We start from the raw sequence: 56,788 nt of genomic DNA on the forward strand, positions 1-56,788 counted from the left end.
GTCAGTTCTACCGGGGCTCCGCTTCTCACGTCCGGCGTCCTCCCAGATCAGACCCCACTTGCAACTACACCCAGACCCATAACTTCATGGCCTTGGCCTTTAGAGTGGTGAACCGTGTCGTCCTCCACCGCCGCCTCCGGGATCCAGCCGATAGCCGAAACGGCCCCGCTGTCCCTGACCTCCCGCGAGCCGCACGTCCCCGCGGACCGGCTCGTGGCCGAGATGGTGCCGCCGCCGCGCTTCGACTCGGTCCGCTTCGCGACGTACATCCCGGACCCGGACCAGCCCAGCCAGAGCGAGGCCGTGCGCGTCCTCGAAGGCTTCGCCGGGGGGCTCGGCGGTGCGCACGCCGTGTCCGCCAAGCGCTCGCTCTTCGGCTTCGGGAAGGCGAAGGCGAAGGCGTCCAAGACCCCCGCGGGCCCCCGTGGCGTCTACCTCGACGGCGGATACGGCGTCGGCAAGACCCACCTCCTCGCCTCGCTGTGGCACGCGACCCCGGCCGAGCCCGCGCTCAAGGCCTTCGGCACCTTCGTGGAGCTGACCAACCTGGTCGGCGCGCTCGGCTTCCAGCAGACGGTGCAGACGCTCTCCGGCCACCGTCTCCTGTGCATCGACGAGTTCGAGCTCGACGACCCGGGCGACACCGTCCTCATCTCCACCCTGCTCGGCAAGCTCGTCGACGCGGGCGTCGCGCTCGCCGCCACCTCCAACACGCTGCCGGGCAAGCTCGGCGAGGGCCGCTTCGCCGCGGCCGACTTCCTGCGCGAGATCCAGGGCCTGTCCGCCCGCTTCCGCACACTGCGCATCGACGGCGAGGACTACCGCCACCGCGGTCTGCCCGAGGCTCCGGCGCCCTACAGCGACGAACAGGTGACGAAGGCGGCCTACGCCACCGAGGGCGCCTCGCTCGACGACTTCCCGCACCTCCTGGAGCACCTCGCGCGCGTCCACCCCAGCCGGTACGGCGCGCTGACCGACGGAGTGCGGGCCGTGTGCCTGACCGACGTGCAGCCGGTACCGGACCAGTCGACGGCGCTGCGGCTCGTGGTGCTCGCGGACCGGCTCTACGACCGCGAAGTGCCGGTGCTCGCCTCCGGGCTGCCGTTCGACAAGCTGTTCAGCGAGGAGATGCTGAAGGGCGGCTACCGCAAGAAGTACTTCCGCGCGATCTCCCGCCTCACCGCGCTCGCCCGTGACGCAAAGGGGCTCGCGAAGGCGTAACAAGCCCAAACGGTTGTGCGCCATCGGCGTGTTCCAGCCATCCTCACCTCGGTTTTTGGGCTCTCCTTTACCTGAAACGCGAAGTTAACCCTGCAAACAACTCGGCCGGGATAACGTGTTCGTCGAGGCACTACGACGGACACACACAGCGGGGAGGGGGCGTATGGTACGAGGTGCGACGGTCCGGTTCGTGCTGACGATCCTCTCCGCCGTTTTGCTGGCCCTGCAACTCTTCGCCCCCACCGCGTCCTTCGCCTCCGCGCACCGGACCCATGTGACCGTCACCGGATCCCCGGAGGCGATCACGGGCAAACGCGCGGACGAGGCGGACGAGGTCGTCACCTGCGGCGACATCGAACATCCCGCGGGCCCCACCGGCCCGCTGCGCACCCGTGACCGTCACCGCGTAACCACCGACTCCGTTCCGGAGCCGCCCGCGCCCGCGCCGCTGAGGCACGACGTCACGGCCGCGCCGCCGCCGATCGTCCGCCCCGCCTCGCTGCGCATATCCAGACCGTCAACCGCTCACTCTCCCGCGGCACTTCAGGTGTTCCGCTGCTGAGCTGCTCCCTGGGTACGGACTGACCTGACCTCCCCTCACCCACGCCACGTTGGCCGAGCGCGTCGACGTGGGGTCATGTCGCCGTACCCGCATCTGCCACGTTCTCGTAGCCGACGCGCCATCCGAGGCGCGCCAGGAGGAACTGACAATGCAGCCCCTCATCGATCACGCCCGTGCGCACGGACAGCGTCCCGAGGAGTTCGCGCCACTGGCCGCCGGCCAGTCCCCGCAGGTCCTGTTCATCACCTGCTCCGACTCCCGGGTCGTACCCGCCCTGATCACCGGAGCCCGGCCCGGTGAGCTCTTCGAACTGCGCACCGCGGGCAACATCGTGCCCCCGTACGCCTCCGCGCACCCCACCAGCGAGGCGGCCACCATCGAATACGCCGTGGAGGTACTGGACGTGGGCGACGTCGTCGTCTGCGGCCACTCCCACTGCGGAGCCGTCGGCGCGCTGGTGCGCGGCGACGACCTGACCGCCGTACCGGCCGTGCGCGACTGGCTCGCGCATGCCGCACCCGAACCCCGGGCATCCGGCTCCGACGACCCGACGGTCGCCGAGGCCGTCCAGAACCACGTGCTCGCGCAGTTGCTGCGCCTGCGGTCCTATCCGTGCGTCGAGCAGCGCCTGACGCAGGGCCGGCTGCGTCTGCACGGCTGGTACTACGAGGTGCACACCGGAGCCGTACGCGAACACCGCACCGCCACCGACACGTTCGAGGCTCTGTGAGGGCGCGATGACCGGACTGAAAAGGTTTCCTCACCTCAAGCAGGACTTCGCCGCCTCCCTCGTCGTCTTCCTGGTCGCGCTGCCGTTGTGCGTGGGCGTGGCCGTCGCCTCCGGCGTGCCCGCCGAACTCGGCCTGGTCACCGGCATCGTGGGCGGTATCGTCACCGGGCTGATGCGCGGCAGCAGCCTGCAGGTCTCCGGACCGGCGGCCGGACTGACCGTGCTGGTCTTCGAAGCGGTGCGGGAGTTCGGCCTGCCGATACTCGGCGTGATCGTGCTCGCCACCGGGCTGCTCCAGTTCCTCATGGGCGCCCTGAAGCTGGGACGCTGGTTCCGGGCCATTTCGGTCGCCGTCGTCGAGGGCATGCTCGCGGGCATCGGACTCGTGCTGATAGCCGGACAGCTCTATGCGGTGGCCGGGGCCAAGGCCCCGGCCTCGGGCCTGGAGAAGATTGCGGGGCTGCCCCGGGCGCTTTTCGCCGCCGCCGCGAACACCCATACGCTCATCTCGCTGGCGCTCGGCGCGGGCACCGTCGCCGTCCTCGTGCTGTGGAAGCGGATGCCGCGCGCGGTGCGAGCGGTCCCCGGGCCGCTCGCCGCGGTCGGCCTCGCCACACTCGTCACCGTCGTCCTCGGCCTGCGGGTGGGCACGGTCGAGGTCCAGGGGCTGCTGGGCTCCATCCAGCCGCCGCCCCTGGACGCCTTCGGCGAGCTGGCGGGTCCCGGTGTGCTCGGCACGATCGCCGCGTTCACGCTGATCGCCTCGGCCGAGTCGCTGTTCAGCGCCGCCGCGGTGGACCGGCTGCACGACGGTCCTCGCACCCAGTACAACAGGGAGCTGATGGCGCAGGGCGCCGGCAACGCGGTCTGCGGGCTGCTCGGCGCGCTGCCGATGACGGCGGTGATCGTGCGCAGCGCGGCCAACGTCCAGGCGGGCGCCAGGACCAAGGCGTCCCGCGTGCTGCACGGTGTGTGGCTGCTGCTGTTCGCGGCGCTGCTGCCGTCCGTGCTGGCGTACATACCGATCCCGGCCCTCGCCGGCGTCCTGGTGTACTCCGGCGCCAAGCTCGTCCCCGTACGGCAGCTCGTGGCGCTGTGGCGCGACCACCGGGGCGAGGCGCTGATCCTCGTGGTCACCGCGGTGTCGATCGTGGCGATCAGCATGTTCGAGGGCGTGCTCATCGGCCTGGCGCTCGCCGTGGTGAAGACCGCGTGGGAGGCCTCGCACGTCCGGCTGGACGTCATCGACAAGGGCGCCGGCCCCGTCCAGGCCCATCTGTCGGGCAACGCGACGTTCCTGCGCCTGCCGAAGCTCCTCGACAGCCTGGAGGCGCTGCCCCAGGACCGCCCGGTCGAGCTGGACCTGTCCGGGCTGCACCACCTGGACCACGCCTGCCGTACGGCCCTTGAGAACTGGGCGGAGCGCCACAGCCTGGCCGGTACGGAGCCGGTGCGGATGACGTCCGGCCGCTGACGGCGCTCAGCCGCCCGGCTTCCGCCGCGCGAGGGCCTGCCGGTACCGCACCGGTGGGCCCTCGCTTCATGGGCTTCGGCGGAATTATGGTGGCAGGAGCAGACATACCGGGCCTCTCGACGAGGGGGTCGTCATGATCCAGGAGCTGGTGGGTGCCTTGGTGGCGGCGGGTGCCGTCGGACTGGTGGGCCTCGCCGCGGCGGCACGGGTCATCAAGCAGTACGAGCGTGGGGTGGTCTTCCGCTTCGGACGGCTCATCGGGAACCCCCGGCAGCCGGGCTTCACACTGATCGTTCCGATGGTCGACCGGCTGCACAAGGTCAACATGCAGATCGTGACGATGCCCGTTCCGGCGCAGGAGGGCATCACGCGGGACAACGTGACCGTGCGCGTGGACGCCGTCGTCTACTTCAAGGTGGTCGACGCGGCGAACGCTCTCGTCCAGGTGGAGGACTACCGGTTCGCGGTCTCCCAGATGGCTCAGACGTCACTGCGCTCGATCATCGGCAAGAGCGATCTGGACGATCTGCTCTCCAACCGGGAGAAGCTCAACCAGGGCCTCGAGCTGATGATCGACAGCCCGGCCATCGGCTGGGGCGTGCAGATCGACCGCGTCGAGATCAAGGACGTGTCCCTCCCGGACACGATGAAGCGGTCGATGGCCCGCCAGGCGGAGGCGGACCGCGAGCGCCGGGCGCGCATCATCAACGCGGACGCGGAGCTCCAGGCGTCGAAGAAGCTGGCGGAGGCCGCCGGGGTGATGTCCGAGCAGCCCGCCGCGCTGCAGCTGCGGCTGCTGCAGACCGTGGTGGCGGTCGCGGCGGAGAAGAACTCCACGCTCGTGCTGCCGTTCCCGGTGGAGCTGCTGCGGTTCCTGGAGCGGGCGGCACCGCACGAGGGAGCGCCGGGGCACGACGGGGCGACCTCGGCCACGCCCGCGCCACCGTCGGCCGGGGCCTCGACGACACCCGCGCCGAAGCCTCTGCAGGAGGCCGCGCCGGAGCCGCTGGAGGAGACGGCACCGAAGCCCTTGGACGAAGCCGAACCGACGCCTGTCGACCGCACCGCGCCGGCTCCCACACCCGAGGCCGAACCGACGCCCGCCCGCGAGGCCCGTGCCGACCTTTGGTCCGACCCCGCGCCCGAGGGCACGCCGTCAGCCTCCCCCTAGGACTTCCCGCCCCTCGCCCGCGACGGCCGACCCGCCGCGCGGCCCGAGGAGCGCCCGCGTGGCGGGCGCGGGAGCCGTCGTGCCGAGGAGCAGCGACGCGTGGGGCATCACCACGTCGCCCCAATGTTCCCGCCCATGGACCTGGGCGGCGAGCAGATGGTGAGGAGGGCACTCTGGGCGCGCGCGTCCGGGCAGCGCGCCTGGTGCCGTACCAAGCGGTGATCGGCCCCAAGGAGGCCGCGGGCGATCATGTGTCCCTGCGCCTGCGCGACGGCCGTCGCCTGGAATCGCAGCCCGCCGAGGAGGCACTGCGCCGTGTCGAAGGGCTCGTCGCCCGCCGGAGCACCGGTCTGTGGGACGGGTAGCGAGGTCCGGCCGCCTCGGCACACCATCGGGTAAGCCGACGCGGAGAGGAGGTGCGCGATGCCCCGGAGGCAGGACCGGTTCCCGCTCGGCGGCCTGCTCCGCGTCCCGGGTGGCCGGCCCGTCGACCTGTCCGCGTACGACGCCGCCGCGACCCCCGGCGGCGCGGGTGACAAGGCGGCCGCGCTCGCGGCCACCGCCCGGATGGGCAAGGACCTGGCCGGCCTGCAGGAACGCTTGTGGGCGGCGGCGACCGCCGGGGACCGCCGCCGGGTCCTGCTGGTCCTCCAGGGCATGGACACCAGCGGCAAGGGCGGCACGGTCAAGCATGTCATCGGCATGTTCAACCCGGCGGGCTGCCGCATCCACGCGTTCAAGGCGCCGACGCCCCAGGAGCGGCGGCACGACTTCCTCCGGCGCGTCGAGAAGGTCCTCCCGCACCCCGGCGAGATCGGCGTCTTCGACCGCTCCTACTACGAGGACGTGCTGATCGCCAAGGTCCATTCCCTGGCCCCTGACGACGAGATCGAGAGCCGCTACGACCGGATCAACGCCTTCGAGAAGTCCCTGACGGACGACGGCGTCACGATCGTCAAGTGCTTCCTGCACCTCTCGTACGACGAGCAGCGGCGCCGCCTCCTGAGACGCCTCGACAACCCGGACAAGCACTGGAAGTTCGACCCCGCCGACCTCGACGAGCGGGCCCTGTGGCCGGCCTACCGGCAGGCGTACGAGACCGCCCTGACCCGCTGCACCACGCCCGCCGCCCCCTGGTACCTGGTCCCCGCCGACCACAAGTGGTACCGCGACTGGGCCGTCGCCGGACTGCTCCTGGAACACCTGCGCAGGCTCGATCCCCAATACCCGAAGGCGGACTTCGAGGTGGAGAAGTGCCGTAAAGGTCTGCTGAAAGGCTCGTGACCGGACCGGACTGGACCGGACCGGATCCCGGGCTTCCGGTCCGGGCGGCACCGCGGTCCGGGCGGCACCGCGCTCACCACGGCACAGGTGTGCCGTCCCAGGCGGGGCTACCCGTTCGCCAAGGTCTCCGAGCTGATCGGGGCGTCCGGCGGTCGGCGGTAGGGGCCGGCACATGGACTTACGCTGGGGGCATGAGCGACTACTGCGACACGGAGACGGCGGCCCTGGCGCCCACGGCGGGCGGACCGCCGTTCGCCGAGTGCGTGCTGTGCCGGGAGCCGACGGAGTACCCGGAGTCGTACAAGGGGATCACGCTGTGCCCGGTCTGCGAGTGGCAGGAGGCGCAGCGCACGGCCTGCTCGGGGTGACGGACGGCCGCGCAGGGTGAGCGGCGGGCGGTGAGCGCGCACGCCATGGCGGCCGCGACCGCCGCGGGCAGCGCGGCGAGCACGAGCGGCAGCAGCGGGGTCGGCACCCGGGATGTCTGCGAACCGGTCACCAGCGCGGTGACCGCCGCCTGCGCCGGTGAACCGCTCACCACGAGCGCAAACAGGGCCGCGCGCATCAGCGCGGGGACGGCCCGCCAGCCGCGGAATGTGTACGCGAGCGGAGCGACCGGCGAGGGCCGTCGCCGGAGCCCGGGCGGTACGGCCGTCGTCCGCCCCCGGAATCTCCCGATCTTCCGCCTGGCACACTGGAGGTCGTGAGCAGCGACCAGACCACCACGGCGTCGGCGGACTCCCCGCACGACGGCCAGTCAGGCCAGGACAGCCCCTTCCGCTCCGAACGCACCGCGCGCGACGTGGCACCGCAGTTCGTGCTGCCGCTCGTCGTGCGCGTCGAGCGGTCCGCTCCGCCGGCGCGTACGGACGCGCTGGAGACGGCGGCGCGTGCCGTGCTCGTGATCCTGAGCGACGAGCGCTCGCTCGGCGAGGGCGAGTGGGCGCAGGCGATGCGGGACTGGCAGGACGCACGGATCCGCAAGGTGGTGCGGCGGGCGCGCGGCGCGGAGTGGCGGCGGGCCGAGGCGCTGCCGGGCATCACGCTCACGGGCAAGTCGGCGGAGGTGCGCGTCTTCCCGCCCGTTCCGCTGGACGGCTGGCCCAAGGACCTGGCACGGCTGCAGGTCTCCGGCACGGACTTCGACGACCTGGAGCCTCCGGCCGAGGCCGACCCGGCGGTCCCCGTGCTGTGGCTGAACCCGGAGCTGGAGATGTCCGCGGGCAAGGCCATGGCCCAAGTCGGCCACGGCGCCCAACTGGCCTGGTGGGACCTGCCGGACGAGGACCGCGCGTCCTGGCGCGACGAAGGCTTCCCACTCGCCGTCCGTACCGCGTCCCCCTCCCGCTGGCAGGAACTCACCACGTCCGGCCTGCCGTTGGTGCGGGACGCGGGCTTCACGGAGATTCCCCCCAGCGAAACAGTCGTATTCGAAGGCGGTCGGCAGTTCGCGCCACTACATCCTCGAAACTGTCTCTGACGCGTAAATAGAACCTGGTCAGCGGTGGTGTGGGCAGGTCTGGGTCCCGGCGGTCCGGGCGGATCGTCGGGTGAGGCCGGGACGGCGCTGTCAGGCTGCGGTGTCGATGGGGTTGAGGGTGACGCGGTAGCCGAGCTGGTTGAGCCGGTTGATGGCCTGGCGAGTGGCGCGTTCGGGGTCACGCCGGGTGAAGTAGTCGCCGCCGAGCTTAGCGGCCCACTCGCGGAGGACGCGGAGGATCTTCTCCTCGCGTTCGGCGAGGCGGTCACTCTTGTGGCGAACATGCTCAGATTCGAGCACGTGTTCGAGTTTTCGGCAGCGACCCCAGCCGGATGCAGCCAATGCCGTCCTCCATCTCGAACACGTCGGGGCAGTTGTTGCAGCCGGTCGACCCCCGCTCGGCGGGCGTCGATCCGATGCGGCACATGGTGCTCCTAGGTGACAGGATCGGTGCTATGGGCACCGAGACGGACTGGGTGTACCGGGTGTTCGAGCCGCACGGCTCGGCGGGATGGCGCCCCTACGGCAGGGACCCCGAACGGTGGCGGGGCGCGATCGCCGCCGATGATTCGAGCGAGGGCCCCCAATACGCCGCCGCCCTCGTCGTCGCCGACCTGATGACCGAGTGGGAGGTGCGCGGCCTCCCCCGGGCGAGGCACGTGCGCGTTCTCCTCTGGCGCGACGAGGAGGGCGACGAGGCGGACGCGGACATCATCGTGGAGGTCCGGCCGGACATCCACGCTGAGTGACCGGCGGGTGTCCGATTCGCCTTGTCCTGCCCGATCCGGGGATGAGGCTCCTCCAGCCATGCCGACGGTGCCACGTGCCCTTGTTCCTCAGCCTCGTCGGCTCTTGATCCGCTTCAACAGCGGCCATGATGATGACCCCGTGTAGGTGTACGCGGTGACCCAGGTGATGTCCATCTGTGCCCACGAACCCGGCGCCGCGTACGCCCCGTACAAGGCACTCTCGTTCTGGAGGACCCAGCTCAGCGGCCGTGCGGCGACGCCGCGGCCGTCGCTGAGGTGAAGGTGACCGTCCAGGTAGTAGCGGGCGAGACCGGGCGTCCATTCCAGGCTGACCGTGTGCCACTCGGTGAAGGGCTTACCGGTGTCGGCGTAGCCCTGGTCGCGCCCGTCGCACGGGTGGTGGAAGAAGTGGACGGTGTCGACCCACGACTGCTCGTACATGTCCATCTCACAGCCGCCGCCGTACAACAGCCAGGCGCTCTTGTAGCCGGGTGCGGCCTTCACGACCCGCACCCGGGCGCTGTACTTCCCGTACGTCTGCTCCATGACCTTGCGCGGTACGACCGCCGCGACGTGGAGGTCGCCGCCCGAGATCGGCCGGTACACACGGATGTGCATGCGGCCGTCGCCGCCTGCGGCGGGCCCGACCCACACCGTGTCGTCGGCGCGGTACTCGCCCCCGAGCACGCGGTCGTTGCCGTTGGAGTGGTTGCGCGGGTCGGCGGTGTCGTACCAGCCACGGGGGTAGGCCCACCAGTCCGCGCGGTAGGAGCCCTTGAGGCCTCCGCAGTAGGCGCTTCGGGTGTCGGCGTCGTGGTCGCAGTCGCTGAAGGAGCCGAGCGGCACCGCATCACCGTCGAAGTCCTCGGCGAAGACCTGGTGGAAGGGGCCGCAGTCGCCAAGCGGCATCACCTCGGCGGTGGTGTGGCAGGCGTCCTCCGACGGAGTGAGGGCGTCCGCCTGCGGCACGGTGAAGGCGACCTCCAGGGCGGCCAGGGCGGCCAACGCAAGCGCGACGACACCGCGCAGGCGGTGCCGGCGAGCGTGACCGTGTCGGCGCATCTGCTGCTCCTCGAACGTGATGGATGGGCTCCCAGAAGGTCTTCCTGGATGTCACGCCCGCGGGTTCCGCCGTTGGGGTCGAACTGCGCGAGGTCGCCGCACGCCCCGGCTACGCCGTCCGCACGTCCGCAGTGCGCACACCGGGAGGTCGCCATGGCCGGGGCCCGGATCGACGGAAGAGTCGAGCGGGGGAACGGGACCCGGCAGCTGGTCCTGCGGCGGACGTGGCCACCGCGCTCGGAGTGGCGCTGGAGCTGCCCGCCGACGTGCTGAGGCCGCGCTCGGCGTCGCCCTGCTCGTGGCGACCGACCCGGTGGGCGCGGACCACAGCCGGACCGACATCCGACGGAACCTCAAATGTTGCTCTGAACGTCCCCGGGGAGGGGTTCGGCTCCGGGGGCCGGGGCCATGACTCCGTCACACCGGCGGCGGTGCGTCGACGGGGACGGACGGGCACGGGCGGTGGGGCCCTGGACCGCGCGACGGCGGCCCGGTGGATCGGTGGTGGAGGAGGGGGCCATGAAGCGACTGGGAACGGGCATCGGGTGGCGGCCGGAGATCGCCGACGCCGTGGAGCGCATGCCGGGTATCGACTGGGTCGAGGCCGTGGCCGAGAACGTCTGCCCCGGGCATCTCCCGGAGTCGCTGCTGCGCCTGCGTGAGCGCGGCGTCACCGTCGTGCCGCACGGCGTCTCCCTCGGCCTCGGCGGCGCGGACCGCCCCGACGAGGCCCGGCTGACCGACCTCGCCGCGTGCGCTCAGGCCCTGGGCTCGCCGCTGGTCACCGAGCACATCGCGTTCGTACGGGCGGGCGGCCCGCTGACCGCCTCTCCCCTGCTGGAGGCAGGCCACCTGCTCCCGGTCCCGCGCACCCGCGACGCGCTGGACGTCCTGTGCGAGAACATCCGCATCACGCAGGACGCCCTGCCGGTGCCGCTCGCGGTGGAGAACATCGCGGCGCTGATCTCCTGGCCGGGCGAGGAGATGACCGAGGGGCAGTTTCTCTACGACCTGGTGGACCGCACCGGCGTACGCCTGCTGATCGACGTCGCGAACCTCCACACCAACCACGTGAACCGGGACGAGGACCCGGCCAGGGCGCTGGACGAACTGCCCGTCGAGGCCATCGCCTACGTCCATGTCGCGGGCGGCTTCGAACGCGACGGCGTCTGGCACGACAGCCACGCCCACCCGGTCCCGCAGCCGGTCCTGGACATCCTGGCCGACCTCGCCTCCCGCGCCACCCCGCCCGGCGTCCTGTTGGAGCGCGACGAGAACTTCCCCGAACCGGCCGAGCTGGAGCGGGAGTTGGCCGTCGTTCGGGAGACGGTGGAGAAGGCGGGGATGGAAGCCGGGGATCGGCCCGGGTCCATGGGAACGCCGACCGCCCAACGCTCAGCGGCACGACGACCTGCGGCTTCGTCGGCACAGGACCCGACAGACCGACCCGCTGCCTCGTCGGCGACGGGTACGGCCGGGCACGCTGCGGCCTCACCCACGGCGGAGCTGGAGGAACAGCCCGCCGCGGCGCCGACGGCTGACCCGGCGAGGCACGGCTTCGCAGGCGGCGGCACCGGTCCGGCTCGTCAGCGGCTCGCGCTCGTGCAGGCCGCGCTGCTCTCCTGTCTGGTCGCCGGCACGCCCGTACCGGAGGGGTTCGACCGGGTGCGGGTCGGGGTGCAGGCGCGCGCCCTCGCCGCCAAACGGTCCGGCGTCGTGTCGAAGGTCGCGCCCGAGTTGGGCGAGATCCTCGGGGAGGAGTACCGGGCCGCCTTCCTCGGCTATGCCCACGGTCATCCGATGACCGCCGGCTACCGGCGCGACGCCCTCGACTTCGCCGAGCACCTGCTGCTGGCCGGACGCCCCGAGAACGCCGAGACGCGACGCCGGCTGCGCGAGTGGTGGCTGGAGCGCTCGGGCCCCACACCGCCGTCCCGGCACCCCGCGGCCCGGCTGGCCAGAGCCACGCGCCGGGTCCTGCTGCGGCACTGAGCGGAGCGCGCCTCGTATCACTCCCAGGCACGCTCCGAAGGTGCCTTCACGGAATGTGCCGCGGTTAACACAGCGCTCGTACAGCGTGCTCCAAGCGGTCGATTCACCCCAGCTGGCCGCGGAATGCCCACCCCCACGCATGCTGTATTCGGTATGTGATGCCCGCTATCCAACTGTTTCTCCGGGTAGGACAGTTGGCATATACGACGCAGTAATATGCCAACCTGCACCCGAAGCGCACTGACGTGCGGTGCCGCAAGCAGGAGGCACCTTGCGATCCAGACCCGTCCGAGGCCGCGGAATCCTCAGCGGCACCGGGATCCTCATCACCTTGCTCGCGGGAACCCTCGCCGCACTGGTCTTCCCGGTCTGGTCCTACGCGGACCGCTCCGGCACCGGCCTGGACACCATGAACGCCCAGACCGTGTCGACGCGCTACGGCCCGCTGTCCGCGCTGGACCGTGACTTCGTCACCAGGGTCCGGCTCGCCGGGCTGTGGGAACTGCCGGCGGGGCAGCAGGCCGAGCAGAAGGGCACCACCCTGGCGGTGCGCACCGCGGGGCAGCACCTGATCGAGGGCCATACCTTCCTGGACGCCCGCGTCCGTGACGTCGCCGCGCGCCTCGGTCTCGCCCTGCCCAACCAGCCGAACGCGCAGCAGCGCCAGTGGCTCGCAACCCTGGACGCGGCCCAGGGCGAGGAGTACGACCGCGACTTCGCCAACCTCCTGCGCCAAGCCCACGGCAAGGTCTTCACCCTCGTCGCCCAGGTCCGCGCCACCACCCGCAACTCGCTCGTGCGCGCCCTCGCCGACGACGCGAACACCACGGTCCTCGACCCCATCAAGGTCCTGGAGGCCACCGGCTACGTCGACTTCGACGCGCTGGCCCGGGACGCGGCCACCGCCGGTCCGCCCCCGCTCACCGACTCCCCCGCCCCGCCGGGCCCCACCGACGACCCCGGCACACCGGTCCCGGTGACGCCGTCGGCGACGTACACGCTGCCGCCTGCGACGTCCAGTCCCCCTCCGTGACGGGCGCCCCTGGCACCCGGCGCGGTCAGGCGAGGCCTGCGACCAGCTCCGCGACCGACTTGCGGCGGCCGGTGAAGAACGGCACCTCCTCGCGCACGTGCATCCGCGCCTCCGAGGCGCGCAGGTGGCGCATGAGATCGACGATGCGGTACAGCTCGTCGGCCTCGAAGGCCAGGATCCACTCGTAGTCGCCGAGCGAGAACGAGGCGACCGTGTTGGCGCGGACGTCCGGGTAGCCGCGGGCCATCTTGCCGTGGTCCGCGAGCATACGGCGACGGTCCTCGTCGGGCAGCAGGTACCAGTCGTAGGAGCGAACGAACGGGTAGACGCTGACATAGTCGCGGGGCGTCTCGTCGGCGAGGAACGCCGGGATGTGCGAGCGGTTGAACTCGGCCGGACGGTGCAGGGCCATGTTCGACCAGACCGGCTCCAGGGCGCGGCCCAGCCTGGTGCGGCGGAAGAGGTTGTACGCCTCCTGCAGCTGGTCGCTGGTCTCGGCGTGCCACCAGATCATGAGGTCGGCGTCGGCGCGCAGGCCCGACAGGTCGTACGTACCGCGGATGGTCACGTCCTTCGCGGCGAGCTGGTCGAACAGCTCCTGGACCTCGTCGGCGTAGTCGGCGCGGTCCCCGGGCAACACGTCCTTCAGCCTGAAGACCGACCACAGGGTGTAGCGGATGACCTCGTTGAGGTCCTTGGCCAGCTTGCCCTTGTTCGGGATCCTGCCGGACTCGGTGGTGGGGGCGTCGTCACTCATGTGCCTATTCTCCCGCTCCGCCGTGCACGCTCTGCACCGGGTTGGCAGTGAGCTCCTGCACACCCCGCAGGTCGCCGCCGAGCTGGTCCACCGCGGCGTACGCGCTCGCGATGCACGCCGGGATGCCGACGCCGTCGTACGCCGCGCCGCACACGGCGAGGCCCGGGAGCTTCGCGACATGCTCCCGGATGCGGGCCACACGCGCGTGATGGCCGACGGGGTACTGGGGCAGGCCGTCGGTCCAGCGGGTGACCCGGGTCTCCACCGGCGAGGCGGCCAGGCCGGTCGCCTCGCGCAGGTCGCGCCGCGAGATCGCCACGAGGTCGGCGTCCTCGCGCTCAAGGACCTCGGTCTCGCCGTACCGGCCGACGGAGGTCCTCAGCACCACCACGTCCGGGTCCTCGTCCGCGATCCAGCCCCACTTCTGGGAGGCGAAGGTCGACGCCTTGATCGTGCGCCCGTCGACCGGCGGCACCAGGAAGCCGCTGCCCTCGGGAAGGGCGGTGTCGGCGCGGCGGTAGGCGAGGGTGACGAGTGCCATGGAGGCGTACTCGACGGTGCCCAGTTCGGCGGCGGCATTGGGGGACGCGGTGCGCAGCAGGCGGGCGGCTTCCCGGGCAGGGGCGGCGACGACCACCGCGTCCGCCTCCAGGACGTGGTCCCCGACGAGGACCTCCCATCCCCCGGGGGTTCGGTTCAGTCCGTCCGCCGTGGTCTTCATGAGGATCTCGCCACCCCGCGCCCGCACCGACCCGGCGACAGCGAGCGGGAGTCGGCCGACGCCGCCCTCGATGCCCATGAACACCGGCCCCGTCTGGGGGGCCGCGGCCGCCTTCGTCTGGATCTCGCGGACCGCCTCCGTCAGCGAAGCGTGGGCCCTGGCGGCCTGGAAGAGCTGCGGGACGGCCGAGCGCATCGAGATGCGGTACGCGTCACCCGCGTACACCCCGCCGAGCAGCGGTTCCACCAGGCGATCGACGACCTCGCGGCCAAGGCGCGCCGCCACGTACTCCCCCACCGCCACGTCGTCGCCGATCTCCGTGGGCGGCAGCTCCGTGTCGCGCTCGATGCGGCGCAGGCCCTCGTCGGACAGGACCCCGGACAGCGCGGACGCGGCGGAGGGGACTCCCATGACGTGCCCCTTCGGCATCGGGCGCAGGGCACCGCGGGTCCAGATCGAGGCGGTCGCCGTGGCCGGCGGCTGGAGGCGGTCCGTGAGGCCCGCCTCGCAGGCGAGCGCCACCGCCTCGGGCCGCCGCGCCAGCATCGACTCGGCACCGAGGTCGACCCGCACGCCCGAGATCTCGCCGGGCAGCAGCTTGCCGCCGACCCGGTCCGACGCCTCCAGAACCGTCACGCAAGCGCCTCGGTCCTGCAAACGGTGGGCGGCGGCCAGCCCCGCGATCCCGCCTCCGATGACGACGACGTGCCCCATGCCCGTGCGGGTCTCCATTGCGCTCATGCCCCCAGCCTCTCAAACCCCACCGGCACCTCCGCAGGGGCCGGGTGTCCCTGCCGAGTCCCGACCGTGACCGCATCGGAACCGGATTCGGCCAACGTCCGGCCCGGCCCCGGCGTCGAAGAAGCGTCTGTCACGACGACCCTCGGGGGTAAGACCACATGCGCATTCCACGCTCCGTACGGCCGGTCCGGCTGCTGGCCGCGACCCTGTTCGCCGCCTCCCTCGCGCTCGCGGGCTGCGGCGCCGGCGCCGGCGCCACGAGCAGCGCCAGTGACAGCGGGGCCAAGGCCGCCGCGCCCGGCGCCGAGCGGCAGGGCGCCGCCGACAGCGCCACGGGCAGCGACGCGAAGAGCGGCCGCAGCGCCACGCCTGACCTCACCGCGAGCGACATCATCCGTACGGCGTCCCTCACCGTGCAGGTGAAGGACGTGCCCAAGGCACTCGACGAGGCGCGGACGACCGCTGAGAACGCGGGCGGGTTCGTCGGCAACGAGACCACCAGCCGCGACGCCGCGGGCCACGAACGCACCCGGCTCGTCCTGCGCGTGCCCACCGAGAAGTACGACGAGGTGCTCGCCTCGCTGCAGGGCGCGGGCAAGCTCCTCGACCGGACGGCCAAGGCCGAGGACGTCACGGACCAGGTCGTGGACGTCGAAAGCCGCATCAAGTCGCAGCGCGCCAGCGTGGCGCGGGTGCGCGAGTTGATGGACAAGGCGACCAAGCTCAGTGATGTGGTCACCCTGGAAGGGGAGTTGAGTACACGCGAGGCCGACCTCGAGGCACTGCTCGCCCGGCAGGCGTCCCTCAAGGACCGCACCAGCCTGGCCACCATCACTCTCTCGCTGTCCGAGACGCCGGTGAAGAAGGCGGCCAAGGACGACCGGCCGGGGTTCGTGGACGCGCTGGCGGGCGGCTGGGACGTCTTCGTCACGCTGCTGCGGTGGATCGCCCTGGCGATCGGTGCGGCCCTGCCCTTCGCGGTGTTCGCGGCGCTGCCGGTACTGGTGTGGGCGCGGGTGGTGCGTCCCCGGCTCCCACGCCGTCCGGCGCCCGCCGCGACCCCGCAGGAGCGACCGGGCGGACAGGGCTGAAATTCCCTGGCCCCGTAGCGTGTTCGTATGAACATGAGCCGTACGAGCCGTTCGACAGAGCGCCTGGTCGTGATCGGCGGCGACGCGGCGGGCATGTCCGCCGCGTCGCAGGCGCGCCGCCTCAGGGGTCCCGACGAACTGGAGATCGTGGCGTTCGAGCGCGGCCACTTCTCCTCGTTCTCGGCGTGCGGCATCCCGTACTGGGTGGGCGGCGAGGTCGCCACGCGGGACGAGCTGATCGCCCGTACGCCGCAGGAGCACCGCGAACGCGGCATCGACCTGCGGATGCGCACGGAGGTCACGGAGATCGACGTCGCCGGCGGACGCGTCCGCACCCGGCACGTCGACTCCGGGGCGGAGGCGTGGACGTCGTACGACAGGCTCGTCATCGCGACCGGTGCCCGCCCGATCCGTCCCGACCTGCCCGGTGTCGACGCGCCCGGGGTGCACGGCGTGCAGACCCTGGACGACGGCCAGGCGCTCCTGGACACGCTGGCCGCCACGACGGGCCGCCGCGCGGTGGTCGTCGGCGCCGGGTACATCGGCGTGGAGATGGCCGAGGCGCTGATCAACCGCGGCTACGAGGTCACCGTCGTCAACCGCGGCAGGGAGCCCATGGCCACGCTCGACCCGGACATGGGCCGGCTCGTGCACCGGGCGATGGAGGGCCTCGGCATCACCATGGTGAACGACGCCGAGGTCACCAAGATCCTCACCGGCGACGACGGCAGGGTCCGGGCGGTGGCCACGGAGGCCGCGGAGTTCCCGGCGGACGTGGTGATCCTCGGCATCGGCGTGCGCCCCCAGACGGCGCTCGCGAGGGCCGCCGGACTGCCGCTGGGTGATCACGGCGGGCTGCTCACGGACCTCGCGATGCGGGTGCGTGGTCACGAGAACATCTGGGCGGGCGGCGACTGTGTGGAGGTCCTCGACCTGGTCTCCGGACGGGAGCGGCACATCGCGCTGGGCACGCACGCCAACAAGCACGGGCAGATCATCGGGACGAACGTGGGCGGCGGCTACGCCACGTTCCCGGGCGTCGTGGGCACGGCCGTGAGCAAGGTCTGCGATCTGGAGATCGCCCGCACCGGCCTGCGCGAGAAGGACGCGCGGCGAGCCGGGCTCCAGTTCGTCACGGTCACCATCGAGTCGACCAGCCGCGCGGGCTACTACCCGAACGCCGCGCCCATGACGGTGAAGATGCTCGCCGAACGCCGCACCGGCCGACTGCTCGGCGTCCAGATCGTCGGCCGGGAGGGCGCGGCGAAGCGGGTCGACATCGCGGCGGTCGCACTCACCGCACGTATGACGGTCGAGGACATGACGGCCCTCGACCTGGGCTACGCACCGCCCTTCTCACCGGTGTGGGACCCGGTCCTGGTGGCGGCCCGCAAGGCGGCCACGGCGGTACGAACAGGGCCCCGATAGGGGCGCGGGGAACCGCGCCAAAAACCACGGGTAACAGGCAGCCGACCGACAACCGCAGCTCCCACGACGCCCTTGGCTCATGCCGTCTCGTGCTGACCGACCCCGTTGATCCGCTCGATCGCCTGCCTGGCCTGCTCCGCCGGCGGACGCGGAGGAAGCGACGACACCGAGGCGCTGGAGGGAACGGCGGCCGGCTGCGGCTGCACCCCCGCGGGCTTGGCATGGGCGGCAGCGGCACGCGTGGAACGCAGCCGGTGGCTGACGGCCTCGTCGAGCGTCACGGGACGCTGCATCTGCGAAGCGAGCCGGCCGGCCTCCTGGCCGAGCCGGGCGATGTCTTCCCAGGACAAGTGGATCACCAGGGCGAGCTCGGCCTCACCGTCGGGCAGAGCGTGTATCGGAGGAGTAACTCGGTCGTTCATCGCCTGTCCTCACGTCGTCCCCGCGACACGCCTTCCCCGCACCGCGGGCGGTTGAGGAGACATACGCACACACGGACCGCCGCGTTCACCGATTTCACCCTGGCGATCGAGGGCACTACTTCCTTGTGGTCATCCCCGTCCATGACGTGAACCCTGTGCGCCGTACGCCCTATGTGACGTACGCGCTGATCGCGGCCAACTTCGCCGTCTTCCTGTTCACCCCCGGCATAGCGGGCTCGGTGACGGGACAGAGCGACCTGTCGCAGCTGTGTCATCTCCAGGCGTTCCTGGACCACTACGCCGCGGTGCCCCGGGAGTTGATCCACGATCAGCTGCCGCGGCTCGTGCCCACGGGCTCCGTCGGCATCGGCCCGCACGGCCCGGGCTGTGTGGTGGCCCCGCCGGATTACCACAAGTCGCCACCGGCGTCGGTCTTCACGGCGATGTTCCTGCACGGCAGCTGGCTGCACCTGCTGGGCAACATGCTGTTCCTGCTGATCTTCGGCAACAACATCGAGGACCGTCTGGGGCACATCCGCTTCGCCCTGTTCTACGTCGCGTGCGGATACGCGGCGGCGTACGGCTTCGCGTACTTCAACGACACCTCGAGCGACCCGCTGATCGGCGCGTCGGGTGCCATCGCGGGCGTCCTCGGCGCCTATCTGGTGCTCTACCCCAGGGCCAGGGTCTGGGTCCTGGTCCCGTTCCTGATCTTCCTGCCGCTGCGGCTGCCCGCGTGGATCGTGCTCGGCTCCTGGTTCGTGCTGCAGGCGGTGTACTCGTCCGGGGCTGCCGTCTCCCAGGCCGGTGCCGTGGCGTACGCGGCCCATGTGGTCGGCTTCATCACGGGCATGATCCTGGCCTGGCCACTGCGCCCGGGCACCCCTCCGCCGCCCGAGCCGCGCGGCCTGCTGTGGGGCAGGCAGGCCCGGGCACGGCACGGTTGGTGAGCGGGCGGCGCTAGGCCCGGGTCAGCCCGTCTGCGTGTGGACGTACTCCACGAGCCGGGTGAGGGCGTCCGGGTCGGTGGACGGCATGACGCCGTGGCCGAGGTTGAAGACGTGGCCCTCGAGACCGGCGGCGGCGTCGAGCACCTCGCGGGTCTTGGCCTCGACGGCCTCCGTCGGGGCGAAGAGGATCGCCGGGTCGAGGTTGCCCTGGAGGGCCTTGCCGGGGCCGACGCGGCGGGCGGCATCGTCGAGCGGGACGCGCCAGTCGACGCCGACGACGTCCGCACCGGCCTCACCCATCAGCCCGAGCAGCTCGCCGGTGCCGACACCGAAGTGGATGCGGGGGACGCCGTACGGCTCGACGGCCCTGAAGACCTTGGCCGAGGCGGGCAGCACCGAGCGGCGGTAGTCGGCGGGGGCGAGGGCGCCCGCCCACGAGTCGAAGAGCTGGACCGCCGAGGCGCCCGCTTCGATCTGGACCTTCAGGAAGGCGGCCGTGATGTCCGCGAGCCGGTCCAGGAGGTCGGCCCACAGCTGCGGGTCGCCGTACATGAGCGCCTTGGTGTGCTCGTACGTCCGGGAGGGGCCGCCCTCGATGAGGTAGCTCGCGAGGGTGAAGGGCGCGCCCGCGAAACCGATCAACGGGGTCTCGCCCAGCTCGGCGGTGAGCAGGTTGATGGCCTCCGTGACGTACGAGACGTCCTCGGGGGTCAGATCGCGCAGCTGCGCGAGGTCGGCGCGGGCGCGGATCGGGTGCTCGACGACCGGGCCGACGCCGGGCTTGATGTCGAGGTCGACACCGATGGCCTTGAGGGGGACGACGATGTCGCTGAAGTAGATCGCCGCGTCCACGCCGTGCCGGCGGACCGGCTGGAGTGTGATCTCGGTGACCAGCTCGGGCCGCATGCAGGACTCGAGCATCGGGACGCCCTCACGCACCTTGCGGTACTCGGGCAGTGAGCGCCCGGCCTGCCGCATGAACCAGACCGGTGTGTGCGGCACGGGCTCGCGCCGGCAGGCCTTGAGGAAGGCGGAGTCGTACGTCGCTGTCGGCTGGCCCGTGGCGGGGCGGTCATTGGCACTCACGCCGAAAAGTCTCGCACGCCGCACGGGCGATGAATTCCGGGGGCAGCGGCGCCGCCGAAGGCGGACCCGCCCCACGGCCACGTCCCCCGGACGGCGTCGGCCGAAGCGGCACCTGCCCGTTCCCGGCCAACAGCCGGCGGCAAGGGTGTCTCTACCTGCGAACGCGCTTTCCTCCCCTTACTCTTCCCCGCATGGCTGCGGCTCAGGAACGAGTGACGGACGGCGCTGGCGGAATGGACGACGCGGAGGAGGGGGACGGCAATGCGACGGAGACGGCTCCAGTACCCTTCCGTGCCGCGGTCGACGCTCTGAAGACCGCACGGCTGCGGCCGGAGATCGAGATCGAGGCGACGCGCCCTCCGCAGCGGCTGGCCCCGTACACGTACGCGCTCGAGGCCGCGGTCGTCGCGGACGGCGAGGACCTGGCCGACGGACGCCTCGTCCTGCTGCACGACCCGGCCGGACACGACGCCTGGCAGGGCACCTTCCGCCTGGTGACCCTGGTGCGCGCCGAGCTCGAACCCGAGATGGCGGCCGACCCGCTGCTGCCCGAGGTGTGCTGGTCCTGGCTGACCGGCGCGCTCCAGTCCCATGGGCTGGCTTACGGCGAACCGAGCGGCACCGTCACCCGCGCGAGCTCCCACTACTTCGGCGGGCTCGCCGCGCGCCCGGCCGCCTCGCAGATCGAGATCCGCGCCTCCTGGACGCCCCGCGAGGGCGTGGGCGGCGTTCCGGAGACGGCCGCGCATCTGGCCTCGTGGTGCGATCTGCTGTGCCAGGTGGCGGGTCTGCCCCCGGCAGGCCCGGGAGACTCCTCCGTGGTGACGCTGCCACAGCGGCGGGACCCGCAGTCCCGCTGATGCCGCAGCACCCGCCGACCTTTCTCTGACGTCAACCCGTGGTTGACATTACTTACCCTCTCTTTGTCGATACGACCACTTTCAGCCTCGTATCGATAACGGAGCGAACCGATTCGATCTTCGGTTGATCGCTCGCGCGTCCGAATTGCCCGGATTGTTACTCACCAAATCGTGATCATTCTCTAAAGGAGCACGAGTTTGGTGCCGAAGACGACTGTGACCTTGAAAGCACGGTTCGTCCCGGCTTCATCCCCAGAGCCGGCCCCGTCCCGCACCCCAGGAGGCCTGGTGTCCGTTCTCCTCGAGCAGCCCGCAAGCCTGGTCGCCTACCGCCCGAACAAACCGACCGCCATGGTCGTCGTGGCGGACCCGCGCGTCCGTTCCACCGTCACCCGTCACCTCTGGGCGCTCGGAGTGCGCGACGTCATCGAGGCGTCGTCCATCGCGGAGGCCCGCCCCCGTATCGGCAACCCCCGCGACATCTGCGTCGCCGACGTCCATCTACCCGACGGCTCCGGGCTCACCCTCCTCTCGGAGACCCGCGCCGCGGGCTGGCCCAACGGCCTCGCCCTGTCCGCCGCCGACGACATCGGCGCGGTCCGCAACGCCCTGGCGGGCGGGGTGAAGGGCTACGTCGTCACCGGCACGCGCACCAACCTCGGGCTCCCCACCCGACCCGGCGCGGCCCCCATCGGCGCCGCCGCAGCCCGCCTGCACCGCCGCCCCCCGGGTGCCCCGAGCCACCCGGGCGGCTACCGCGAGCTGTCCGGCCGCGAGGTGGAGGTGCTGCGCCTGGTCGCCGAGGGCCAGTCGAACAAGGCGATCGGAGTCTCGATGGGTCTGTCCGCACTGACCGTCAAGAGCCACCTCGCCCGTATCGCCCGCAAACTCGGCACCGGCGACCGCGCCGGAATGGTGGCGGTCGCCCTGCGTACCGGCATCATCCACTGACCCCTCGTGACCTCGCTCCCGCCGCTCACGCCCCGGTCCGCGTCCGCACCGAGCCGCCGCCGAACCGAGTCCGGGGAGATCACCACCGGGCCGCGCCTGCCGGCCAGCGTCAAGCGGCGACACCGGAACCCTTCGCCTGCACGTGTGACAGGTGACTGGTTTACGACCCCCCATCGCCCGTCGACGGAACGTTCCGTCGACGGGCGTCGTCCATCCACGGATACCCTTGACAGGTGACCGACGCCCAAGAGACCGCAGCAGACAGCCCACTGCGAACCACCGGAGGCGCCCCTCCGGACGACGTCGAAACGGCGCCGATCCCCTTGCTCGAGCCGCGTGACGGCATTCCGCCCGTGATCGCCGACGAGACCTCGCTCGCCGAGGTGATCGCCGCCTTCGCCGCCGGCTCCGGACCCGTCGCCGTCGATGCCGAACGCGCGTCCGGCTACCGATACGGCCAGCGCGCCTATCTGGTCCAGCTGCGCCGTGAGGGCGCGGGCACCGCGCTGATCGACCCCATCGCCTGCCCGGACCTGTCGGCCCTGGGAGAGGCACTGTCCGGTGTCGAGTGGGTGCTGCACGCCGCCACCCAGGACCTGCCGTGCCTGCGCGAGATAGGCATGGTGCCCACCCACCTGTTCGACACCGAGCTGGCCGGACGTCTCGCCGGGTTCCCTCGCGTCGGGCTCGGCGCCATGGTGGAGAGCGTCCTGGGCTTCGTACTGGAGAAGGGCCACTCCGCCGTCGACTGGTCGACGCGGCCCCTGCCCGATCCGTGGCTGCGCTACGCCGCACTCGACGTCGAACTGCTCGTCGATCTGCGGGACGCCCTGGAGAAGGAGCTGGACCGGCAGGGCAAGCTGGAGTGGTCCCAGCAGGAGTTCGACGCGATCGCCTCCGCGCCGCCCGCGGAGCCGCGCAAGGACCCCTGGCGCCGCACCTCCGGCATGCACAAGGTGCGCCGCCGCCGGCAGATGGCGGTCGTCCGTGAGCTGTGGCAGGCCCGGGACCGGATCGCGCGACGCCGGGACGTCTCGCCGGGCAAGGTGCTCGGGGACGCGGCGATCGTCGAGGCCGCGCTGGCCCTGCCGCCGAACGTGCACGCCCTCGCCTCGCTCGGCGGCTTCGGGCACCGTATGGGACGGCGTCAGCTGGAGCAGTGGCAGGCCGCGATCGATCGCGCCAGGGCACTTTCCGACGCCGAGCTGCCGCAGCCGGGTCAGCCGGTGGCCGGGCCCCCGCCACCGCGGGCCTGGGCCGACAAGGATCCGGCGGCCGCCGCTCGGCTGACCGCGGCGCGGGCGGCGGTCTCGGCTCTCGCCGAGCAGCTGAACATGCCACAGGAGAATCTGATCTCGCCGGACACCGTGCGGCGGGTGTGCTGGGAACCGCCGAAACCGGCCGACGCCGAGTCGGTCGCGACCGCGCTCATCGGGTATGGGGCGCGGCCGTGGCAGGTCGAGCAGGTCACACCGGTGTTGGTGGGGGTGCTGTCCGTCAAGGGCTGAGGTCCGGGGTCCGCGGGCGTCGTTGCCGGAAGCGGGACGGCGGCATCGAGATCACGCCAAGCTCGGGGGCGCCGCGGTCCTGGAAACAGTTGTGGAAGCAACCGAGGAACTCCCCCGGTGGTGTGACCTTCACCGCTTGGGCCTGCGGGACTGTGCAGCTTGGTTACCCACAAGTAGCATGGGACTGAGCGCGCGCTCAGCGCGTCGCAGCAGTGCCATCCCGCACCCTGGAGGAGAGCCATCGTGCCTCGTACCGTCAGGGACGTCGTCTTCGTCGACGGCGTCCGTACCCCGTTCGGCAAGGCGGGCCCGAAGGGCATCTACCACGAGACCCGCGCCGACGACCTCGTCGTGAAGGCGATCCGGGAGCTGCTGCGCCGCAACCCGGGTCTCGAGCCGAAGAAGATCGACGAGGTCGCCATCGCAGCGACCACGCAGATCGGTGACCAGGGCCTGACCCTCGGCCGTACGGCCGGCATCCTCGCCGGTCTCCCTCAGTCCGTCCCCGGCTACTCCATCGACCGCATGTGCGCCGGCGCGCTGACGGCGGTGACGACGACGGCCGGCTCGATCGCCTTCGGCGCCTACGACGCCGTCATCGCGGGCGGTGTCGAGCACATGGGCCGCCACCCGATGGGCGAGGGCGTGGACCCGAACCCGCGCTTCGTGAGCGAGAAGCTGGTCGACGAGTCCGCCCTGTTCATGGGCATGACGGCGGAGAACCTGCACGACCGCTACCCCCACATCACCAAGCTGCGCGCCGACGAGTACGCCGTGCGCTCGCAGGAGAAGGCCGCCAAGGCCTACGCCAACGGAAAGATCCAGCAGGACCTGGTGCCGATCTCCGTGCGTCGCACCAGCCCCGAGGCCGGCGAGACCGGCTGGGGCCTGGTCACGGCGGACGAGCCGATGCGCCCTGGCACGACCCTGGAGAACCTGGCGGGCCTGAAGACGCCGTTCCGCGTCCACGGCCGGGTCACCGCCGGCAACGCGGCCGGTCTGAACGACGGCGCCACCGCCTCGATCATCGCGTCCGAGGACTTCGCCCGCGAGAACGGCCTGCCGGTCAAGATGCGCCTCGTCTCCTACGCCTTCGCGGGCGTCGAGCCGGAGGTCATGGGCTACGGCCCGATCCCGGCCACGGAGAAGGCTCTCGCCAAGGCGGGTCTTTCCATCTCCGACATCGGCCTGTTCGAGATCAACGAGGCCTTCGCCGTCCAGGTCCTGGCCTTCCTCGACCACTACGGCATCGCGGACGACGACGAGCGCGTCAACCAGTACGGCGGCGCCATCGCCTTCGGTCACCCGCTCGCCTCCTCCGGCGTCCGTCTGATGACGCAGCTGGCCCGCCAGTTCGAGGAGCACCCGCAGGTCCGCTACGGCCTCACCACCATGTGCGTCGGCTTCGGCATGGGCGCGACGGTCATCTGGGAGAACCCGCACTTCGAGGGGGACAAGTGAGCACCACCGCCGAACTGTTGAAGGGCGCGGCCGAGCTGTTCCCCGACGAGGTCGTGACGCAGGCGCACGTACGCCACTTCGACCTTCCGTTCAACGCGGGCCGTTTCGCCCTGATCACCCTCGACAACGGCCTGGACCACACCAAGCCGACCACCTTCGGCCCCCAGTCGCTCGCGAACCTCGACACCGCGATCGACCAGGTCGAGAAGGAGGCCAGCGAGGGCGAGATCGTCGGCGTCGGCGTCACCGGCAAGCCGTTCATCTTCGCGGTCGGCGCCGACCTCAAGGGCGTCGAGCTGCTGAAGGAGCACAAGGACGCGCTGGCCATCGGCAAGGGCGGCCACGAGGTCTTCAAGCGCCTGTCCAAGCTGGCCGTCCCGACCTTCGCGTACTACAACGGCGCGGCGATGGGCGGTGGCGTCGAGGTCGGCCTGCACTGCACCTACCGCACGGTGTCCGCGGCGCTCCCGGCGTTCTCCCTCCCCGAGGTCTTCCTGGGCCTGGTCCCGGGCTGGGGCGGCTGCACCCTGCTGCCGAACCTGATCGGCGCGGACAAGGCCGTCTCGGTGATCATCGAGAACTCGCTCAACCAGAACAAGCAGCTCAAGGGCAAGCAGGTCTACGAGCTCGGCATCGCCGACGCCCTCTTCGAGGGCGCCGACTTCCTGGAGCAGTCGCTGATCTGGACGGCGTCCGTCCTCAGCGGCGAGATCCAGATCGAGCGCCCGGTGATCGACCGCGGCGAGGCCTGGGACCAGGCCGTGGAGCGCGGCCGCTTCATCGCCGACGGCAAGGTGCACGGCGCGGCCCCGGCCGCCTACCGCGCCCTGGACATCATCGCCGCGGCGAAGAACGGCGATCTGCAGCAGGGTTACGATGCCGAGGACCAGGCCCTGGCGGACCTGATCATGGGCGGCGAACTGCGCGCCGGCATCTACGCGTTCAACCTCGTCCAGAAGCGCGGCAAGCGTCCGGCCGGCGCCCCGGACAAGAACCTGGCCCGCCCGGTCACGAAGGTCGGTGTCGTCGGCGCCGGTCTGATGGCCTCTCAGCTGGCGCTGCTGTTCCTGCGCCGCCTGGAGGTCCCGGTCGTCCTCACGGACATCGACCAGGAGCGTGTCGACAAGGGTGTGGGCTACGTCCACGCCGAGATCGACAAGCTGCTCGGCAAGGGCCGGATCACCCAGGACAAGGCCAACCGCCTCAAGGCGCTGGTGACGGGCGTCCTGGACAAGGCCGAGGGCTTCGCGGACGCGGACTTCGTCATCGAGGCCGTGTTCGAGGAGATCGGCGTCAAGCAGCAGGTGTTCGCGGAGGTCGAGGCGGTCGCACCGGCGCACGCGATCCTCGCCACCAACACCTCCTCCCTCTCGGTGACGGAGATGGCGTCGAAGCTGAAGAACCCCGAGCGGGTCGTCGGCTTCCACTTCTTCAACCCGGTCGCGGTCCTGCCCCTCCTCGAGATCGTCCGCGGCGAGAAGACGGACGACGCCTCTCTGGCCACGGCGTTCGCCGTGGCCAAGAAGCTGAAGAAGACGGCGGTCCTGGTGAAGGACGCCCCGGCGTTCGTCGTCAACCGTATCCTCACCCGCTTCATGGGCGAGATCCAGAACGTCATCGACGAGGGCACCCCGGTCGAGGTGGCGGAGAAGGCGGTGGAGCCCCTGGGCCTGCCGATGTCCCCGCTGGTCCTCCTCGAGCTGGTCGGCCCGGCGATCGGCCTGCACGTCTCGGAGACCCTCAACGGGGCCTTCCCGGACCGCTTCAAGGTCTCCCCGAACCTCAAGGCCGTCGTCGAGGCGGGCAAGCGCGGCTTCTACGTCTACGACAGCGGCAAGCCCGAACTCGACCCCGAGGTCGCCGCGCTGCTGAAGCAGGGCGACACGGTCCTGACCGAGGAGCAGGTCCGCGCCCGCGTCCTGGACGCCGTGGCGCAGGAGATCGGTCTGATGCTCGACGAGGGTGTCGTCGCCGAGGCCCAGGACATCGACCTGTGCCTGATCACGGGCGCCGGCTGGCCCTTCCACCTGGGCGGCATCACGCCGTACCTGGACCGTGAGGGCGTCTCGGAGCGCGTGAACGGCAAGAGGTTCCTGGAGCCGGGCGTGGCTTCGGTTCCGGCGTAACCACCGAATGGTGAAAGGGCCTCCGCAGGTGCGCGGAGGCCCTTTCTCATGCGCCTGCCGGGTCGGACCGGCGTCGTCCGACCGCGGCAAACGACCGTCGACAGGCCGTGTCGACCCACCCTGGACACCGTCTCGCGGGGCAGCAGCGACGGGCCCGGCGGGCGGGAGAGTTCGGCAGCGGCCCGGACCTGAGCGCCCGAACCGGGTCGTGGCCGCCGAACGGCAGGCGTCGGCGCTGTGGAAGGCGATGCACACTCGCAGGCCGACGACGGAAGTTCCCCACACCTCCCCTCGGCAACGGTCCACTCACCCACGTACCACGCGTACGCAGACCACCAGACCCACCCCAACGATCCCGACACCGCGACCCGGGCGAACCGGCGGACACTCGTCAGACTGCCTGCCAGGCCGTCGGCGCCGGCCCCGCCTCGTCCTTGCGGCGGGCGACGAGGAGCCGGCCGGTGGACGGGGACAGCGTCGCCGCGGCCACCCGGCCGTCCTTGTCCACGGCCAGGGACACCTCGGCGTCCGCGGGCAGTTGGGGACCCGACTCGGCCCACCGGGCGCCGGCCGACTCCTGCTCCGTGGGATACGCGGCGAACGCGACGCGGCCGCCGGCCGAACGCTGGGCGAGCAACGTGCAGTCGTCGCCGTCGAGTTCACAACGGACGACGGCGACCGGTCCTGGGCCGGCGGAGGCCAGCAGGGTGACCGGCTTGCCTCCCGGGCGCCAGGCGCACAGGTCGCCGGACTCGTCGGCGTAGAAGAGGGTGGTGCTGTCCGCGGAGGTGGCGAGGGCCTGGAGCGTTCCCGGGCGGACCGGGGCCTCCATCGCCTCTTCCAGGACCGGCTGTCCGCCCGGGTCCGCCTGCCGCCAGTGCAGGATGCCGCCGGGGACCGTCGCGTACAGCTCGACGCGTCCGGACTCCCCCGTCACGGCCGCCAACTCCTCGTGGATCTCACTCCCCTGGAGGTCGCGCCAGGGGTCCCAGCCACCCTTCTCCTTCTGGGCGACCATGCTGACGCCGCCACCCCCGTTGCGGACGAAGACGTGGGCGCGGCCCTCGGTGTCCACGGCCACCGCGGGAAGACCGGTCCGGTCGCCCTTCTTGTTCGGGTGGCCGAGCGGGATCCAGTCGAGGGCGGCCAAGTGGGGGCGGAAGTGCGTGGAATGCACGAGGCCCGACTCACCCGGGACCGAGGGGCGCCAGACGACGAGATGGGCGTACCCGTCGGCGCCCTGGCCGATGCCCGGCCGGGCGTGCAGACGCTGCTCCCCGCCCACGCGGCGCGCGGGCGTCCAGGGACGGCCCGGCTGTCGCTCGGCCCGGCACCACACGGCCCCGTCCCGCGCGGCGTAGGCGCTCAGGCTGCCGTCCCGGCCGCGCAGCAGCCAGGCGCCGTTGACTGTACGGACCGTTGGCACTCCCCCACTCTAATCGGGCGATGTCGAGCGGGCGTGGCGGGCTCATGCGAGGCTGTGGACATGAGTGCCCCGTCTCTTGTCGTCGTGGATGCCGCGAACGTCGTCGGTTCGGTGCCCGACGGCTGGTGGCGGGACCGGCACGGCGCCGCCGAGCGACTGCGGGACCGGCTCGTGCGGTACGCGCAGGAGGGGCTCTCCAGCCACCCCGGGCCGGTGGAGGTGGTGCTCGTGGTCGAGGGTGCGGCCCGTGGGGTGGAGGCCGTGCCCAGCGTACGGGTGGAGGCGGCGCCCGGCAGTGGTGACGACCGCATCGTCGAGTTGGTCGCCGAAGCCGGGAACCGTCCCGTCCTGGTCGTCACGGCGGACCGCGAGCTGCGGCGCCGGGTGGCGGAACTGGGCGCCGATGTCACAGGGCCGCGCGCGCTGCGCGAGTAGGAACCGCCGAGGGATCGCGGCTAGGTGACGTCGGGGGGTTCGCGTCGGATCGGCGCGCGGTATCCGGGGCGGCGCGTGGCAAGCCGGAGGGGCATCCACACGCCGGGCGTACCCGGGCGGTCCGACAACACGGCGACGTGCCATGCCGAGCCCCGCGCACCCACCGGCAACTGGCGGACACCACCCCGGCGCCGACACGGGCGGTCGCCCCGTCGGGGCCTCGTCATCGCCCGAGGGGCCGTGTCTCCTCCTGGCGACCCAGGCGGCTGTGCGAGCGGCCGTAGAGGAAGTACACGAAGAAGCCGACGACCAGCCAGACGGCGAACCGCAGCCAGGTCTCGGTGGGCAGGTTCAGCATCAGCCACAGCGAGGCGCACACCGACAGGATCGGCACCACGGGGACGAACGGGGTACGGAAGGCGCGCTGCAGATCGGGGCGGGTCCGGCGGAGGATGATCACGCCGATCGCGACCACGATGAAGGCGAACAGCGTGCCGATGTTCACCAGTTCGGCGAGTTCGCTGAGGCTCGTGAAGCCCGCGACGACGGCGATGACCACGCCGAGCAGCACGGTCGGCCGGTGCGGGGTCTTGAACCGTGGGTGGACCCGGGAGAAGAAGCGGGGCAGCAGCCCGTCGCGGCTCATCGCGAAGAAGACCCGGGTCTGGCCGAGCAGCAGGATCATGCAGACGGTCGTCAGGCCGACGGCGGCACCGAAGCTGATCACACCCGCGAACCAGGGGTGCCCGACGGACTTGAAGGCGTCGGCGAGCGGGGCGGCCACGGACAGCCTGGTGTAGTGCTCCATTCCGGTGACGACGACGGACACCGCCACGTACAGCACAGTGCAGATGAAGAGGGAGCCGAGGATGCCGCGCGGCATGTCGCGCTGCGGGTTCCGGGTCTCCTCGGCCGTCGTCGCCACGATGTCGAAGCCGATGTAGGCGAAGAAGACGACGGACGCGGCGGTGAAGATGCCCATCACGCCGAAGTCGGACGGTGCCCAGCCGAACATCAGCTGGATCAGCGGTGCCTTGAGGGTGCCCCCCGCCGCCACCGGTTGCTCCTTCGGGACGAACGGCTGGTAGTTGGCGCTGTTGATGAAGAAGGCACCCGCGATGATCACGATGAGCACCACGGTCACCTTGATGGCGACGACGAGTTCGGTGACCCGGGCCGAGAGCTTCACGCCGACGACGAGGATGGCGGTGAGCACCAGGACCAGCGCGGCGGCGAGGATGTCGAAGCCGAACCCGTGCGCCGCGTCCCGGCTGCCGAGATAGTCGGGCAGGTGCCAGCCCGCGTTGTCCATCAGCGAGCGGATGTACCCGGACCAGCCGACGGCGACCACCGCCGTGCCGAGCGTGAACTCCAGGACCAGGTCCCAGCCGATGATCCAGGCGGGCAGCTCGCCGAGCGTCGCATACGAGAACGTGTAAGCGGATCCCGCGACCGGGACCGTGGAGGCGAACTCCGCGTAGCAGAGCGCGGCGAGCGCGCAGACGACACCGGCCACCACGAAGGCCAGCGAGACGGCGGGACCTGCATTCTCCTTGGCGACCTTGCCGGTCAGCACGAAGATGCCGGTGCCGATGATGACACCGACGCCGAACACGGTCAGGTCCAGGGCGGAGAGGGTCTTCCTGAGCGCCTGCTCGGGCTCCTCGGTGTCCCGGATCGACTGTTCGACGTTCTTCGTCCGAAAGAGAGTGCTGATCACGGAGTACCTCCCGCACTTGTCGTCCCCGACATGATCGAGAGGGGGCGTACTCCGTATGCCCCGGCCCGGACTTCTTACGCAAAATGGGCCGGTTTCGCCACCGTAAAGGATGGTGAAACCGGCCCAGCGGAAGCAGCCGGGGCGCGTCAGTCGCGCGCGGTCTCGACGGGCTCCACGGCCCGTCGGGCACCCGTCCGGTCGAACCGGCCGTCGAGCCTGGCGACCAGCCCGGTGACCTGGCGGGCGATGTCCGGCGCGGTCAGTCCGATGTCCGCCAGGACCTCCTTGCGGGAGGCGTGGTCGAGGAAACGCGGCGGGATGCCGAAGTCGCGCAGCGGCACGTCGACGCCCGCGTCGCGCAGGGCCTGCGCGATCGCCGAACCGACACCGCCGGCGCGGGAGTTGTCCTCGACGGTGACGACCACCCGGTGCCGCTCGGCGAGCGGGGCGAGCGCCTCGTCGACGGGCTTGACCCAGCGCGGGTCGACGACGGTGGTGGAGATGCCCTGCTTGTTGAGGAGGTCAGCGATCTCCAGGCACATGGGAGCGAGCGCGCCGACGGAGACCAGCAGCACGTCCGGTACCGGGGCGTCCGCCTTGCGCAGGACGTCCATGCCGCCGACCGTGCCGACCGCGGGGACGGCCGGTCCGACGACGCCCTTGGAGTAGCGCAGCACGGTCGGCGCGTCGTCGACGTCGACGGCCTCGCGCAGCTGGGCACGCAGCTGTTCGGCGTCTCGCGGGGCCGCGATCCTGAGCTCCGGTACCACCTGGAGCATCGACATGTCCCACATGCCGTTGTGCGAGGCGCCGTCATCGCCGGTGACACCGGCCCGGTCGAGCACGAAGGTCACGCCGCACTTGTGCAGCGCGACGTCCATGAGGACCTGGTCGAAGGCGCGGTTCAGGAAGGTCGCGTACACCGCGAAGACCGGATGCAGTCCGCCGGTGGCGAGGCCGGCCGCGGAGACCGCGCCGTGCTGCTCGGCGATGCCGACGTCGTAGATGCGGTTCGGGAAGGCATCCGCGAACTTCTTCAGGCCGACGGGCTGGAGCATCGCCGCGGTGATGGCGACGATGTCGTCGCGCTCGCGTCCGAGCCTGACCATCTCGTCGCCGAAGACGGAGGTCCAGCTCGCGGCGGCCGCCTTGATGGGCAGGCCGGTGTCGGGGTGGATGGGGCCGATGCCGTGGAAGCGGTCGGCCTCGTCCTGCTCGGCGGGCTTGTAGCCACGGCCCTTCTCGGTGAGGCAGTGCACGATGACCGGGCCGCCGAACCGCTTGGCGCGGGCGAGGGCGGACTCCAGAGCCTCGATGTTGTGACCGTCGATCGGGCCGACGTACTTCAGACCCAGGTCCTCGAACATGCCCTGCGGGGCGATGAAGTCCTTCAGGCCCTTCTTTGCGCCGTGCAGGGTCTCGTAGAGGGGTTTGCCGACCACGGGCGTGCGCTCCAGCACCTCCTTGGTGCGGGCCAGGAACTTCTCATAGCCGTCGGTGGTGCGCAGGGTGGCCAGGTGGTTGGCGAGGCCGCCGATGGTGGGGGCGTACGAGCGCTCGTTGTCGTTGACGACGATGACCAGCGGGCGGTCCTTGGCGTCAGCGATGTTGTTGAGCGCCTCCCAGGCCATGCCGCCTGTGAGGGCGCCGTCACCGATGACCGCGACGACGTGACTGTCGCGCTTCAGCAGCTGGTCGGCCTTGGCGAGGCCGTCGGCCCAGCCGAGGACCGTGGAGGCGTGGGAGTTCTCGATGACGTCGTGCTCGGACTCGGCGCGCGAGGGGTAGCCGGACAGGCCGCCCTTGCTGCGCAGCTTCGCGAAGTCCTGACGGCCGGTGAGCAGCTTGTGGACATAAGCCTGGTGGCCGGTGTCGAAGAGGACCTTGTCCTTGGGAGAGTCGAAGACGCGATGCAGGGCGATGGTGAGCTCGACCACACCGAGGTTCGGGCCGAGGTGGCCGCCGGTCTTGGAAACGGCGTCGACGAGGAAGGTCCGGATCTCCTCTGCCAGCTGGTCCAGCTCCTCCAGGCTGAGCCGGTCCAGATCGCGCGGTCCCCTGATGCGGGTCAGCAGCGGCACCCGTGCCTCCTTGCAGTAGAGCTGTGTCGAGCTTTTGCCGGGCCTGTCGAGTCTAATGTTCCGTCTGTGCGGATCACGGGCGGCCCTCACCTTGCACGCGACACATTCGACCGCACACGACTGTGCCCGGCACCACCATGGGTACCGGGCACAAGTCAGGGAACCGGGGCCAAGCCCCGTCAGTGGCGCGGGGCGGTCACATCATGCGGCTCCGCCGCGTGGGCGCGACCAGCCACCGACAACCCGCAGTCGGCAGACCACCGCGGCCCCCACGGCTCCCCGAGCGGAGCGCCTACGCGCGACCGGCCGTTTTCTGCGTCTTGCGAGTGACGGCGTCGATGACGACGGTCGCCAGCAGAACGCCACCGGTGATCATGTACTGAACCGGCGAGGCGATGCCCTCCAGGGCGAGGCCGTACTGGATCGACACGATGACCAGCACACCGAGCAGCGCGTTCCACGTGCGCCCGCGGCCACCGAACAGCGACGTACCGCCGATCACCGCCGCGGCGATCGCGTTCATCAGCAGGTCACCGCCACCGGCACCCTGGTTGGCGGACGCGATCTTCGAGGCGATGAACAGACCGCCGATCGCGGCGAACGTGCCGGAGATCGCGAAGACCGAGATCCGGACCATGTCCACGTTGATACCGGCACGCCGGGAGGCCTCGACGCTGCCGCCGAGGGCGAAGATCTTCCGGCCGTAGGCGGTACGGCGGAGGATGAAGTCGGTCAGCAGCAGCACACCGATGAAGATCACGACCGCCAGCGGCAGGCCCTTGTACTGGTTGTAGACGATCGCCACGGCGAAGGCGACGATCGCGAGCAGGGCAGTGCGCAGGATGGTCTCGCTCAGCGGCCGGGACGGCACACCAGCGGCCTCGCGCCGCCTGTTGCCGAAGTAGGAGCTGAGGAAGTAGAGCACCGTCACCGCGACGGCGAGCCCGTAGGCGGCGGCCACGTCGGTGAAGTAGTAGCTGGTCAGCTTGGCGACGAGACCCTCGCTGTCCAGGTTGATGGTGCCGCTGTCGCCCAGGACCTGGAGCATGAAGCCGTTCCAGAACAGCAGACCGGCCAGGGTGACGGCGAACGCGGGGACGCCGATCTTCGCGAAGAAGAAACCGTGGATCGCGCCGGCGACCGTGCCGGTGAGGATGGCCAGCACGAAGGCGAGCCAGGCGCTCATGCCGTGGGTCACCGTCAGCACCGCGTAGGCGGCGCCCGCCACACCGCTGACCGAGCCGACCGACAGGTCGATCTCGCCGAGCAGCAGCACGAAGACGATACCGACGGCGATCATGCCCGTGCCGACCATGGCGACGGAGATGTCGGAAAGGTTGCCCGCGGTCAGGAAGTTGGAGTTCAGGCTCTGGAAGATGATCCAGATGATCGCCAGACCGATGACGACCGGAATGGCGCCCAGGTCACCGGCCTTCATCTTGCGCTTGAACTCGGTGACGTAGCCCTTGAGGCCCTGTTCACGCACCAGCAGTCGGGGGTCGACCGCGGTGACGGCCTGCGCGGCCGCCTCGGGGTTCTCCACGACGTGGTCCTCGGGAGGAGTGGAGGTCTTGTCGATGCTCACTTCTTGATCTCCCCATTGGTGCGCGCCGCACGACGGGTCACGGCGTTTTCCGTGGCGCCGGTGATGGCGGAGATGATCTCTTCCTGCGAGGTCGACTTGACCTCGAAGATGCCGTTGTTGCGTCCCAGACGCAGCACCGCCACCTGGTCGGCGACGGCCTTCACGTCGGCCATGTTGTGGCTGATGAGGACCACGGCGAGACCACGCTCCCGCAGGCGCTCCACGAGGTCGAGAACCTGCGCGGTCTGCTCGACGCCGAGGGCGGCGGTGGGCTCGTCGAGTATCACCAGCTTGGGCTCGCCGAGCATGGAACGGGCGATGGCCACGGTCTGGCGCTGACCACCCGAGAGCGAGGCGATCGGGATACGGACGCTGGGGATGCGGATCGACAGCGTGTCGAGGAGCTCGCGCGAGCGGCGCTCCATCTCGACCTCGTCCAGGACACCGCGCTTGATGATCTCGCGGCCCAGGTAGAGGTTGCCGACGACGTCGATGTTGTCGCACAGCGCGAGGTCCTGGTACACCGTCGCGATGCCCAGGCTCTGGGCGTCGTGCGGCCTGTTGATCGATACGGGCTTGCCTTCCCATTCGATGACGCCCTCATCGATGGGGTGCACGCCGGCGATCGTCTTGACCAGCGTGGACTTTCCGGCGCCGTTGTCGCCCACGAGGGCGACCACCTCACCGGCGTGGACCTCAAGCTCTACGTCGGTGAGCGCCTGTACGGCACCGAACCGCTTGGAGACCCCGCGCAACGCCAGCACGGGCGTAGCGGACACGTGAACCATCTCCTTCGCCGCCTGACCGGCGGGAGGTTGTGCAGAAGTTGGGGGGATGTTCCGTCCGGCGCCCCGCTACGAGCTTGCGGGGCTGGTGAGAGCGGGGCGCCGGAGGAGCCTTCGTTCGCCAGTCCTGTAGGGGAATTCAAGGGCGAATTCCCCTACAGGGAAAGGACTCTCGGTCTACTACTTCAGACCGATCTTGTCGCAGGCAGCCTTGTACTGGGCGGTGCAGATGTCGGCGACCGTGTAGACGCCGTCCTTGATGACGGTGTCGTTGATCTTGTCCTTGGTCAGCGACTGGACCGGGACCAGAACCGACGGGACCTGCTTGGTGGTCGGGCTGTCGACCTTGTCCTTGGCTATCGAGTCGAGCGCCTTGCCCTGGGCGAGCGCGACGGCCATCTCGGCGGCGGCCTCGGCCTCGGGCGCGTACGGCTTGTAGACGCTCATGTACTGCGTACCGGCGACGATGCGCTGCACACCCGCGAGCTCCGCGTCCTGGCCGGTGACCGGGATGTTGGAGATGCCGGCGGCCTTGAGGGCGGTGATGATACCGCCGGCCATGCCGTCGTTGGCGGAGTAGACGCCGATGATGTTCTTCTTGCCGAGGGCGGAGATGGCGCCCTCCATGTTGGTGTTGGCGTTCTCCGGCTTCCAGTCCTTGGTGTCGTACTCCTTGCCGATGTTCACCTTGCCGTCGAGCACCTCGTGGGCGCCCTTCTTGAACTGCGCGGCGTTCGGGTCGGTGACGGAGCCGTTCATCATGACGATCTTGCCGGACTTGGCCTTGGAGCCGAGCGCCGTGAGGAGGGCCTCGCCCTGGGTCTTGCCGACGGTCTCGTTGTCGAACGAGGTGTAGGCGCTGATCGGGCCCTGCGCCAGGCGGTCGTAGGCGACGACCGGAATACCGGCGTCCTTGGCCTTCTGGACCGAGTTCTTGATGGCCGCGGAGTCCACCGCGTCCACGATCAGCACGTCGACCTTGTTGGTGATCATGGTGTCGACCTGCTGGTTCTGCAGGCTGGCGTCCTGCTTGGCGTTGGCGTAGACGATCGTGCCCTTGCCGTTCGTGAGTTCCTTGACCTTCTTCTCGATCAAGGGGCGGTCGAACTTCTCGTAACGCGCGGTCTGGTTCTCGGGGAGAAGCAGACCGACCTTGATGTCGTCGCCCTTCTTGGCGCTCGAGGACGACGAGGAGGAGCCACCACCGGACTCCTTGGCGCTGCCACATGCGGCCAGCGAGACGGCCATGGCACCAGCAGCAACGGCGAAGGCCGCACGACGCATACGCGTATTCACTTCAGAAACCTCCCTGACGAGGCCGCGTCGTTGCGGCCGAGGTGGCTGGAAGTCAACTCGGCCACGCGTGCGACGTCAAGAAGTAAATCCTTAACGAGATGGCAACGGTGCCATCCGTTCTCTAAGTGAAGGCAGGTGCAACCGCAGGAAGCGTTCCGTCCAAAAGGGTTGAATCACCCATCTCACTGAGCGCGAGCGCAAGCGCTCCGAGCACCTCCGCACGGCCCCCGAGCGCCCCTGGCAACACGGAGAGCTGACGCGCGGCGCTCGGGATCGCGTACCGGCCGACCGACTCCCTGATGGGCCCGAGAACCAGTTCCCCGGCCTCGGCGAGATCACCGCCCAGGACCACTCGACTCGGGTTCAGCAGATTGCAGAGATTGGCGACTCCACTGCCGATGTGACGGCCGACGTCGGCGATCACCCGACGACAGCCCGGATCACCGTCCCGCGCCAGCCTGACCACGCCTTCCATGGTCAGATCGGTGCCATGACTGGGCTGGAGCAGCGGCAGGACGTACCGCGCCGCCGCGAACGTCTCCAGGCAGCCCCGGTTGCCGCAGCGGCAGACGGGGCCGGATTCATCAAGAGTAATATGCCCTATTTCTCCGGCCGTGCCACCGGGGCCGCGGTAGATCTTGCCGTCGATCACCAGGCCGGCGCCCACACCGCTCGCGACCTTGATGTACGCCAGGTCCTTGACCCCCCGGCCACTGCCCCAGACCAGCTCGCCGAGGGCGCCGAGGTTGGCGTCGTTGTCCACGTGCACCGGCACGCCGAGCCGCCCCCGCAGCTCCTCGGCGGGCCTGGCGCCGGTCCAGCCCGGCAGGATGGCGGTGGAGCCGAGCGTTCCCGACTCGACGTCGATGGGGCCGGGCACGCCGACGCCCACGCCCGCGACCTTGGACCGGTCCACCCCGGTGGCCTCTATCAGCCTGCTGACCAGCTCTTCCGCTCGATCAAAGCCCTGCGCGGCCGAGGCGTCCACGTCCAGCGGCTCGGACTCCTCGGCGAGCACCTGGTGGGCGAGGTTTCCGATCGCGACGCGCAAATGGGTGTGCCCGAAGTCGACGCCGATCACGATGCCGGCATCACCGCTGAGAGAGACGCTGCGGGCCCTGCGGCCGCCCGCCGACGTGGGCGTGACCTCGACGGTTCCGCCGTCCTTCAGCTCCCGCACGATGTTGGAGACCGTCGCCGCGGACAGGCCCGTCGTCCTCGCGATCTCCGCCTGCGTGAGGGAGCCGGCCAGCCGCACGGCACGTACGACCCGCTCCAGGTTGGCTCGGTGCAGCGACGACTGCGACCCTGGAGTCTCCACGACGACCTCCTGAGCACGGGGCCGCCTCGATGAGGCCCCGCCTATGTCCAACTAGTGAACTCTAAGCTGAGCCGTTCGGGTCGCCTCCCGTCAAGAGGTTGAACCGCATCCGGGTTCATGGACACGCCTACAGACCCCTGGGACGCGCACGCCGACGCCGCCCCCGGCGGCCGGGGACGGCGTCGGCACGGCGGAGAGCCGGGGCTACTTCAGGGCGCCGGCCGTGAGGCCCTGCACCACCTGCCGCTGGAAGATGATGTACGCGGCGAGCACGGGCAGCATGGCCATGACCAGACCGGCGAAGAGACCGGACCAGTCGCCCTTGTACCCCTGGCTGACGGCCAGCTGCACCAGCCCCTGGGTGAGGACGTGCTTGTCCGGGTCGGTGTTGAGCACCGTCGGCAGCATGTACTGGTTCCACTGCCCCAGGAAGTTGAAGATCCCCACACTGATCAGGCCGGGTTTGGCCATCGGCACCATGATCTGGAAGAAGGTCCGGGTGTGCGAGGCCCCGTCCACGAACGCGGCCTCCGCCACCGAGGTCGGCAAGGTCCTGAAGAACGCGGTCAGGAAGAACACCGTGAAAGGCAGGGAGTAGGCGATGTAGACCAGGATGAGCCCGTGAATCGTGTTCAGCAGTCCCATGTTGTTCACGACGTAGAACAGCGGGACCAGCGCCAGCATGATCGGGAAACTCATGCCGCCGATGAACAGGAAATAGATGAAGCGGTTGCCCGGGAAATCGAATCTGGCCAGCACATAGGCCGCCATCGAGCCGAGCACCAGGGTACCGATGAGTGAACCGCCCACCACCAGAACGGTGTTGAGGAAGTAGTCACTCATGTTGGCATCGGTCCAGGCCCGCGCCCAGTTGTCGAAGTGCAGCTTGTCCGGCAGTGACCAGGGCGAGCCGAAAATGGAACTGTCGTCCTTGAAGGACGTCATCACCGCCCACAGCAGCGGCATGACCACCATGAAGGCCCAGATGACGAGGATCCCGTGCGAGAAGACGTTGAGGACGGTGCCCTCCTTCTTCTCCCTGGGCGCCTTCCCGGCCGACGTGTCGATCTTGGCAATGGGGAGACCGGACTCGGCCGGCACGGGGGCGGGGGTGTCAGTCGTCTCCATGTGATCAGAACTCCAGCCGCTCGCGTCGGCCCAGCCGCATCACGACGGCCGCGAAGGCCAGCGTGACGATGAGCAGGGCGACACCGATGGTCGTGGCGTAGGCGGCCTGACCGTCACGGAAGGCCTTCTGGTAGACGTACAGGACCATGACCGTGGTCGAGTAGTCGGGGCCGCCCGGCCCGGTAGTCATGATCTGTACGACCGCGAACGACTCCGCGCCGAGGGCGAGGATGCCCATGTACACCCAGCCGGACTGCACGGTGTCCCACAACAGCGGCAGGGTGATCCGGAAGAACGTGGTGAACCGGCTGGCGCCGTCCAGCAGCGCGGCCTCGTACAGATCCGCCGGGATGGAGGCCATACCCGCTGAGAACAGCACCACGAAGAAGCCGACCGTCGACCAGACGAGCACCGCCATGACGCACCACAGGGCGAGGTTCGGGTCGCCCAGCCACAGCGGTTGCACGCTGTCAAGCCCGATCCCGCGCAGCAGGGAGTTGATCGCGCCGCTGTCCGGGTTGTACGCGAAGGCGAACAGCAGGGCGACGATGGCGATCGACAGCACCTGCGGGAAGAAGTAGACGATCTTGTAGAACGACGAGCCGCGAACGCCGGAGATCACCGGGCCGCCCCTCCGGTGCCGGCCGCCCACATTGATCATGAAGGCGAAGAACAGCGCCAGGCTGAGCGTCACCAGCGGCAGCACCAAGGCAAACAGCAGGCTGTGCTGCAACGACTTCCAGAAGATGTCGTCATGGAGCATCCTCTTGTAGTTGTCGAAGCCCACCATCTTGAATTCGGGGCTCAGGCCGGTCCAGTCCGTGAACGAGTAGTAGATGGACTGGATGAACGGCCAGATGACGAAGAGCGCGTACAGCCCCAGGGGAACCGCCAGGAACCCCACAATGAACCGGTACTTGCCGTGCTGCATTGCTACCGACCCCGATCTCTGGGCGGGTGTTGCCGCTGGTGACGGATCCTCACTGGTGCTTGTAGTGCTTGATCGACGTGTCCTTGGCGGCCTCGTCGGCAAAGCCCTGGATCTTCTTGATGGCCTCGGCCGGGGTGAGGCGACCGGCCATCATCTCGCCGAGACCGGCCACGCCGATCTTCTCCTTCTGCAGCTGCACGTACCAGTCCTGGAGCCGCGGGTTCACGACGTTGTCGCCGGCCTTCTCCAGCGCCGCGACACCGGACTTCAGACCAGGGGTGAGGGTGATGCCGCTGGTACCGCCGTTGTACGCGGTCAGGGACTTCACCTTGGCGGTGAAGTTCTTCGACGAGGCTTCGCTGAGCATGATGCGCAACTGCTCCATGCCGCCCTCGGCGTTCTTCGCCTTGGCCGGAACGACGAAGGGCTCACCGCCGGAGGCCCAGATGGTGCCGAACGGCATCTTGTCGGAGCTGTCGAGACCGGTGGGAGCGGAGACCGCGAGGTCGAAGTCGCCGGGGATGACGTTCGCGGACTCGTTCTCCACCCAGGAGCCGTTCGGGATGAACAGAGCCTTGCCCTTGGCCCAGGCGGTCTGCGACTGGATGTGGTCGAGGCCCGGCGTGCCCTTGAGGATGTAGCCCTTCTTGTAGAGCTCGTAGTAGGCCTCGAAGCAGGCCTTGACCGCGGGGTGCTTCCAGGCGTTGGGCTCCAGGTTGTCGATGGCGTCCAGGACCTCGCGACCACCGACCTTGCCGATCATCGGATACAGCGAGAAGGGGAGGTAGTACGGGTACTTGCCCGCGTACGTCCAGCCCGCCATGCCCTTCTTCTTGGCCTTCTCGCAGACCTTGAGCATCTCGTCCCAGGTCTCCGGGTACTTCTCCTCGAGCGAGTCGAGGGCCTTTTGCGAGTACCAGACGCCGTACACCGTGTAGGCGTAGTACAGGATCCAGACCGGCTTGCCGTCGAACTGGCCCATCTCCACGATGCCGGGACGCAGCGTGTCGCGGACCTTCTTGGTGGGATCGTCGTACGACGGGGCGTCCAGCAAAGGGGTCAGGTCCGCGAGCTGGTTCTTTCCGACGAGGACGCCCATGTCCATCTGCTCGGCGCCGGAGTTGTCGATGAGGTCCGGAGGAGTGCCCTGGTTGAAGCGAGGCTGCAGGGTGGACTGGATCTTCTGGGTGGCCGAGAACTTGACCTTGGCCTTCGGGAAGTCCTTCTCGTAGACCTTGACCGCGTCCTGGGCGTACTCCTTGCCGAAGCCGCCGTCGAACAATACGAATTCCATCTGAGCGGTGTCATTGACACCGAGCGGGTTCTTCGCGGTCTTCTTGCCCGCTTTGGCCTTCCCCTGGTCGTCCCCGCCACCGCTGGCACAGGCGGAAAGAAAGCTCATCGTGGGGACGGCGATCAGACCGAGCGCGGCGGAACGCTTGATCAGATCACGGCGGCCGACGCCTTCGGGGGCGGTGTTCTCGCCGGAAGTGGATCCCATGCTGAAGTCCTCGCCTTCTCCAGGACTCAGGCGGTGAACCGGATCCTCCCGGCACCGCGGTGATGGTGAAGCTGGGGTCGTTCACGAGGGATTCAGCGGTACGGCAGGGCAGTCGGTCGTGTCCGATACGGTCGCGCCGCCTCCTTATTCCCCCGGTCGTGCCTGCCCACAGCCGTCGTACCGCAGAAGACGGCTGACCCGGACGCCGACAGGTATAGTCCACTTCCCGCCAACTGGGCAAGATCGAATGCAAGGTTGACGCTTTGCTTTTCCGAGTTGAGACCTCGCGGAAATAAGGGGTGCCCGTGCGCCTCTCGAAGGGGATATCCGCCGCATTGAGCCCGAATGCCACGGCCAACACCCTTGACATCACGGGCCACTTGGCTACCTACTGGTCCCTGCGCAGCGAATTGACAACGTTGTCCATATTTTCACAGCGCAGGGAGGGTGCTCGCGCATGCAGCACAGATCTCGGCACAGATGGGCTCCTACGGCGGTCGTGGCAACGGCCGCCTTCGCGTTGCTGGTGGCCACACAGGGCGCGGCCGTGGCGCTGCCCGTCCAAGCGGCAGCGGCCAGCCGGGAGTTCACCTCGTCGTTCGAACCGGATGATCCGGCGCCGACGTGGCTGAACACCGTGGACACGGCGGCGGACGGCACGAAGCGGGCGTCCGGCGTGGACGGAGGGTATACGACAGGTATTCCGGGCAATGTGACGGATGAAGTCACCGATGTCCGTGCCAGCGCCGAGAACACGGGCGCCGGCGAGGTCAAGGAGAACCTGATCGACGGCGAACCGGGCACCAAGTGGCTCACGTTCGCGTCGACGGGCTGGGTGGAGTTCGACTTCGACGCACCGGTCAAGGTGATGACGTACGCGCTGACGTCGGCCAACGACTTCGCGGAGCGCGACCCGGCGGACTGGACCCTTCAGGGCTCCACGGACGGCAAGGACTGGAAGACCCTCGACACGCGCACCGACGCGTCGTTCGGCGAGCGCTTCCAGACGAACTCGTACGATCTCGCCGAGCCGGCCGAGTACGAGCACTTCCGGCTCGACTTCACCAGGAACCACGGGGCGGACATTCTCCAGCTCGCCGACGTGCAGTTCTCCACGGGCAACAGCACCGAACCCACGCCCAAGGACATGCGCACGCTGGTGGACCGCGGCCCCTTCGGCTCCCCCACCGCCAAGGCGGGCGCGGGTTTCACGGGCAAGCGGGCCCTGCGGTACGCGGGGACACACACGGCGAACGGGCGGGCGTACTCGTACAACAAGGTCTTCGACGTGAACGTCGGCGTCGAGCGGGGCACCCAGCTGTCGTACCGGATCTTCCCGTCGATGGCGGACGGGGACCGGGACTACGACGCCACGAACGTCTCCGTCGACCTGGCCTTCACGGACGGCACCTATCTCAGCGGCCTCGGGGCGCTCGACCAGCACGGCTTCCCGCTGACCCCGCAGGGGCAGGGCGCGGCCAAGGTCCTGTACGTCAACCAGTGGAACAACGTGGTCTCGGCGATCGGATCGGTCGCGAACGGAAAGACCGTGGACCGCATCCTGGTCGCGTACGACTCACCCAACGGGCCGGCGAAGTTCCGTGGCTGGCTGGACGACCTCTCCCTGAAGGTCGCGCCACCGGACAGGCCGAAGGCGCATCTGTCGGACTACGCGCTGACGACCCGCGGCACCAACTCCAGCGGCGCCTTCTCCCGGGGCAACAACTTCCCGGCGACCGCGATGCCGCACGGCTTCAACTTCTGGACGCCGGTCACCAACGCGGGCTCGCTCAGCTGGCTGTACGACTACGCCCGGGCCAATAACGCGGACAATCTGCCCACGATTCAGGCGTTCAGCGCGAGCCATGAGCCCAGTCCCTGGATGGGTGACCGGCAGACCTTCCAGGTGATGCCGTCGGCCGCCTCCGGCACCCCCGACACCGGCCGCGAAGCCCGGGAGCTGGCGTTCCGGCACGAGAAGGAGACCGCGCGCCCGTACTACTACGGGGTGACCTTCGAGAACGGTCTGAAAGCGGAGATGACGCCGACGGACCATGCGGCGGTGCTGCGGTTCACATACCCCGGCGACGACGCGAGCGTGATCTTCGACAATGTGACCGAGCAGGCCGGGCTGACCCTCGACAAGGACAGCGGGATCGTCACCGGCTTCTCCGACGTGAAGTCCGGCCTGTCGACGGGCGCGACGCGGCTGTTCGTGTACGGCGTGTTCGACGCACCCGTGACGGACGGGGCGGCCTCCGGGGTGAAGGGGTATCTGCGCTTCAAGCCGGGCGCCGACCACACCGTGACCCTCCGCCTCGCCACCTCGCTCATCAGCCTCGAGCAGGCGAAGGACAATCTGCGCCAGGAGATCCCGGACGGAACGTCGTTCGACGAGGTCAAGGCACAAGCGCAGCGGGCGTGGGACAAGCTGCTCGGCACGATCGAGGTCGAGGGCGCGACGGCCGACCAGCTGACGACGCTGTACTCCTCGCTCTACAGGCTGTACCTCTACCCCAACTCCGGCTTCGAGAAGGTGGGATCGGCCTACCAGTACGCGTCCCCCTTCTCCCCGATGACGGGCCCGGACACGCCCACCCACACCGGGGCGAAGATCGTCGACGGCAAGGTGTACGTCAACAACGGTTTCTGGGACACCTACCGGACGACCTGGCCGGCGTACTCCTTCTTCACGCCGAAGCAGGCCGGCGAACTGGTCGACGGTTTCGTGCAGCAGTACAAGGACGGCGGCTGGACCTCGCGGTGGTCCTCGCCCGGCTACGCGGACCTGATGACGGGCACCTCGTCGGACGTGGCGTTCGCGGACGCCTATGTGAAGGGCGTGAAGTTCGACGCGGAGGCCGCCTACGACGCGGCGGTGAAGAACGCGACGGTCGCACCGCCCTCGTCCGGCGTGGGCCGCAAGGGCATGGCGACCTCGCCGTTCCTCGGCTACACGAGCACCAGCACGGGCGAGGGCCTGTCGTGGGCGATGGAGGGCTACGTCAACGACTACGGCATCGCGAGCATGGGCCAGGCGCTCTACGAGAAGACCGGCAACAAGCGCTACAAGGACGAGTCGGCGTACTTCCTCAACCGCGCCCGGGACTACGTCAACCTCTTCGACGCGAAGGCCGGCTTCTTCCAGGGCCGCGACGCGCAGGGCAACTGGCGGCTGGACTCGTCGCAGTACGACCCGCGGGTGTGGGGCTACGACTACACGGAGACGAACGGCTGGGGCTACGCCTTCACGGCCCCGCAGGACAGCCGGGGCCTGGCGAACCTGTACGGCGGCCGTGCCAAGCTGGCGGACAAGCTCGACGAGTACTTCGCGACGCCGGAGACGGCCTCCCCGGAGTTCGTGGGCTCCTACGGCGGTGTCATCCACGAGATGACGGAGGCGCGTGACGTCCGGTTGGGCATGTACGGGCACTCCAACCAGGTCGCGCACCACGTGATCTACATGTACGACGCGGCAAGGCAGCCGTGGAAGGCGCAGGCGAACGTCCGTGAGGTCCTCTCCCGCCTGTACACCGGCAGCGAGATCGGGCAGGGCTACCACGGCGACGAGGACAACGGCGAGCAGTCGGCCTGGTACGTGTTCTCGGCGCTGGGCTTCTATCCGCTGGTGATGGGCAGCGGAGAGTACGCCATCGGGTCGCCGCTGTTCACCAAGGCGACGGTGCACCTGGAGAACGGCGAGAAACTGGTGATCAAGGCTCCGAAGAACAGCACCAGGAACGTGTACGTCCAGGGCCTGAAGGTGAACGGCAAGCCGTGGACGTCCACGTCGCTTCCGCACGCGCTGCTGGCCAAGGGCGGGGTGCTGGACTTCGACATGGGTCCGCGGCCGTCGGCCTGGGGCACCGGCAAGAACGCGGCGCCGGTGTCGATCACGCAGGACGACAAGGTGCCGTCGCCGCGTGCGGACGTGCTGGGGGGTGACGGACCGCTCTTCGACAACACGTCGGCTACGGAGGCGAGCGTGACGAGCGTGGACCTTCCGGTCACGGACCCCACGAAGGCGGTGCAGTACACCCTGACGTCCCCGGCGGACCACACGAAGGCACCCACGGGCTGGACCCTGCAGGCATCCCAGGACGGCACGCAGTGGACGACGCTGGACGAACGCTCGGGTGAATCCTTCCGCTGGGACCGGCAGACGAGGGCGTTCTCGGTCCCGCGCACCGGCTCGTACACCCACTACCGCCTGGTCCTGAGCGGGGAATCGACCCTGGCGGAGGTGGAGTTGCTGGCCTGACCCATCGCACGCGGGAAAGGGCGGGCGCGGAGTTCCCTCCGCGCCCGCCCCTTTTCCTCATGGGTCGCCTTCGTCGGGTGCCACGGCTCAGCTCACCGCGAGGGTGAACACGTGCAGATCCGCATTGTCCGGAAGTGTCACGCTTTTGATCGTCTTGCCGGACGGGGCGTCGTAGGGCTTCGTGGCGAAGACGTAGGTCGCCACCGGGTCCTTGTCGGCTCCGGCGACGTTGCGGTACGTCGTCTTCGCGACGATCTCGTTGCCGTACTGGACCGTTCCGGAACCGCCGCCGACGGTCCAGTCGGTGAAGGAGAGGTCGACCGTGTCCGTCGTACCGTCGGTGTAGGCGACGGTCGCCTTCGTCTGCTGGTTGCCGTTGACCGCGCTGCCGACGAAGCTCAACCTCGCCGCTGGACTGGGGAGTTCGATGCTCTGGCCCGTCGCCGACGCGTTGTCCGGGCGGGCCGACGGCGAGCTGGGCCAGGTGAAGGAGAGACCGTCGACCGTGCCCTGCTTGCCCGCTGTGAGGCCGGCGTCCGCGAGCGCCTGGCGCGAGTAGCTCCAGCCGCCGCCGTCGTAGTCGGCCTCGTCGTGGTCACCCGTGTCGTCCGAGATGCCCGTGTTGTTGTAGGCGGCCAGGAGCGTGCCGGGAGCCGCGACGGTCAGCGCCACCGGCTGTGCGTAGGAGGTGTCCCTCGAGGTCACGGTGACCTTCACGTCGTAGAACCCCTGTCGGGCGGCCTTGTCCGCGGTCAGGGTGATCTCCTGCGCGCCGTCCTTCACCGTGCCCTCGGCGGGGCTCGCCGTCACTCCGTCCGGGGTCTCGACCGAGAACCGCACCTCGGGACCCGTGCCGCCGCTCAGCGCCAGGGCGCGGATACCGAGCGTGGTGCTGCCGTCCGGCGCGAGGGTCGCGGTGGTGGGTCCGACGCCGATCTGGTACGGCTGTTCGCCCTCCCGGAAGGAGGGCGGCGCGTCGGCCGGGTCCGTGCCCCAGGTGCGGTCCGGGGTCCCGGAGAGGCTGTAGTCCAGACGGCCGCCGTCCCGGACGAAGGAAGCGGGGAGCCAAGGGCGGTCGGAAGTACGGTCGTTGACCTTCAGCGACCGCACGTACGGCGCCTCCTTGCCCGCGCCCTCGGCCCGTATCTCGATGTCGTTGCCGTGTGGCCGGTCGATGTGGACGCGCGGGAACAGCGGGGAGGCCAGGACGAGTTCGGCCCGGGACGGCACCTGCGGGTACATGCCGAGCGCCGAGAAGACGTACCAGGACGACATCGCGCCGAGGTCGTCGTTGCCGGGGATGCCCTCGGGCTTCGTCGACCAGAGCTCGTTCATCGCCGCCCGTACCGTTTCCTGTGTCCTGGAGGGCGCGCCCGCGTAGTCGTACAGGTACGGCACGTTGATCGACGGCTCGTTGTCCAGCTCGGACTTGTCGCCGCCGCTGCCGGTGAACGACCAGCCGCCGTCGGTGTCGTGGAAGAAGGCGTCCAGCCGGGCCAGCGCCTTGTCCCTTCCGCCCATGGCGGCGAACAGACCGGCCGGGTTGTGCTGCACCATCCAGGTGTACTGGGCCGCCGTCCCCTCCACGAAGCCGTTGCCGGTCGCCGGGGTGAAGCCGGTGACCCAGCTGCCGTCCGCCTTGCGGTTGGCGATGTAACCGCCGCTGGGATCGGCCGCGAGGTTGAAGTTGTTCTGCCACCACTGGGAGCGGCGCGCGAAGGTGGTGGCGGTGTCCTTCTTCCCTTCCGCCGCGGCCAGTTGGGAGAGCGAGAAGTCCGCCGTCGACATCTCCAGCGTCTCGGCCGCGCCGCCCCACGCGTTGGACACCGACGGCATGTAGTGGTGCTCGAGGTACTTGTCGAGGGAGGGGCGTTGGCCGACCGACAGTACCGGCTTGCCCGCGGCGGAGAGGTCCTGCTGCGTCGGCACCGTCGCCGCCTTCACCAGTGAGTCGAGCGCGCCGCGCAGGTCGAAGTCCCTGCCGCCGAAGGCGCGGATGCCCGCGAGGACGGTCGGCGACGGGTCGCCGTTCATGATGTGCGTGCCGTTCGCGCCGTGCAGCCAGCGGTCCCAGACTCCGCCGTTCTGCCCGGCCAGTTCGTACAGGGACTGGGCCATGTCCGATCCGGTGTCCGGGTTCAGCAGGGTCAGCAGCTGTACCTGGTCGCGGTAGATGTCCCAGCCGGAGAAGGTGCCGTACTGGGCCGCGTGGCCGCGGCCCACCCGGTGCACGGCGGCGTCGCTGCCGCGGTAGCGGCCGTCGGCGTCGCTGATGACGTTCGGATGCAGGAGGGCGTGGTAGAGCGCCGTGTAGAAGGTGGTGCGGTCGTCGTCCGTGCCGCCGCCGACGCGGATCGCGCCCAGATGCTCGCGCCAGGCGCGGCGGGCCGCGTCCCGCACGGACTCGAAGGACCGTCCTTCCGGGTTCTCGGCCCTCAGGTTGGCCTCCGCGCCCGCTTGGCTCACGTACGAGATGCCGACCTTGACGTTCACGGGTCCGGAGCCGGGCGCGAACTGGACGTATCCGCCCGCTCCCTTGCCCGCCACGGGTCTGCCGCCGTGCGAGAAGCCTCCGGTGTCACCGCTCGCGTGGGGCGAGCCCGGACTCAGTTTGTCGTCCTGCCAGGTGCCGGTCGACGTGAAGTCGCGGTCGAACCGGGCCGTGAAGTAGAGGGTGTAGTAGCTGCGCTGACCCTCCGGGTCGAGGTAGCCGCAGAAGTTGCCGGAGGTGACCGAGCCGGAGACCGTGCGGGTCGCCGGGTCGATCGTGAGGGACGAATCCGACGACCCCACCTCGGAGTTGGCGGTTCGGATCAGCACCGAGGCCGGTGCGTCCGCGGGGAAGGTGAAGCGGCCCGAACCCGTGCGCGTGGTGGCCGTCAGATCCGCCGTCACACCGGAGGACAGGCCGACCTTGTAGTGGCCGGGCTCGGCGGTCTCGTCGGCGTGCGTGAAGTCGGCGGCGTACACCGCGTCCTTGGTGTCGCTCGCCGGCGAGGAGGTGACCTCGCCCGAGTACGGGAAGAAGGGGATGTCGCCGCTGCCGCCCGCGCATCCCGTGCCGGACATGTGGGTGAGACTGAAGCCTCGGATGCGGGTGGCGTCGTACTGGTAGCCGCCGGGCGCGACCGTTCTCGTCGCGTCGCCCCGGGTGTTCTCGGGGCTCCAGGAGAGCATGCCGAACGGGACGACGGCGCCCGGGAAGACATTGCCGCCGTTTCTGGTGCCGATGAGCGGGTCGACGTACGCGGTGGGATCCCGGACCAGATCGGGTGGTGGGGCGCTCGCGGCGAGCGCCGGGGTGGCGCCGCCGACCGCCAGGGCGGCGGCCAGCAGCAGGGACGTCGGACGGAAACGCATGACGCGGCCCCTCCTCTTTCGGACGGGTCGCGCACCACGGGTCGCACAAGCCGCAGGGACAGTAACGCGCGCCACCTGTACCGCGGAAGACCGCCTGCGGACACCGATCGGAGTCGGCGCTTCAGGAGGTCCGGTTCGGCGCGTCAGCCTTACGGGCGAACGGTCTTGACATCGTTGTCCGCTCAGGGAGTACAGTCATGTACAGACCATCTAGACAACGTTGTCGCGCCCACTGGTAGCACACAAGCCACTTATCACCCGGTCCGGCCCTCTCCCCCCGGGCCGGACCGGCTCGCGGACCGGGTGGCTCGACACACCGGCCACCCGGTCCGCCCCGAGCCTGCGTCAGCGGTGGTGCGGAGATGTTCAGGTAGCGCTGCCGCCGAAGAAGACCGTCGAGCTCGGTCATCGTTTTGCGCATTGTCATGTACGCGACCATCACAGGGCCGCGGACGAGACCCTGAAATCACGGGACGTCACCCGTGGGGGCGATGTTGGCCGCACTGGGGGGCGCGCAGGGCAACCCGGGTGCTCCCCTGGTCATCTACCTGTACGAACGCAACGAGTGGGGAGAGGGCGCGCTGTGCACGGTTCCGGTACGAACGGTGGCCGCAAGAAGGGCACCGCCGGTTCCTGGTGGGCGGCTGGGGTGGCGAACCTCCTCATCGGACTGGCCGCGATCGTCCCGGGCGTGTGCGTGCGGTGGCTGCTGACCAGATACGCACTGATCCCCTGCACCGACGGCTTCGGCTGCGCCAAGGGGTCGCCGGACAACACGGTCGGCATGACGTTCGGCGCGGTGCTGGGCGGTGCGTTCGTCCTCGGCATGGTCCTGGTGGTGGACGTCCTCGTTCCCTGGCAGGAGGGCAGGCCGCTGAACCTGTGGCTCGGCATGACGACCCTGGTCCCCGCGCCGTTCGCGATAGCTCAGGCCGCGGGCTGGATCTAGGCGGTGTCCCTCAGGCAGGGCTGCCGAGCGGCCTGGAGGCCGCTGCCGAAGCCGGGGGCCTCCCGGCCGACGGCGGCTCCCCGACGGGGAACGACGTTCCCGCCGCCGGAAGTTCGAGGGTGAACTCCGTACGGCCGGGCACGCTGTCCACCCGGATGCGGCCGCCGTGTGCCGCCGTGATCGCGGCCGTGATCGTGAGGCCCAGACCCGAACCGCCCTGCGCGCCGGGGGCACGGGAGCGGGAGGTGTCGGCCCGGGTGAAACGGTCGAAGACCGTCGGGAGGAGCGCGGGTGCAATCCCGGGCCCGTCGTCCCGTCGGACGACGGCGTGCGGAGCGCAGCCGCGCGCGATCCGCAGCGCGGTCTGCCCGTCGGCCGCGGGGTAGGGCCGCCAGCCCGCCTCGGTGACGGCCACGGACAGCAGTTCGGTGAGCCCGGGCTCGTCATCGACGATCAGAACACGGACGCGGCCGCTTCGGGGGACAGTCGTGCCAGACATGTAGCGATCGTGTCCCGGTTCACTGAGGGAATCCTGTGTTCCGACCGAGCCGGTGCCATTTGGGGTCCGGGGAAGCGGGCCCGGTTCCCCCGCCCAGGACGACATCGGGCCGCAACCCCGTTGCCGGGGTTGCGGCCCAACGAGCCGACCGAAGCGCTTAGTTGCGGATCAGGCTGCGCAGCACGTACTGCATGATGCCGCCGTTGCGGTAGTAGTCGGCCTCACCAGGGGTGTCGATGCGGACGACCGCGTCGAACTCGACACCGGTGTCGGTGGTGACCTTCACCGTGCTCGGGGTGCGGCCCTCGTTGAGCTCCGTCACGCCGGAGATCGAGAAGGTCTCCTCGCCGGTCAGGCCGAGGCTCTCGGCCGAGGAGCCCTCCGGGAACTGCAGCGGCAGGACGCCCATGCCGATGAGGTTCGAGCGGTGGATGCGCTCGTAGGACTCGGCGACGACGGCCTTCACGCCGAGCAGCGCGGTGCCCTTCGCGGCCCAGTCGCGGGACGAGCCGGAGCCGTACTCCTTGCCGGCCAGGACGACCAGCGGGATGCCCTGCTCGATGTAGTTGCGCGAGGCGTCGTAGATGAACGACACCGGCGCGTCTGCCTGGGTGAAGTCGCGGGTGTATCCGCCCTCGGTGCCCGGCGCGATCTGGTTGCGCAGGCGGATGTTGGCGAACGTACCGCGGATCATGACCTCGTGGTTGCCGCGGCGGGAACCGTAGGAGTTGAAGTCGCGGCGCTCGACACCGTGCTCGGTGAGGTACTTGCCCGCAGGGGTGTCGGCCTTGATGGCACCGGCCGGGGAGATGTGGTCGGTGGTGACCGAGTCGCCCAGCTTGGCGAGCACGCGGGCGCCGGCGATGTCGGTGACCGGGGCCGGCTCCATCTCCATGCCCTCGAAGTACGGGGGCTTGCGGACGTAGGTCGACTCGGCGTCCCACTCGAAGGTGTTGCCGGTCGGGATCGGCAGGGACTGCCACTGGGCGTCGCCCGCGAAGACGTCCTGGTAGGACTTGTTGAACATGTCCTCGCCGATGGCGTTGGCGACGACGTCGTTGACCTCGGCCTCGGACGGCCAGATGTCCTTCAGGAAGACCGGGTTGCCGTCCTGGTCGGTGCCCAGGGCGTCACGCGTGATGTCCACCTTCATGGAGCCCGCGAGGGCGTAGGCGACGACCAGCGGCGGGGAGGCCAGGTAGTTCATCTTGACGTCGGGGTTGATCCGGCCCTCGAAGTTCCGGTTGCCGGAGAGGACCGAGGTGACCGCGAGGTCGTGGTCGTTGACGGCCTTGGAGACCTCCTCCGGCAGCGGACCGGAGTTGCCGATGCAGGTGGTGCAGCCGTAGCCGACCAGGTTGAAGCCGACCTTGTCGAGGTACGGGGTCAGGCCCGCCTTGTCGAAGTAGTCGGTGACGACCTTCGAACCCGGGGCGAGGGTGGTCTTGACCCACGGCTTGCGGGTCAGGCCCTTCTCGACCGCCTTCTTCGCCACCAGGGCGGCGGCGACCATGACGTACGGGTTCGAGGTGTTGGTGCAGGAGGTGATGGCCGCGACCGTCACCGCACCGTGGTCGAGCGTGTAGGTCGTCCCGTCGGAGGCGGTGACCTGGACCGGGTTGGACGGCGCGCCGTTGGGGTGGACGGCCGGGGCGTCGGAGGCCGGGAAGGACTCCTGGCCCGCCTCGTCCACGCTGTCCACGTAGTTGCGGACGTCCTGCTTGAACTGCTCGGCGGCGTTGGCCAGGACGATGCGGTCCTGCGGGCGCTTCGGGCCGGCGATGGACGGGACGACCGTCGACAGGTCCAGCTCGAGCTTCTCGGAGAAGTCCGGCTCGGCCTTCGGGTCCAGCCAGAGGCCCTGCTCCTTGGCGTACGCCTCGACGAGCGCGACCTGCTGGTCGGAGCGGCCGGTCAGGCGCAGGTACTTCAGGGTCTCGTCGTCGATCGGGAAGATCGCGGCGGTGGAGCCGAACTCCGGCGACATGTTGCCGATGGTGGCGCGGTTGGCGAGGCTCGTGGCCGCCACACCCTCGCCGTAGAACTCGACGAACTTGCCGACCACGCCGTGCTTGCGGAGCATCTCGGTGATGGTCAGCACCAGGTCGGTGGCGGTGGTGCCGGTGGGCAGCTCGCCGGTGAGCTTGAAGCCGACGACGCGCGGGATGAGCATGGAGACCGGCTGGCCGAGCATGGCGGCCTCGGCCTCGATGCCGCCGACGCCCCAGCCGAGGACGCCCAGGCCGTTGACCATGGTGGTGTGCGAGTCGGTGCCGACCAGGGTGTCCGGGTAGGCCTTGCCGTCGCGGACCATCACGACACGGGCCAGGTGCTCGATGTTCACCTGGTGGACGATGCCGGTGCCCGGCGGGACGACCTTGAACTCGTCGAAGGCGGTCTGGCCCCAGCGCAGGAACTGGTAGCGCTCCTTGTTGCGGCCGTACTCCAGGTCGACGTTCACCTTGAAGGCGTCGTTCGTGCCGAACTTGTCGGCGATGACGGAATGGTCGATGACCAGCTCGGCCGGGGCCAGCGGGTTGATCTTGGCCGGGTCGCCGCCGAGCTCCTTGACGGCCTCGCGCATGGTGGCGAGGTCGACGACACAGGGCACGCCGGTGAAGTCCTGCATGATCACGCGGGCCGGCGTGAACTGGATCTCCTGCGACGGCCGGGCCTGCGAGTCCCAGTCGCCGAGGGCGCGAATGTGGTCGGCGGTGATGTTCGCGCCGTCCTCGGTGCGGAGCAGGTTCTCCAGCAGGACCTTGAGGCTGTACGGCAGGCGGGCCGAGCCCTCCACCTTGTCCAGCCGGAAGATCTCGTACGACTCGTCGCCCACCTGCAGCGTGCTGCGGGCGTCGAAGCTGTTCGCCGACACGACAGTCTCCTTCATTGATGTGCGCGTACCACCGCAATCCTGCCGCCACGACGGCTTGGCCGATCCGCTAAGGTAAGACTAAGTTAGGTAATGCTTACCAAGCGGGTGGCTGCGGGGCGCCTCGGCAGATATCTCGATGTCGAGATAACTCTAGTACATGGGCGCGGGATGGTCATGCGCGGCCCGACCCGGCCCTGCGCGCTGCCGCCCCCGTGCGCTCACCACGGCCGCGCGTCAGGCCGGCAGGAGGCCGAACGACGGAAGCGCTACGCCATGCGGCCGAACGCAACATGCTCAAGGAGGAGGAAGGCCGGCCGTGACGTCCGCGCCATGCGGACGGTCCTCCGCGAGGCGACCAGCGCGAAGGAGTCCCACGGATCCGATGCCGCAACCCGGGGCGACTTCTCGCAGGCGGTCGAATCCGCCGGCTGAACACCCTCCGCTCCACTCCCCCGCGCGGACGGCCGCTTGGTGCCATCAGTTCGCCTGGCCGGGGTATCCGACATGAGTCGGCAACCGGAAGGAGACACCGCATGTCGCTCACGTTCCGCAAGAGTTTCCGGATCCTGCCCGGAGTACGCCTGAACATCAACAAGCGCTCCTGGTCCCTCACCACCGGCGGTAGGCACGGGCCACGTCACACGCGCAGCAGTACCGGACGTCGTACGACATCGATGGATTTGCCGGGACCTTTCGGGTGGCGTCGTACCCGTTCCACCAGGCGTCACTGACGGTCACTCACCCGAACGGACCCCCCAAGAAGCGCCATCTCATATCTGAGATAGCCTCAACCTCATGTCAGACGACTACCTCGTACGCATCGGCAAGCTCATCCGTGACGCCCGCCAGCACCGTGGCTGGACTCAGACACAGCTCGCCGAGGCGCTCGGCACCAGTCAGAGTGCCGTGAACCGCATCGAGCGCGGCAATCAGAACCTCAGCCTTGAGATGATCGCCCGAATCGGTGAAGCCCTGGACAGCGAGATCGTGTCCCTGGGCTACGCGGGCCCCATGCATCTGCGGGTGGTCGGCGGCCGCCGGCTGTCCGGCGCCATCGACGTGAAGACGAGCAAGAACGCCTGCGTGGCACTCCTGTGCGCCTCCCTGCTCAACAAGGGGCGCACGGTGCTGCGCCGGGTCGCCCGCATCGAGGAGGTGTACCGCCTTCTCGAGGTGCTCGGATCGATCGGTGTGCGGACCCGTTGGATCAACGACGGGATCGATCTGGAGATCGTGCCGCCCGCCGACCTCGACCTGAACGCCATCGACGCCGAGGCCGCCCGCCGTACGCGGTCCATCATCATGTTCCTCGGTCCGCTGCTGCACCGCACGGACCGTTTCCGGCTGCCGTACGCGGGCGGCTGCGACCTGGGTACGCGCACCGTCGAGCCGCACATGATCGCGCTGCGCAGGTTCGGGCTCGACGTCACCGCGACCGAGGGGCACTACCACGCCGTGGTGGACCGGTCCGTCACCCCCGGCCGGCCGATCGTGCTGACCGAGCGCGGGGACACCGTGACCGAGAACGCGCTGCTGGCCGCCGCCCGCCACGACGGGGTCACGGTCATCCGCAACGCCTCCTCCAACTACATGGTCCAGGACCTCTGTTTCTTCCTGGAGGCGCTCGGCGTCGAGGTGGAGGGCATCGGCACCACCACACTCACCGTGCACGGCGTGCCGACCATCGACGTCGACGTGGACTACTCCCCCTCCGAGGACCCGGTCGAGGCGATGAGCCTGCTGGCGGCCGCGGTCGTCACCGAGTCGGAGCTGACGGTGCGCCGGGTGCCGATCGAGTTCCTCGAGATCGAGCTCGCGGTGCTGGAGGAGATGGGTCTCGACCACGACCGCACGCCCGAGTACTTCGCCGACAACGGCCGTACCCGGCTGGTGGACCTGACCGTTCGTCCCTCCAAGCTGGAGGCGCCGATCGACAAGATCCACCCGATGCCCTTCCCCGGCCTGAACATCGACAACGTCCCCTTCTTCGCGGCCATCGCGGCCTCCGCACAGGGCAAGACGCTGATCCACGACTGGGTGTACGACAACCGGGCCATCTATCTGACGGACCTCAACCGCCTCGGCGGACGCCTTCAGTTGCTGGACCCGCACCGGGTGCTGGTCGAGGGCCCGACCCGCTGGCGTGCCGCCGAGATGATGTGCCCGCCAGCGCTGCGGCCCGCCGTGGTCGTGCTGCTGGCGATGATGGCGGCCGAGGGCACGTCCGTGCTGCGGAACGTGTACGTCATCAACCGCGGCTACGAGGACCTGGCCGAGCGGCTCAACTCGGTCGGTGCGCAGATCGAGACGTTCCGGGACATCTGATGCGCGAGTGCCGCCGCACCCCTCCCTGACCCGCTACTTAGCGGGTCAGGGAGGGGTGCGGCGGCATCTCTGGGACTTCTCTGGGGCTTTGCCCGCGGCGGGCTGCGGGCCACGCTCCACGGGCCCTGCCGACCGGCCGTGGCTACGCGAAGATCGCGTCGATGGCGGCGCTGCCCCGTGCGCCCGCGCGGGGTCGTTCGTTCCTTGCGCCGCAGTCACGCCGAGGAAGGAAGCTCGTGGGAGAACGCGGACCTTCCGAGCTTCTTGGAGGCCTTGGCCGCCTGGATCGACGACGCGGACGGCTGGTACGGCAACACCGGCCGGGAGTTGCCGCCCGGCGGTGACTGGACGTTCTTCGCCCGAGCTCTGCAAGCGGCGACCGTGTACGAGTAGGCCGAGCCGTGTCGAGCGCGTGTCGAAGGCCAGTCGGTGACGCGCGCGGCACGAAAAGAAAGGCAGGTCAGCAAGGGTGCGACTCAAGATCCACCAAGCGCCTTCTAAGCGCTTGGCCGCAGGTTCGAGTCCTGCCGGGGGCGCCCAAAACATGGCTGGTCACTCACCGCACCGGCCACTGTGAGCGGGGCGACCACTTGCCGCGTCAAGCGGCCGAGCTCTTCGACCGTCGCACCCGAGACGGTCACCTGGAGCCGGATCTCTCGGCGGGGTCTCAGGTAGTGGACCTCCAGCTGAAAAGCGTCGTAGAGGCGGCGCTGCTCGGCTTCGGGCAGCTTCGCGAGGCTTGCGCCGAGTCGGGGCAGGAAGTCGATGAGATCCGCGTTCTGCTCCTCCTCGCCCCCGGCCCGCTTTTCGTACTGGTGGAGGCGGGTGACCAGTTCGCGGCGCTTACGCTCATGGCGATCGAAGCGTTCGCGGATGCTACGGCGGAACTCACGAGTGGTTTCCGGGTCACCGGCCTCCTCATGTTCGTCGAGCTCGTCGAGGAGACGTTCTTTGCCGCGTTCGATGACCTTGATCTCGTCGCGGAGCTGTTCCGCTCTCTGAGCGTCGTCGCCGCTGACGGAGGGTTCTGCGGCAGCCAGCTGGGTGCAGAGATGTTCGCGACGGCGCGGGCCGAGGACGCGTTCGCCGAAGAACCAGTGGACCGCGTTGAGGAGGATCTTCTCGCTGACCCATAGTGCCTTGGGGTGGTGGGGAAACCAGTCGGCGTTGCGATGGTGAACATCGTCGCGGTAGCAGACATAGTGAGGTCGGCCCTTGCTGGTCTTGCCGAACATGCGGCGTCCGCACAGCGCACGTAGGAGCGCAGGGGGTAGGTGCGCTGTGAAGTTCCCCCGCTGAGCTGGACAGCCTGATACTGGGACGGTTGGGTCCCGGAGGAAGCAGTCCAGGTTGAGGTGGCAAGAGCAACATGAGCAAGCGGTACACGGCCGAGTTCAAGCGGGACGCGGTGGAGCTGGTTCGCTCCTCCGGTCGGAACGTGACCGAGGTC

General features: G+C 69.7%; 46 protein-coding genes and 1 pseudogene. 26 read left to right on the plus strand and 21 right to left on the minus strand.

All coding sequences use genetic code 11. The annotated features are described in order from the left end of the window. Positions 1-114: 114 nt before the first annotated feature. The 8 genes from zapE (at position 115) to ACZ3TS_RS32965 (ending at position 6,810) form a co-directional block, all read left to right on the plus strand. Positions 115-1,221, plus strand: coding sequence for a cell division protein ZapE (gene zapE, locus ACZ3TS_RS32930; RefSeq protein ID WP_467625171.1), 1,107 nt, complete (start codon positions 115-117; stop codon positions 1,219-1,221). A gap of 163 nt (positions 1,222-1,384) precedes the next feature. After that, a complete protein-coding gene (locus ACZ3TS_RS32935) occupies positions 1,385-1,783 on the plus strand; it encodes a hypothetical protein (RefSeq protein WP_467625174.1) in 399 nt (132 codons plus the stop codon). A gap of 148 nt (positions 1,784-1,931) precedes the next feature. After that, positions 1,932-2,513 (plus strand): carbonic anhydrase, encoded by a 582-nt coding sequence (locus tag ACZ3TS_RS32940; RefSeq protein ID WP_467625176.1) that lies wholly within the window; start codon positions 1,932-1,934, stop codon positions 2,511-2,513. A 7-nt stretch (positions 2,514-2,520) separates the two neighbouring features. Then, positions 2,521-3,987 carry a SulP family inorganic anion transporter gene (locus ACZ3TS_RS32945; protein WP_467625179.1) on the plus strand — a complete coding sequence of 489 codons (1,467 nt, stop codon included), beginning with the start codon at positions 2,521-2,523 and terminating at the stop codon, positions 3,985-3,987. A gap of 133 nt (positions 3,988-4,120) precedes the next feature. Then, positions 4,121-5,158: a slipin family protein gene (locus tag ACZ3TS_RS32950; protein ID WP_467625181.1), complete on the plus strand. Its 1,038-nt coding sequence runs from the start codon at positions 4,121-4,123 to the stop codon at positions 5,156-5,158. Positions 5,159-5,361: 203 nt separating this feature from the next. Further along, entirely contained in the window at positions 5,362-5,523 is a 162-nt protein-coding gene (locus tag ACZ3TS_RS32955; protein ID WP_467625184.1) for a hypothetical protein, read from the plus strand. A 58-nt stretch (positions 5,524-5,581) separates the two neighbouring features. Beyond that, a complete protein-coding gene (locus ACZ3TS_RS32960) occupies positions 5,582-6,442 on the plus strand; it encodes a PPK2 family polyphosphate kinase (protein ID WP_467625186.1) in 861 nt (286 codons plus the stop codon). A gap of 191 nt (positions 6,443-6,633) precedes the next feature. Then, positions 6,634-6,810 (plus strand): hypothetical protein, encoded by a 177-nt coding sequence (locus tag ACZ3TS_RS32965; protein ID WP_467625188.1) that lies wholly within the window; start codon positions 6,634-6,636, stop codon positions 6,808-6,810. Positions 6,811-6,824: 14 nt separating this feature from the next. On the opposite strand, the pseudogene ACZ3TS_RS32970 reads toward ACZ3TS_RS32965, so the two are convergent. Continuing rightward, positions 6,825-7,025: pseudogene (locus ACZ3TS_RS32970) on the minus strand (ABC transporter); the annotation flags it as partial. Positions 7,026-7,145: 120 nt separating this feature from the next. Between ACZ3TS_RS32970 and ACZ3TS_RS32975 the strand changes: the two are divergent. Then, entirely contained in the window at positions 7,146-7,922 is a 777-nt protein-coding gene (locus ACZ3TS_RS32975; RefSeq protein ID WP_467625190.1) for a peptidyl-tRNA hydrolase, read from the plus strand. A 90-nt stretch (positions 7,923-8,012) separates the two neighbouring features. On the opposite strand, the gene ACZ3TS_RS32980 is transcribed toward ACZ3TS_RS32975, so the two are convergent. Further along, the gene (locus ACZ3TS_RS32980) at positions 8,013-8,222 is read right to left on the minus strand and encodes a hypothetical protein (RefSeq protein WP_467625192.1); all 210 of its coding nucleotides are present in this window, start codon (positions 8,220-8,222) and stop codon (positions 8,013-8,015) included. Between the two features lie 155 nt (positions 8,223-8,377). Between ACZ3TS_RS32980 and ACZ3TS_RS32985 the strand changes: the two genes are divergently transcribed. Continuing rightward, positions 8,378-8,671 carry a hypothetical protein gene (locus ACZ3TS_RS32985; RefSeq protein ID WP_467625194.1) on the plus strand — a complete coding sequence of 98 codons (294 nt, stop codon included), beginning with the start codon at positions 8,378-8,380 and terminating at the stop codon, positions 8,669-8,671. An 87-nt stretch (positions 8,672-8,758) separates the two neighbouring features. On the opposite strand, the gene ACZ3TS_RS32990 is transcribed toward ACZ3TS_RS32985, so the two are convergent. Beyond that, positions 8,759-9,733, minus strand: a complete 975-nt coding sequence (locus ACZ3TS_RS32990; RefSeq protein ID WP_467625196.1) for a glycoside hydrolase family 16 protein — start codon at positions 9,731-9,733, stop codon at positions 8,759-8,761. Positions 9,734-10,252: 519 nt separating this feature from the next. Between ACZ3TS_RS32990 and ACZ3TS_RS32995 the strand changes: the two genes are divergently transcribed. Continuing rightward, a complete protein-coding gene (locus ACZ3TS_RS32995; RefSeq protein ID WP_467625198.1) occupies positions 10,253-11,725 on the plus strand; it encodes an MbnB/TglH/ChrH family RiPP precursor modification enzyme in 1,473 nt (490 codons plus the stop codon). Between the two features lie 271 nt (positions 11,726-11,996). Next, positions 11,997-12,758, plus strand: a complete 762-nt coding sequence (locus ACZ3TS_RS33000) for a DUF4142 domain-containing protein (RefSeq protein WP_467625200.1) — start codon at positions 11,997-11,999, stop codon at positions 12,756-12,758. 25 nt (positions 12,759-12,783) lie between these two features. Here the strand turns inward: ACZ3TS_RS33000 and hemQ are convergent, their stop codons facing one another. Further along, positions 12,784-13,515 carry a hydrogen peroxide-dependent heme synthase gene (gene hemQ, locus ACZ3TS_RS33005; protein ID WP_467625202.1) on the minus strand — a complete coding sequence of 244 codons (732 nt, stop codon included), beginning with the start codon at positions 13,513-13,515 and terminating at the stop codon, positions 12,784-12,786. Between the two features lie 4 nt (positions 13,516-13,519). Continuing rightward, positions 13,520-14,977, minus strand: coding sequence for a protoporphyrinogen oxidase (gene hemG / locus ACZ3TS_RS33010; protein WP_467625203.1), 1,458 nt, complete (start codon positions 14,975-14,977; stop codon positions 13,520-13,522). Between the two features lie 158 nt (positions 14,978-15,135). Here hemG and ACZ3TS_RS33015 point away from each other — a divergent pair, with 158 nt between their 5' ends. Continuing rightward, positions 15,136-16,068, plus strand: coding sequence for a DUF4349 domain-containing protein (locus ACZ3TS_RS33015; protein ID WP_467625205.1), 933 nt, complete (start codon positions 15,136-15,138; stop codon positions 16,066-16,068). A 27-nt stretch (positions 16,069-16,095) separates the two neighbouring features. Beyond that, a complete protein-coding gene (locus tag ACZ3TS_RS33020) occupies positions 16,096-17,496 on the plus strand; it encodes an FAD-dependent oxidoreductase (protein WP_467625207.1) in 1,401 nt (466 codons plus the stop codon). 77 nt (positions 17,497-17,573) lie between these two features. Here the strand turns inward: ACZ3TS_RS33020 and ACZ3TS_RS33025 are convergent, their stop codons facing one another. After that, the gene (locus ACZ3TS_RS33025; RefSeq protein ID WP_467625208.1) at positions 17,574-17,918 is read right to left on the minus strand and encodes a hypothetical protein; all 345 of its coding nucleotides are present in this window, start codon (positions 17,916-17,918) and stop codon (positions 17,574-17,576) included. Between the two features lie 125 nt (positions 17,919-18,043). Between ACZ3TS_RS33025 and ACZ3TS_RS33030 the strand changes: the two genes are divergently transcribed. Further along, positions 18,044-18,868: a rhomboid family intramembrane serine protease gene (locus ACZ3TS_RS33030; RefSeq protein WP_467625209.1), complete on the plus strand. Its 825-nt coding sequence runs from the start codon at positions 18,044-18,046 to the stop codon at positions 18,866-18,868. Positions 18,869-18,889: 21 nt separating this feature from the next. Here the strand turns inward: ACZ3TS_RS33030 and hemE are convergent, their stop codons facing one another. Continuing rightward, the gene (gene hemE / locus ACZ3TS_RS33035) at positions 18,890-19,954 is read right to left on the minus strand and encodes a uroporphyrinogen decarboxylase (protein ID WP_467625211.1); all 1,065 of its coding nucleotides are present in this window, start codon (positions 19,952-19,954) and stop codon (positions 18,890-18,892) included. 191 nt (positions 19,955-20,145) lie between these two features. On the opposite strand from hemE, the gene ACZ3TS_RS33040 reads away from it, so the two are divergent. The 5 genes from ACZ3TS_RS33040 (at position 20,146) to ACZ3TS_RS33060 (ending at position 26,860) form a co-directional block, all read left to right on the plus strand. Further along, positions 20,146-20,814, plus strand: coding sequence for a DUF3000 domain-containing protein (locus tag ACZ3TS_RS33040; protein WP_467625212.1), 669 nt, complete (start codon positions 20,146-20,148; stop codon positions 20,812-20,814). A gap of 288 nt (positions 20,815-21,102) precedes the next feature. Next, positions 21,103-21,765, plus strand: coding sequence for a response regulator transcription factor (locus ACZ3TS_RS33045; RefSeq protein ID WP_332883095.1), 663 nt, complete (start codon positions 21,103-21,105; stop codon positions 21,763-21,765). Positions 21,766-21,998: 233 nt separating this feature from the next. Next, positions 21,999-23,273 carry an HRDC domain-containing protein gene (locus tag ACZ3TS_RS33050; protein ID WP_467625215.1) on the plus strand — a complete coding sequence of 425 codons (1,275 nt, stop codon included), beginning with the start codon at positions 21,999-22,001 and terminating at the stop codon, positions 23,271-23,273. Positions 23,274-23,516: 243 nt separating this feature from the next. Continuing rightward, entirely contained in the window at positions 23,517-24,734 is a 1,218-nt protein-coding gene (locus ACZ3TS_RS33055; RefSeq protein WP_467625217.1) for a thiolase family protein, read from the plus strand. Beyond that, positions 24,731-26,860: a 3-hydroxyacyl-CoA dehydrogenase NAD-binding domain-containing protein gene (locus tag ACZ3TS_RS33060; protein WP_467625219.1), complete on the plus strand. Its 2,130-nt coding sequence runs from the start codon at positions 24,731-24,733 to the stop codon at positions 26,858-26,860. The genes ACZ3TS_RS33055 and ACZ3TS_RS33060 overlap by 4 nt, the downstream gene beginning before the upstream one ends. A 391-nt stretch (positions 26,861-27,251) precedes the next feature. On the opposite strand, the gene ACZ3TS_RS33065 is transcribed toward ACZ3TS_RS33060, so the two are convergent. Next, complete coding sequence (locus ACZ3TS_RS33065) at positions 27,252-28,286, minus strand: PLL family lectin (RefSeq protein ID WP_467625221.1); 1,035 nt, start codon at positions 28,284-28,286, stop codon at positions 27,252-27,254. 60 nt (positions 28,287-28,346) lie between these two features. On the opposite strand from ACZ3TS_RS33065, the gene ACZ3TS_RS33070 reads away from it, so the two are divergent. Next, the gene (locus tag ACZ3TS_RS33070; RefSeq protein ID WP_467625223.1) at positions 28,347-28,721 is read left to right on the plus strand and encodes a PIN domain-containing protein; all 375 of its coding nucleotides are present in this window, start codon (positions 28,347-28,349) and stop codon (positions 28,719-28,721) included. 223 nt (positions 28,722-28,944) lie between these two features. On the opposite strand, the gene ACZ3TS_RS33075 is transcribed toward ACZ3TS_RS33070, so the two are convergent. From ACZ3TS_RS33075 to ngcE, 9 genes are all read right to left on the minus strand, one after another. Next, positions 28,945-30,441 (minus strand): amino acid permease, encoded by a 1,497-nt coding sequence (locus ACZ3TS_RS33075; RefSeq protein WP_467625226.1) that lies wholly within the window; start codon positions 30,439-30,441, stop codon positions 28,945-28,947. 146 nt (positions 30,442-30,587) lie between these two features. After that, on the minus strand, positions 30,588-32,522 hold the full coding sequence (dxs, locus tag ACZ3TS_RS33080; RefSeq protein WP_467625228.1) for a 1-deoxy-D-xylulose-5-phosphate synthase: 1,935 nt from the start codon (positions 32,520-32,522) through the stop codon (positions 30,588-30,590). Positions 32,523-32,814: 292 nt separating this feature from the next. Then, positions 32,815-34,107, minus strand: a complete 1,293-nt coding sequence (locus tag ACZ3TS_RS33085) for a sugar ABC transporter permease (protein WP_467625230.1) — start codon at positions 34,105-34,107, stop codon at positions 32,815-32,817. Beyond that, positions 34,104-34,895 carry an ATP-binding cassette domain-containing protein gene (locus tag ACZ3TS_RS33090; RefSeq protein WP_467625232.1) on the minus strand — a complete coding sequence of 264 codons (792 nt, stop codon included), beginning with the start codon at positions 34,893-34,895 and terminating at the stop codon, positions 34,104-34,106. Before ACZ3TS_RS33090 ends, ACZ3TS_RS33085 begins: the two co-directional genes overlap by 4 nt. 177 nt (positions 34,896-35,072) lie before the next feature. Next, positions 35,073-36,176, minus strand: coding sequence for a substrate-binding domain-containing protein (locus ACZ3TS_RS33095; RefSeq protein WP_467625264.1), 1,104 nt, complete (start codon positions 36,174-36,176; stop codon positions 35,073-35,075). Between the two features lie 133 nt (positions 36,177-36,309). Further along, positions 36,310-37,509: an ROK family transcriptional regulator gene (locus ACZ3TS_RS33100; protein ID WP_467625234.1), complete on the minus strand. Its 1,200-nt coding sequence runs from the start codon at positions 37,507-37,509 to the stop codon at positions 36,310-36,312. Positions 37,510-37,713: 204 nt separating this feature from the next. Continuing rightward, positions 37,714-38,637, minus strand: coding sequence for a carbohydrate ABC transporter permease (locus ACZ3TS_RS33105; RefSeq protein WP_467625237.1), 924 nt, complete (start codon positions 38,635-38,637; stop codon positions 37,714-37,716). Between the two features lie 4 nt (positions 38,638-38,641). Next, positions 38,642-39,568 (minus strand): carbohydrate ABC transporter permease, encoded by a 927-nt coding sequence (locus ACZ3TS_RS33110; protein WP_467625239.1) that lies wholly within the window; start codon positions 39,566-39,568, stop codon positions 38,642-38,644. A 49-nt stretch (positions 39,569-39,617) separates the two neighbouring features. Next, the gene (gene ngcE / locus ACZ3TS_RS33115; protein WP_467625241.1) at positions 39,618-41,069 is read right to left on the minus strand and encodes an N-acetylglucosamine/diacetylchitobiose ABC transporter substrate-binding protein; all 1,452 of its coding nucleotides are present in this window, start codon (positions 41,067-41,069) and stop codon (positions 39,618-39,620) included. Positions 41,070-41,526: 457 nt separating this feature from the next. On the opposite strand from ngcE, the gene ACZ3TS_RS33120 reads away from it, so the two are divergent. Next, positions 41,527-45,330, plus strand: coding sequence for a GH92 family glycosyl hydrolase (locus ACZ3TS_RS33120; RefSeq protein ID WP_467625244.1), 3,804 nt, complete (start codon positions 41,527-41,529; stop codon positions 45,328-45,330). A gap of 87 nt (positions 45,331-45,417) precedes the next feature. Here the strand turns inward: ACZ3TS_RS33120 and ACZ3TS_RS33125 are convergent, their stop codons facing one another. Further along, positions 45,418-48,690, minus strand: coding sequence for a GH92 family glycosyl hydrolase (locus tag ACZ3TS_RS33125; protein WP_467625246.1), 3,273 nt, complete (start codon positions 48,688-48,690; stop codon positions 45,418-45,420). Between the two features lie 583 nt (positions 48,691-49,273). Here ACZ3TS_RS33125 and ACZ3TS_RS33130 point away from each other — a divergent pair. Further along, the gene (locus ACZ3TS_RS33130) at positions 49,274-49,639 is read left to right on the plus strand and encodes a hypothetical protein (RefSeq protein WP_467625249.1); all 366 of its coding nucleotides are present in this window, start codon (positions 49,274-49,276) and stop codon (positions 49,637-49,639) included. A gap of 10 nt (positions 49,640-49,649) precedes the next feature. Here the strand turns inward: ACZ3TS_RS33130 and ACZ3TS_RS33135 are convergent, their stop codons facing one another. Beyond that, positions 49,650-50,138: an ATP-binding protein gene (locus ACZ3TS_RS33135; protein ID WP_467625251.1), complete on the minus strand. Its 489-nt coding sequence runs from the start codon at positions 50,136-50,138 to the stop codon at positions 49,650-49,652. A gap of 157 nt (positions 50,139-50,295) precedes the next feature. Next, positions 50,296-53,013, minus strand: coding sequence for an aconitate hydratase AcnA (gene acnA / locus ACZ3TS_RS33140; protein ID WP_467625253.1), 2,718 nt, complete (start codon positions 53,011-53,013; stop codon positions 50,296-50,298). 533 nt (positions 53,014-53,546) lie between these two features. Between acnA and ACZ3TS_RS33145 the strand changes: the two genes are divergently transcribed. From ACZ3TS_RS33145 to ACZ3TS_RS33155, 3 genes are all read left to right on the plus strand, one after another. Next, positions 53,547-53,744: a DUF4236 domain-containing protein gene (locus ACZ3TS_RS33145; protein ID WP_467625256.1), complete on the plus strand. Its 198-nt coding sequence runs from the start codon at positions 53,547-53,549 to the stop codon at positions 53,742-53,744. A gap of 64 nt (positions 53,745-53,808) precedes the next feature. After that, positions 53,809-55,338, plus strand: a complete 1,530-nt coding sequence (locus ACZ3TS_RS33150) for a helix-turn-helix domain-containing protein (protein ID WP_467625258.1) — start codon at positions 53,809-53,811, stop codon at positions 55,336-55,338. 204 nt (positions 55,339-55,542) lie between these two features. Next, positions 55,543-55,731, plus strand: coding sequence for a DUF7660 family protein (locus ACZ3TS_RS33155; protein ID WP_467625260.1), 189 nt, complete (start codon positions 55,543-55,545; stop codon positions 55,729-55,731). A gap of 104 nt (positions 55,732-55,835) precedes the next feature. Here ACZ3TS_RS33155 and ACZ3TS_RS33160 read toward each other — a convergent pair whose 3' ends face one another. Then, positions 55,836-56,573, minus strand: a complete 738-nt coding sequence (locus ACZ3TS_RS33160) for a hypothetical protein (RefSeq protein ID WP_467625262.1) — start codon at positions 56,571-56,573, stop codon at positions 55,836-55,838. Positions 56,574-56,788: the final 215 nt, after the last annotated feature.

This window comes from Streptomyces sp. NPDC022910, from assembly GCF_055561075.1.

Bases quoted from the DNA above. Each gene is read 5' to 3' on its own strand.
- ACZ3TS_RS32995 (WP_467625198.1), top strand. From the start codon at position 10,253: ATGAAGCGACTGGGAACGGGCATCGGGTGGCGGCCGGAGATCGCCGAC.
- ACZ3TS_RS33020 (WP_467625207.1), top strand. From the start codon at position 16,096: ATGAACATGAGCCGTACGAGCCGTTCGACAGAGCGCCTGGTCGTGATC.
- ACZ3TS_RS33160 (WP_467625262.1), bottom strand. From the start codon at position 56,573: ATGTTCGGCAAGACCAGCAAGGGCCGACCTCACTATGTCTGCTACCGC.
- ACZ3TS_RS33120 (WP_467625244.1), top strand. From the start codon at position 41,527: ATGCAGCACAGATCTCGGCACAGATGGGCTCCTACGGCGGTCGTGGCA.
- ACZ3TS_RS32940 (WP_467625176.1), top strand. From the start codon at position 1,932: ATGCAGCCCCTCATCGATCACGCCCGTGCGCACGGACAGCGTCCCGAG.
- ACZ3TS_RS33070 (WP_467625223.1), top strand. From the start codon at position 28,347: ATGAGTGCCCCGTCTCTTGTCGTCGTGGATGCCGCGAACGTCGTCGGT.
- ACZ3TS_RS32985 (WP_467625194.1), top strand. From the start codon at position 8,378: ATGGGCACCGAGACGGACTGGGTGTACCGGGTGTTCGAGCCGCACGGC.
- ACZ3TS_RS32950 (WP_467625181.1), top strand. From the start codon at position 4,121: ATGATCCAGGAGCTGGTGGGTGCCTTGGTGGCGGCGGGTGCCGTCGGA.
- ACZ3TS_RS33125 (WP_467625246.1), bottom strand. From the start codon at position 48,690: ATGCGTTTCCGTCCGACGTCCCTGCTGCTGGCCGCCGCCCTGGCGGTC.
- ACZ3TS_RS33025 (WP_467625208.1), bottom strand. From the start codon at position 17,918: ATGAACGACCGAGTTACTCCTCCGATACACGCTCTGCCCGACGGTGAG.
- ACZ3TS_RS32945 (WP_467625179.1), top strand. From the start codon at position 2,521: ATGACCGGACTGAAAAGGTTTCCTCACCTCAAGCAGGACTTCGCCGCC.
- ACZ3TS_RS33095 (WP_467625264.1), bottom strand. From the start codon at position 36,176: ATGCGTCGTGCGGCCTTCGCCGTTGCTGCTGGTGCCATGGCCGTCTCG.
- ACZ3TS_RS33145 (WP_467625256.1), top strand. From the start codon at position 53,547: ATGTCGCTCACGTTCCGCAAGAGTTTCCGGATCCTGCCCGGAGTACGC.
- ACZ3TS_RS33090 (WP_467625232.1), bottom strand. From the start codon at position 34,895: ATGGTTCACGTGTCCGCTACGCCCGTGCTGGCGTTGCGCGGGGTCTCC.
- ACZ3TS_RS33135 (WP_467625251.1), bottom strand. From the start codon at position 50,138: ATGTCTGGCACGACTGTCCCCCGAAGCGGCCGCGTCCGTGTTCTGATC.
- ACZ3TS_RS32935 (WP_467625174.1), top strand. From the start codon at position 1,385: ATGGTACGAGGTGCGACGGTCCGGTTCGTGCTGACGATCCTCTCCGCC.
- ACZ3TS_RS33110 (WP_467625239.1), bottom strand. From the start codon at position 39,568: ATGCAGCACGGCAAGTACCGGTTCATTGTGGGGTTCCTGGCGGTTCCC.
- ACZ3TS_RS32960 (WP_467625186.1), top strand. From the start codon at position 5,582: ATGCCCCGGAGGCAGGACCGGTTCCCGCTCGGCGGCCTGCTCCGCGTC.
- ACZ3TS_RS32990 (WP_467625196.1), bottom strand. From the start codon at position 9,733: ATGCGCCGACACGGTCACGCTCGCCGGCACCGCCTGCGCGGTGTCGTC.
- ACZ3TS_RS33105 (WP_467625237.1), bottom strand. From the start codon at position 38,637: ATGGAGACGACTGACACCCCCGCCCCCGTGCCGGCCGAGTCCGGTCTC.
- ACZ3TS_RS32965 (WP_467625188.1), top strand. From the start codon at position 6,634: ATGAGCGACTACTGCGACACGGAGACGGCGGCCCTGGCGCCCACGGCG.
- ACZ3TS_RS33150 (WP_467625258.1), top strand. From the start codon at position 53,809: ATGTCAGACGACTACCTCGTACGCATCGGCAAGCTCATCCGTGACGCC.
- hemQ (WP_467625202.1), bottom strand. From the start codon at position 13,515: ATGAGTGACGACGCCCCCACCACCGAGTCCGGCAGGATCCCGAACAAG.
- ACZ3TS_RS33040 (WP_467625212.1), top strand. From the start codon at position 20,146: ATGGCTGCGGCTCAGGAACGAGTGACGGACGGCGCTGGCGGAATGGAC.
- ngcE (WP_467625241.1), bottom strand. From the start codon at position 41,069: ATGGGATCCACTTCCGGCGAGAACACCGCCCCCGAAGGCGTCGGCCGC.
- ACZ3TS_RS33015 (WP_467625205.1), top strand. From the start codon at position 15,136: ATGCGCATTCCACGCTCCGTACGGCCGGTCCGGCTGCTGGCCGCGACC.
- hemG (WP_467625203.1), bottom strand. From the start codon at position 14,977: ATGAGCGCAATGGAGACCCGCACGGGCATGGGGCACGTCGTCGTCATC.